This is a genomic window from Cystobacter fuscus (genome assembly GCF_044360685.1).
Lineage (GTDB): Bacteria > Myxococcota > Myxococcia > Myxococcales > Myxococcaceae > Cystobacter > Cystobacter fuscus_C.
In genome coordinates this window covers 8,444,124-8,499,547 of record NZ_CP043491.1, presented here as the reverse complement: position 1 = coordinate 8,499,547, position 55,424 = coordinate 8,444,124, and the positions used below count along the sequence as shown (strand labels likewise).

Below are 55,424 nucleotides of genomic sequence, written 5' to 3'. Positions count from 1 at the left end.
ACGGTGAGCCTGCCATCCGACCATTGCGCGGTGGTGGAGAGCATCTCGATCGGGTTGTGGTGCTGCGCCGGGCTCACGTAGGTGTCGGCGTGCGATGTCGGGGCGGTCTCCATGGCGAGCCGGGCGTTGCCGGCCTCCACACCCGCGAACGGCTCGTGCGCCGCGCCGGTGCTGTCGATCAGCGGGCTGAAGGTCTGGTCGGCATAGGTCGCGCGCACCGCCTCGGCGCCCTCGATCGCGGCCTCCAGCGTCTTGGCGACGACCAGCGCCACGGGCTGGCCACGATAGGCGATCTCGCGGATGAGGGTCGGCGGCAGGGGCAGCCCCCCGCCCCCCTGGGGCGGGGGTGGGAAGTCGTCGGCGGTCAGGATGCGCACCACGCCGGGTACGCGCTCCGCCGCCTCGAGCGACAGCGCGGTGAGCTGGCCCTTGGCGATCCGCGCTGGCACGGTCATCGCGTAGAGCAGGCCCGGCAGGGGCACATCGGCGGCATAGGTGGTACGGCCCATGACCTTTTCGCGCGCGTCGACGCGGGCGCGGTCAGGGAAGGGGACGGTGGTCATCAGGCATTCCTCCCAGCGGCGATCAGCAGCGCGTCGGCGACGGTGCGCGCGCCGAGTTCGATCTTGAAGCGGTTGTAGTGGCCCGGCGTCGCGCCGGAGAGCGCCACGCGGCCCGCGGCGAGCGCGGTCTCGGGGGTGAGTGGCTGGCCGACCAGCGACTGCTCGGCGGCGGTGGCGCGCCAGGGTCTGGTCGCCACCCCGCCCAGGGCGATCCGCGCGCGGCCCACCCGGTCGCCATCCATCTCGAGCGCGACCGCGGCGGAGGCGAGCGCGAAGGCGTAGCTCTCGCGGTCGCGGATCTTGTGATAGGTCGACGCGCGTCCAGCGCGGGTCTTGGGCACGACGATCGCGATGATCATCTCGCCCGGCTGGAGCGTGAACTCCAGATGCGGGGTCGTGCCGGGCAGGCGGTAGAGGTCGGCCACTGGCAGCGTGCGCGAGCCGGTCGGACCGAGCAGCTCGAGGGAGGCGTCCATCGCCACCAGCGCCACGGGCCAGTCGCCCGGGCTGACCGCGGTGCACGCGTCGCTGGTGCCGAGCACCGCCTGGCCGCGGTCGATCCCACCGATCGCCGCGCAGCCGGAGCCAGGCTCGCGCTTGTTGCAGGGGAAGGTGCCGACCGCGGACGGGTTGCCGGTGCCGTTGCGGAAATACAGGCAGCGCGTGCGTTGGAGGAGGTTGCCCCCCACCGTCGCCATGTTGCGCAACTGCTGCGAGGCGGCCTTCCACAGCGATTCGGCGAGCAGGGGATAGTCGCTCTGCAGCGTGGGATTGGCCGCCACCGCGCTCATCGGTGCCAGCGCCTCGAACCGAAGCTGGTCGCCGCTGGTGTCGATCCGGTCGAGCCCGCGGATCGAGGTCACATCGATCAGGTGGCGCGGCCGGTCGATGTCGAGCTTCATCATGTCGTACAGCGACGTGCCACCCGCGATGTAGCGCGCGTCCGCGCCAGCGCGGCTGTGCGCGGCCACCGCCTCGGCGGCCGACGTCGGCCGGGTATAGGTGAACGGTTGCATCAGCCCCTCCCCATCTTGGACGCGGCGTCCTCGATGGCCGCGACGATGCCGACGTAGGCGCCGCAGCGGCAGATGTTGCCGCTCATGGACTCGCGGATGCGCTCGCGCGACGTGGCGTTGCCCTCGCGCACGCAGGCGACCGCGGCCATGATCTGGCCCGGGGTGCAATAGCCGCACTGCAACGCGTCGTGGTCGATGAACGCCTGCTGCATCGGGTGCAACTGCTCGCCGTTGGCCAGCCCCTCGATCGTCGTCACCTCGCGACCCTCGACCTTGGCCGCGAGCGTCAGGCACGACGCGACGCGACGACCGTCGACGTGGACGGTGCAGGCGCCGCACTGGCCGTGGTCGCAGCCCTTCTTGGCGCCGGTCAGCCCCATCCGTTCGCGCACCAGGTCGAGCAGCGATGTGCGCGTGTCGATCGCGACCTCCACCGCATGGCCGTTCACCGTCGTTCGCAGGTCGAGCGGGTTGCCAACCTCCGGAGGCGGAGGCACGGGGGCCTGCGGCGACAGAGGTTGCTCGCAAGCCAGCGACAGCGTCAGCAGCGTCGCGCTGGCGCCCAGCGCGGTCCGACGCGTGACTGTCAGGGGAGCCGTCGTGTTCTCATCGTCAGCCATGGCTGCCTTCTCTCCATTTCGTGTCGAGCACGCATGCGTTTCCCGAAGGGGGTACTCGGTATGACGTCTCTCTTGTTGCTTCTCGCGGTCGAGCGTCTTTCCCTTCCGCGCGCATCTCCTGCATGTCGTTCATGATGGGGGCGCCGTTCAATGAAGCCCGCGCTCCCCATGAAATGTTTCATTTGGTTCCGTTTCGAGAAGGTAACGATTCACGCGGGTTCTTGTGAACCACGGGATTCCCGACACACTGTCTGGTAGATGGAGACAATGAGCCGTGACCTCGACGCCCTCAAGGTCTTCGCGGGAAGGAGTAGGGAGGGAAGCTCACCCAGAAGTCTCCCCGCCGCCACCGAGCCGCCGCCTCTCGGAACGCCGCGATGAAGGCTCGGTACTGCTCGCGCAACTCCTTCAAGGCCCGGTGCATGGAGGCATGCCCCAACGGCCAAGGACTGCGCTCGAGCTGCTCGGGCCGGTGATGCGGGTGCTGTGATCGCCTCGCTCAACGAGGAGGGCCGCCAGGGCTGTGCGCCGGGCCGCCGCGCTGGGTTTTTGAGAGCCACCTGCGCGCGGGAGTCGAGATGCGGCTCCCTCTTCGAGTATGCTCAGGGGACTACCCATTCCAAGGGGGGACTGACTTGTCTGGATTTCGCGGAAGCGCCGCACGCCGGAGCGTGGGGCTGTGCGTCATCATCGGGTTGCTGGGTGCCTGTGCCACGGGGAGGCAGGAGGTCCCGTCAGCCCGGGAAACTTCGAGTTTGTCGGTGGAGCGGCTCACGGAGGAGTGCACGGGTGGCAATGCGCGGACGTGCGAAGCCCTCGGCCTGCGCTACGTGAATGGCAGCGGAGTCGCCCAGGACGAGGGCCGCGCCGCCGCGCTGTTCGAGAAGTCTTGCGAGGGAGGGTGGGCCAGGGGCTGCTACGACCTCGGCGTGTCCTACCTACGAGGCAGCGGGGCCCCCCGGGACGCAGGCCGCGCCGCCGCGCTGTTCGAGCAGGCCTGCTCGAGCGGGGTGACCGATGGTTGCAACAACCTTGGCGCGCTTTACGGCGAGGGCACCGGAGTGCCCCAGGACGAGCGCCGCGCCGCCGCCCTGTATGAGAAGGCCTGCGAGGGCAACAATGCCCTGGGCTGCGTCAACCTTGGCCGATTCTACCTGGAGGGCAGCGGAGTCCCCCGGGACGAGCGCCGCGCCGCCGCCCTGTATGAGAAGGCCTGCGAGGGCAACAATGCCCTGGGCTGCTACAACCTCGGCGTGAGCTATGATCAGGGCAACGGAGTCCCCGAGGATGTGCACCGCGCCGCCGCGCTGTTCGAGAAATCCTGTGAGGGAGGGGTGGCCCAGGGTTGTTTCAACTTCGGCCTGCACTGCGACAAGGGCAACGGAGTTGCCCAGGACGAGGGCCGCGCCTTCGCGCTGTTCGAAAAGGCCTGCGAGGGCGGATGGGCCCAGGGCTGCACCAGCCTTGGCATGTTCTACGACGTGGGCCGCAGGGTCCCCCGGGACGAGCGGCGCGCCGCCGCGCTGTTCGAGCAGGCCTGCGCGGGAGGGGATGGCCATGGGTGCTTCAACCTCGCCACGAGCTATGTGAGGGGCCGCGGAGTCGCCCAGGACGGTGACCGCGCCCTCGCGTTGTTGGCGAAGGCCTGCGAGGCAGGGAGTGCGCAGGGTTGCAGTGTCCTCGGCGAGCTCTACGAGCGGGGTCTGGGAGTCCCCCAGGACTCGGGCCGGGCCGCCGCGCTGAAGAAGCGGGCCGCCGCGCTCGGATTGTGATGTCGCACGCCGCCGCGGACCTCCAAGCCGCGGATGAGGCCCTCGGCGTCGCTCGCGTGATCGTCGTACCGGTTGTCCGCGAGGGGCTGACGCGTCATGGGTGAGCGAACTCGCTGGGGGCTGCAATGGGAACGGTGGATCGCACCGGTCGCCACCTCGCCCAGGGCGCCCTTCGACGTTTCTGCCCTCTACACAGCTTGGATCCTGCGTCTTCCTCATGTCACAGAGCAACGCTGCCGAGATCTCTATGTGCCATGCGTGCGGCGTGGCACATGCCCCGAAGAGCTATTACCACTGTGGATCGGCGAGTGCGTCGGAGAAGCCGCAGAGGGCGCCAGCAAATTACGCGTCCATGGGTCCGAATCGCGTCGACCAGACACACGAGTACGGCAGCCGCTGGGTGAGCGCGGGCGAGCCTACTCAGTCGCCCTGCGCACGCGACGGCTGCGGCAACGTTGAAGGCAACGTCAAGATCTTCATGGACGAGTCTGCAGGATTGGACGGCGTCAACGAATGCAGCGAGATCAAGTGCGCCAAATGTGGATGGTTTACGCTGTACAGATGGAGGGATGAGTTCTAATACCTGGGACTTCCCACGCAGGCTCTGAAGCGGGCCCCGGCCCGGGGACCACCCCAGCAGGCGTGGTGCTGAACCTGGCGCAGCCGCTGTCAATACGCCCCTCCTCTCCTGCCCTCACCCTCAACATGGCTTCTATCTCGCCTATACGCAATAAGCAGGATTATGTACAAGGCCGTTTGAATCTGTTAGACCTCTTTCCTCTATCATATCCCCCTCGGGGAAACCCAGGCCCGTTTGTGTAACGATTTGAGGAGAGAGCTCATGAAGCAGTTTCTATCGGGATTGGTGCTTTCTGTTGCCGTTGCAACTCCGGCTCTGGCTCAGCAGCAGGACGGTCCGTTTTCCAGCACTGCCGAGCTGGCGAGCTACTGGGCGACGCAGAGCACCAGCGGCGCGCTGACCCAGATTTATGTCAATGGACACAAGATCTACCAGAGGTCCGGTTTCGGTCCGGCGTTCGTCAAGCAATACTTCAACTGTGCCGATGGCAGCGGCATCAATGCTACATGTAACTCCATCTTCGATGGTTATACGACGGTGAGCGGTGCTGTGGGCACGTTCAGCACCGGGTTCACCGTCTATCTCGACGGCGCGCCGTATCGCAATGCCAGCCCCTATTACTACGCGAATATCAAGACCTGCTACGGCGATGCGAGCTTTTACGGTGCCGTGAAGTATTACATCGTCGAGAGCATGTACGACGGCTTCAGCCCGCCCTACCCGGGCAATAGCTGTTTCTAGCAGGCTGAAAAATCCGGTCGAGCATGCCGTGGTCTGCTTCCACTGCGGCTGTCTCCAGGTGGGCGTCCTGGACGAGCTCGTCGCCCAGCACCACCACCGGAGCATAAGAAGGACAGGAGCCCTATTGGGGGTCGCGGGCGGGAGCAGAGGGGGGGAGGAGAGGGAGGCGGACGGGTAGCCCATGAGCCGCACGCCGGGCGGGCGCAGAAGCGATTGAGCTCTAGCAGACACACGCCAGCCCAGCCGCCGCCTTGCCGGGAGGGGCGCGGCAGGGGCCAGGCGCTCTTGGCACTCTCGCCTGGGTGCTCGCGCGGCAGCCGGCGTTGGTTCCCGTGGTGGGGGCGAAGACCCGCGCGTAGCTCGAGGACGTGCTCGGTGCCCTGGCGCGGCCGCTGTCGAAGGACGACCTCGCGGCGCTCGAGTCGATGGTGAAGATCTCCGGTGAACGTTACGACCCGGCCCAGATGAAGCACCTCGACAACGAGCGCCGGTAGTTGAAAGAGGCCCTAAGCCCCTGCCTCCAGTTGCTCGAAGAACTCATTCAGCCAGCTCGGAGGTGGGGTTTGAGCGAGAGACACGCCATCTCGTTCAAAAACGAAGTCACCCGATTGGAGATCGATGACCGCCATGTGGGTGGCTCCATCGTCCCATACGGTCAACTCCCCCAGGCGCTTTCCACGCTCTACTCTCAATCGGGCTGAGGCTCTGGGGCTCTCGTGAACATCGAGGTCAACGGTCGCGCCCGACCCCCTGAGCGCCTCGCTCTTCGTGCGCAGCCATCGAACAAAATCGGCGAACGACCAGGAGGCGTTGCTCATGGAACGACAACTTGGCGGTCTCCACGAACGAGAGCAAGCGAATCCCCTGCGAACCGCTTGACTTCTGAGGTAAGCTCTCCGACTCATCTCGAAAGGAGAGGAAGGCGTGAGCGACACTACCCCACGAGAAGGTAGCAGACTGGGACCGTACCTCCTCGGCAGGCGCCACCCGGACTCGGATCCGGCCCTGGGCGACATCTACGAGGCGCATCATCTCGAGACGGGTGCTCCCGCCCTCGTGCTGGTGCCCAACCCCGCCACGCCTTGGGCGCCCCGTGCTTCCTGGTCCGTACGCTCCCTGAGCGAGGTCTCCCCTCCGTTTCTCGCGGTGGAGGTGGAGCGCACGCCAGGAGCTACCACCCGAGCGCTTCACGAGTTGACGCTGCTGCACATGCGCCTGTCGGGTGCCATGGCCTGCGTCGAGGATCGCGAGGACACCGCCACCTTTCTCTCCCGTGCGCCTCACGTCGCATTTCGCCCGCAGCCGCGCCGTCGCGCGCTCTCCATGGGGTTCGCCGTCTTTGGAGGCATGGTGTTCGGCATGGGGCTGTTGCTGCTCTGGCTCCAGTCTCATTTGCCCACAGTCGCGGCGCTGGATTCAGTGACTGTACAGACCGAGTCTGGCGAGCCCGTGATTTGGATCGACGTGTCGGCGGTCACCTCTCCCGGTACTGGCTACCCCCTGCCGTCCACTCCCATCAAGGGACAGTAAAAGCCACCCTGCCTCGAGGGCACTTTGGTGGAGATCAACGGCGGTTGCTGGGTCACTCTCGAACAACGTGCTCCCTGTCCCCGGAGCTCCGCCGAGTACCAGGGCAAGTGCTACATGCCCGTGCGCAATCCTCCACCCGAGTCTCGTTCCCTCCAGCCCTAAGCTGACCAGAATGATCCTCCGCGACGTCACAGATGAGGACCTTCCCATCTTCTTCGAACACCAGCGCGACCCAGAAGCGCTGCGCATGGCCACATTTCCATCGCGGGAGCGCGAGGCGTTCATGACCCACTGGCGCACAAGGGTTCTCCGCCCTGAAAACGTCACCCGCACCGTCGTCATGGGCCGCGTGGTCGTTGGGTACATCGGCAGTTGGGAACAGGATGCCAGGCGCCTCGTCGGCTATTGGATGGGTCGCGAGCATTGGGGCAAAGGCATCGCCACGCGGGCCCTCTCTGAGTTTCTCGTGCTCGAGCCCACCCGGCCGCTTCATGCGTGGGTCGCTCTCCACAACCTCGCGTCGATCCGCGTCCTCGAGAAGTGTGGCTTCCACACCATGCTCAACGAGAACCCGCATCACCCGGATGGAGTGGCCGAAGTCCTCATGAGGCTTGGTTCGACGGAGTGAGTGGGGCTCGCGCACGCCCGTCAACGACCGATGGAGCATCCCTCATTCGCTCCATCGGCCGAACATCAAAGCTACCTGCCTCCTCTGGCTCCGGCTTCGCCCCTGCTTGGGGGACGCCTTCCGGGGAGCGTCAGTTGATTCGCATCACGAACTTGCCCAGGTGATGCTTGAGCACCTCCTGCTGCGCCTTCGCCGCCTCCTCCAGCGCGTAGACGCGGCCAATCTCCATATGGAAGGGGCCGGCTTCGATCAGCTCGTTGATGCGTTCGAGGGACTTGGGGTTGGGGATGCCGTCGTAGGCCTTCGTCTGAACCCCTTCGGGCCCTTTCGGCGCGGGCTCCACGCCGTTCGGGTACGCGATGCGCCCTCCCTTGCGGACGTGGCGGAGCAGGGGCTCGGCGGCGTCACCCCTCGCCAGCACCAGCGCGGCGTCGAAGCCTTCTGGCGCGAAGTCGCGGCAGGCCTTCTCCAGGTCTCCCTGTTTGCCGTCCACCACCGCGTCGGCGCCCAGCCTCCTGACCAACTCCACGCCGTCCTCGCCGGAGGCGACCGCCAGCACCTTCGCCCCCATCCTCCGGGCCAGTTGCAGCGCGAGGTGCCCCAGGCCTCCACTGGCTCCGAAGAGCAGCAGCTTCTGCCCGGACTTGAGCTGGAGATGGTCCTCCAGGCCCTGGATGGCCGTGACACCGTCCCCCCCGAGCGCGGCGGCCTCTTCCACCGTCAGCCCCTTGGGCACCTTCGCCGCATGCTCCGCCTTCACCGCGACGTACTCCGCGTAGAAGCCTCCCTTGGGACTCATGAACGCGGTGCCGTAGACGGTGTCGCCGACCTTGCGGTCCTTCACGTTCTTGCCCACGGCGATGACTTCCCCCGCTCCGTCGGTGCCGGGCACGTACGGGAAGCGGGGCCCGCCGGGGACCATGTCCTTCATTTCGCCTTCGCGCTCCAGGTGGTCCCAGACTCCGATCCCCGCCACCGCGACGCGGATGAGGATTTCGTCGTCGCCACAGGCAGGCACGGACAAGGACTTGATACCCAGCACCTCCGGGCCGCCGAAGGTGTCGAGCGCCGCGGCCTTCATCTTGTCGGGAATGGACGATGCCATTGCTGTCACTCCTTCTTCCTTCTTGGGTTGAGCGGTACGTCCCCGAAAGGATGCGCATGCCGCGTCCGACGGTTGACGGGTCCCTTGCTGGGCGGGCGGCGGAGGCTGCCTTGACGAGTCTGGAGGTGTTGCGGATTGCCTGCCACGTCGAGGTGATTCGCCGAGGTCGCCTCGGGCGGCGGTCGCGCTCGACACGGGGACGGAGGGGTCACCTGGTGCCTGGGTGGCGCTGCTTCGGGCACCCACGGCGGGGCTGGGGAAATTCGCTGCCGCCAAGCGGGCGAACTCACGGAGGAAAGGGGTGGGCCCTCCTGGATTCGAACCAGGGACCAATCGGTTATGAGCCGACAGCTCTAACCGCTGAGCTAAGGGCCCTCGAACCTCGCGACGTCAAACGCTACAATAGCGCGCCGCGCCGGGAAAGCTCCTCAGCGTTTCACTCGCCAGCGGGTGCCCTCTCCCTCCAGCCGCACCCCCTCGGCCTCGAGCCTCCGGGCCTGCTCCACCGCCACAGCGGGCGCGAGTGTCCCGTTCGAGCGCAGCACCCGCCACCAGGGCACGTTCTCGAGCGTCTTCAACTCCCGGCCCACGCCCCGCGCCGCCCCCGGCCGCCCCGCGTAGAGCGCCACCTGCGCGTACGAGCGCACCTCGCCCCGGGGAATGGCGCGCACCGCCCGGCGCACCGCCTCGGGGAAGGGAAGGGGAGGCGCGGACTCCTCGCGGCGCGGGCTCTTCTTCTTCACGGCCATGGCGGACTCTCCTCCCGAAAGAACAAAGCCCCCGCGTCCACGAGGGAGGCGGGGGCTTCGGTGACCACAGCTGGATTCGTCCTAGCTCTCCACGAAGGAGCGCAGGCGCTTGGAGCGGCTCGGGTGGCGCAGCTTGCGCAGCGCCTTGGCCTCGATTTGACGGATGCGCTCGCGCGTCACCTCGAAGTCCTGGCCCACCTCCTCGAGGGTGTGGTCGCTCTTCTCGCCGATGCCGAAGCGCATGCGCAGCACCTTCTCCTCGCGCGGCGTGAGCGTGGCGAGCACCTTGCGGGTCTGCTCGGCCAGGTTCATGTTGATGACCGCGTCGGAGGGCGACACGAGGCTCTTGTCCTCGATGAAGTCGCCCAGGTGGCTGTCCTCTTCCTCTCCGATGGGCGTCTCCAGGGAGATGGGCTCCTTGGCGATCTTGAGCACCTTGCGCACCTTGTCGAGCGGCAGCTCCATCTTCTCCGCGATCTCCTCGGGAGTGGGCTCGCGGCCGATCTCCTGCACGAGGTAGCGGCTGGTGCGGATGAGCTTGTTGATGGTCTCGATCATGTGCACCGGGATGCGGATGGTGCGGGCCTGGTCCGCGATGGCGCGGGTGATGGCCTGACGGATCCACCAGGTGGCGTAGGTCGAGAACTTGTAGCCGCGCTTGTACTCGAACTTGTCCACGGCCTTCATCAGGCCGATGTTGCCCTCCTGGATGAGGTCCAGGAACTGCAGGCCGCGGTTGGTGTACTTCTTGGCGATGGACACCACGAGGCGCAGGTTGGCCTCGACCAGCTCCGTCTTGGCGCGCTCGGCGCGGCGCTCACCGGAGCGGATGGCCTCGTAGTTGCGGCGCAGCTCGCCCACCTCGAGGTTGGCCTCCTCCTCCACGCGCTTGATGTTGCGCGTGGCGGTGCGCACGTCGCGGTCGAGCGCCTCGAGCTGCTCGGGCGTGACGTTGAGCTTGCGCAGCGCCTTCTTCATCGCCTCGGGGTCTTCCTTGGCCTCGCGCAAGAGCTCGCGCATGGGCTCGATGGACATGCCGTAGCGGCGCTCGTGCTCGCGCAGCTCGCCCTCGGCCTTCTCCACGCGCTCGATGAGGGCCTTGAGGTTGCCGACGATGCGGTCGACCTGCTTCTTGTTCAGCCGCATCTCCTCCAGCACTTCCATCATCTTGGTGCGCAGGTCCTTCACTTCCTGCTTGAGCTCCTTGCGCTTGACGTCGGTGTGCTTCTTCTTGCTGGAGAGCTCGGCGTCGAGCACCTCGCAGTCCTTGGCGAACTTGCGGATGCGCTCGATCTGCTTGTTGATCTGCTCGATCTTGTTCAGCTCGCTCTGGGCGAGCTGCTGCGGCTGGGCCTCGCCCTCGGGGGTCTCCTCGGCGGCCTCGGCCTCCTCGGCCTCGCCCTGGGTCTCCTCGGGCGCGTCCTTGATGACGTCGCGCACGCGCAGCTTGCCCGTCTTGAGCTTGTTGCCGATGTCGAGGATCTCCACCATGGCGACGCTGCAGGCGAGCAGCGCGCGCAGCACTTCCTTCTCGCCGTCCTCAATGCGCTTGGCGATTTCGACTTCGCCCTCGCGGGTGAGCAGGCTCACGCTGCCCATCTTGCGCAGGTACAGGCGCACGGGATCGTTGGACTTGCCACCCGGCTCGTCGTCCTCGTCCTTCTCGTCCTCGTCGGCCTCGGCGCGCTCTTCCTCCACGGCGACGGTGGGCTTGATCTCCGTGTTCTGGGCGGCCTTCTGCGCGTCGACGATCTCGATGTCGTTGTCGCCGAACATGCTCATCACGTCGTCGATCTGATCCGACGACACGATGTCCGCGGGCAGGGCGTCATTGACCTCGTCGTAGGTGAGGAAGCCCTTCTCGCGGCCGGCGGCGAGCAGGTCCTTGACCTCCTTGCGGTCGGCGATGGGCTCCTCGTCCACCTCGTCCTCGACGGCGTCGGGGTCCACCTCGACGGCGGCGGCGGCCTCCTCGGCGGCCTCCTCGGGGTCGACGTCACCGTCGTCCACCTGGGTGACGGCCTTGCGCTTCTTGAGCGTCTCGGTGGCCTTCTCGGCGGCGGCGGCCTTCTCGGTCTTGTCGCTCTTGTCGGCCTTCTTCGCCTGGACCGCGGGCGTGGCGCTGGCGTCCGCCTCCTGAGCCGAGGCCTCCTCGGGAGACTTCTTCTTCTTACGGATCTCCGGGGCCACCTTCTTCTTGGGCTTGACGGCCACCTTCGAGGAGGGTTTCTGCGTCGGCATTCGGGTACTTCTCCTTAGAAAAACAGGGCCTTGGCCTGGAGCGAACCGGGCGATCTATCGCAAAGTGAAGGATTCTTACAAACGCGAAGTCAAACCGGTTGCATTGGGGACTTTGTTCCCGCAGGAAGGTGGGTTTCCTCCTCCACCCGTTTCTTGAGCGCCAGCAGCTCCATTCGCTGGGCGAAGAGCTGTTTGGCCTCCTCCGACAGGTCCATGGCGCCGGCGGTCTGGGCCGTCACGCGGCCGATGTAGTCCAGTTGGAGCTTGATCCGGCGCAGCATGATGGAGCGGCACACCTGGAGGAAGTAGTGCTCTAGGGCGGACCCCTGCAGGGAGGCGAGCTGGCGCATGGCGGCTTCCACGGCCCGTTTCACGAGATCGGGGGCCTCGAACAGGGCGTCCTCGGCCCCATGGCCAGAGGTAGCGTGGGCGAGGACCAGCCGCAACCCGGAGTGGGACAGCTCGTCATGGACGCGGAAGGTGTCGCGGGCGATGAGCCGGGGCTCGCGCAGGATGGTGGCGACGTAGAGCGCCTCCAGGGAGTCCGGGGGTTTGACGGGAGGGGGGCGCTGGGCGGGGGCGCCCGGAGGGGGAGCCCGGCCCGGGGGTGGGGCCCGGCCGGGAGCGGGGCCCGGGCGGCCGGAGGGGCCCGGGCGGGGCGCCGGGGTGGGGGGAGGGGGAGGCGCCTTGGAGCGCAGCGCGGACTCCAGCTCGGCGGCGGGCAGGCCGCACCAGGCGCTCAGCGCGGCGAAGAAGGCCGAGCGCACCAGCCCCACCGGGAGCTGCGCCGACACGGGCTTGAGCCGCTCGAGCGCGGCCATCTTCTCCTCGAAGCTGGCCTCCTTGCCCTGGGGCAGCACGGTGGAGAAGACGTGGGCGGTGAGGGGCCGGGCCTCGTTGAGCAGCCGCTCCAGGCCGGCGGTGCCCTCGCGGCGGATGAAGGTGTCGGGGTCATCCCCCGTGGGCAGCAGGGCCACCTTGGCGGCGGCACCCGCGGCGAGCAGGGGGCCGGCCAGGCGCTCCACCGCCGCCAGGCCCGCCTGATCGCCGTCGAGCAGGAGGAAGAGCTCCCGGGCCTCGGCGCGGCCGAGCGCCTTGAGGTGCCCCGGGGTGAGGGCGGTGGAGCAGAGCGCCACCGTGTGCTTCACCCCTTCCTGGTGCAGGGCGATGCAGTCGAAGTAGCCCTCCACGAGCACGGCGGCCTTGCGGCGGCGGATCTCATCGCGCGCCTGATCCATGCCGAAGAGCGTCTCGCTCTTGTTGTAGAGCCGGGACTCGCGGGAGTTGAGGTACTTGGGGCCCTCGTCCGAGCCCACCAGCCGGGCGCCGAAGGCGATGGGGCGGCCCTCGGGGGCGCGGATGGGGATGATGAGGCGGCCGCGGAAGAAGTCGTAGTAGCCCTCGCCCTTCTGGCGCCGGTTGACGAGCCCCGCGTTCAGGCCCCATTCCACCATGCCCGCCTGGGTGAGCTTGTCCACGAGCGACGACCACGCGTCCGGCGCCCAGCCGAGGCCGAACGCCCGGGCCGTCTCCTCGGAGATGCCGCGGCTGGCGAGGTAGTCGCGCGCGAGGCGTCCTTCTTCCTCCCACAGCAGGGAGCGGAAGTGCTCGGCGGCCAGGTCCGTGGCCTCCTTGAGCTGCTGCCGTTCCCGGGCGGCGGGGTCCTGCGCGGCCTCCAGGTCCACGCCCACCTCGCGCGCCAGGTCGCGGATGGCGTCGATGAACGTCTTGCCCAGGTAGCGCTGGACGAAGGCCACGGCGTCGCCGCTCGCCCGGCACCCGTGGCAGAAGTAGAAGCGCTTCTCGGGGATGACGTAGAAGGAGGGGGTCTTCTCCTGGTGGAAGGGGCAGCGGCCCTTGTACTCGCGTCCGGCCTTCTTCAGTTCCACGTAGCGCGAGACGAGGCTCACCAGATCCACCCGCTCGAGGACTTCCTGAATCTTGTGCTCGGGGATCACGAGATCCACCCCTTGCGGCCGGGATGCGCGGGCCGCCATGGTCCGCGCACCGACGCCCGCGGACGAGTATGGGAAGCCCCCCTGACACACGAGCAGCCCGCCACCGGAGGGCCACCGGCGCGCGTCCGGCCGGAATGCGAGATGAGGACGAGGAGGGGCATGTCGGCGCGTCACGTGCCGCCCCCCGGGGGAGGCGGATCGCAAACGGGGACTACCCTTAACGGCCGATCAGGGGCCGGGCAAAAAATCGCCCGGCGCCAAGCTCGAGGCCTGGGGCTCAGGACAACTTGGACAGCTGGCTCTTCACTTCCTCGGAGATGGCGCGGCCCTCGGCGCGGCCCTGGAGCTTGGGGGTGAGCAGCTTCATCACCGCGCCCATGTCCTTGGCGCTCTTGGCACCGGCCTCGGAGATGGCGGCCTGGACCGCGGCGCGCAGCTCGTCCGGGGTGAGTTGCTGGGGCAGGTACTTCTGGAGGATGGCGATCTCCTGCTCCTCCTTCTCGGCCAGGTCGGCGCGGCCACCGGCCTTGAACTGCTCGATGGAGTCGCGGCGCTGCTTGATGAGCGTGCCGATCACCTGGAGGATGCCCGCCTCGTCGAGCGGACTGGTGGCTCCGGGCTCCACTTCCTTGTACTTGACGGCGCTCTTGATCATCCGAATGACGCTGGTCGCGGACTCATTCTTCGACCGCATCGCGTCCTTGAGGTCGGCGTCGAGGCGCTCTCTGACGGTGGCCATACAGGTCTCCAGGCGTGTGGGGGAGGGTGCTGAAAAGACGGAAGCCAGGGCGCGTACCTGACGCAGGCCCTGGCTCCCGGTGGGGCGGCTAGTACGTCTTGCGCGCCTTCTTCACCGCGCGCTTCTTGGCCGCGAGAGCCTTCTTCTTCCGCTTCACGGAAGGCTTCTCGTAGTGCTCGCGCTTGCGGATCTCGGAGAGAATTCCAGCCTTCTCGGTGGCCTTCTTGAAGCGCTTGAGAGCGCTCTCGATGGACTCGCCGTCCTTGACTCGAATGCCGGGCATATCGTCACCTCCTTCCGGATGCGTTGAGGGTTGGGGGGCGCCGATATGACGCAGCGGCGGTGAAAACGCAAGGACGCCCTCGGAAAAGGATGGGGCGGCTGCGCTAGAGTGCACCCCCCGTGACTGCCTCCCTCCTGCTGCTGCTCCTCCTGTCGGCCGGTCAGCCTGGTTCCCAGGGGGCGACGGGGTGCTGGACGGCCTGCCAGCGCCACGTGCAGGACCCCGCCCTGCGCGCCCGCGTCTGCCGCACCTGCCTCACCTCGGGCCGCGCCGAGGGCTGGCTCCTGGAACTGACCGGGAGCCCCGAGCCCGCCGCCCAGGCCGCGCTGCGCTCGGCGCTGGGGGACCCGAACTGGCGGGTGCGCTGGGGGGCGGTGCGGGCCCGGGCGAAGCTCCAGGGCGTGCTCGACCGGCGGATGCTCGCCGACTGGGTGAGCGACATCCCCGCCCGGGACGAAGTGGTCGCGTGTGTCACGGCCGCCCGGGCCGCCGCCGCGGCGGGCGCTTCCACGGCGTCCTTCTTGAAGGACGCGGGCGGGCGGGGACCCGCGGCCGCCGCCCGTATCTGGGAGAAGCGTGACGCGGTGCGTCGGGTCCTGGAGATGGAGGTGTACGCCGAGGACGCGGCGCTCCGGGGCGAGGCGCTGCTGCACCTGGCCACCTTCCTTGGCCGGACACCCGCCCGGGTGGTGCTGGAGGCCATGGCCCAGCGTCCCGAGTTCGCCGATGCCGCCCCCGCCTCCGCGCTGCTCTGGGTGGCGGACAAGCAGAACACCTCCGTGGGCCGCCTGCTCCTGCTGGAGGCCCGGCAGTCCTCGGATCAGCCCCTCATCAACCGCCTCTTCGCCGTGTACTCCCAGGAGCTGGAGGCGCTGCAGAAGGGCCTGTCCACGCCGGATGTCGCCTCGCGGCGCGCCAGCGTGCAGTCCCTGCGGCTCTACGGCCCCCTGGCGCGGCGCGAGCTGGAGCGGGCCCTGGGGGACGAGGACTCCGGCATCCGTCAGATCGCGGCGCGGGCCTTCGCCCAGGCCGAGGGCCTGTCTCTCACGGAGGCGGCGGGCCAGTGGCTGCGGAGGGCTGACGCCGAGCCCGCCACCCGGCGTGCCTGGTGGGAGGTGGCCGCGGCGGACAAGAAGTGTGACGCCTTCCTCCTGGAGCTGGCGCGGGACACCCGGCTTTCCCCCGTCACGCGCGGTGAGGCGGTGGCGAAGCTGTCCGAGTGCGAGAAGCTCGCCAGGCGCCACTTCGATGAGGTGTCCACCTTCCTCACGGACGCGCAACCCCAGGTGCGCGCGGGCGCGGTGCGGGCGCTCGCCCAGCCGCGCTCGGCGCTGGGGGATGGCGCCGTCGCCGCCGCGCTCGAGGATGCCGCGCCGGAGGTGGTGGTCGCGGCCCTCTTCGTGGTGGGCCAGCACCGCCAGAAGGAGCGCGCCGAGGACGTGGTGGCCCTGCTGGACGCGGCGTCCCCGGAGGTGCGGCAAGCCGCCATCGAGGCCCTGGAGCGCCTGGGCCGCGCGCAGGATGTGAAGCCCCTGGCGCGGGTGCTGAGCGAGGACCGCGTGGCCGCGGTGCGCGTGGCCGCGGCGCACGCCCTGGGTGTTCTGGGAGGGCCGTTCGCCGCCTCCGCCCTCAGTCAGGCCGTGTCCAAGGATTCCGACTCCCATGTCCAGCACGTGGCGCGGCGAGGCCTGGTGCGGCTCGGCTTCAACCCTCCCTAGCTTCTCCTTGCCGCCATCGAGGGCCTGTCTGTAGGGTGTGATGTCTGGAGAGGTGAGCATGAAGGTGACACGAGCCATCGTCGTCGAGCCGCGAACCGCTGGGCGCCGCAAGCTGACGGAGGGCCTGGAGAAGGCGGGCCTCGAGGTCTTCGCGGCGGCGGAGTGGGGCGAGGAGTCGAGCCGGGCCCAGGTGGTGGTGCTGGGGCCCTCGGTGGAGGAGCCCGCGAAGGTGGCGCGCAAGGTGCGCGCGCGGCTGCCGGGGGCGCTCGTGTTGCTCGCGCGGGAGGAGCCGGGCAAGGCGCCGGGCTTCGCCGATGGCGTGCTGCCCCTGCCGGTGTCCGCGAAGGATCTCCAGGTGCGGCTGCCGGAGCTGGTGAAGCTGCGGACGCTCTCGCGCGGCGCGCCCGCTCGCAAGGGCCGGTCCGCTGGGGTGGCCGAGGCGGTGCGGCTGCCGTCCGAGGGGCTGTTGGATCCCCTCACCCAGTTCTACGCCTTCCCGCACTTCAAGGACCTCGTCTTCGTGGAGGTGAAGCGCTCGCGGCGCTACGGCCTGCCGCTGGCGCTGGCGCTGGTGGCCTTCGATTCGCTGCCGGTGCAGGTGGACCGTGGCTTGCGCGAGCAGCTCCATGGAGGACTGGCGCTCGCCATCCGGCGCTCGCTGCGCGACACGGACTTCCCGGTGCAGTACTCGCCGGACCGCGTGCTGTTGCTCCTGCCGCACACGGACCTGGCCGGCGCCCAGACGGTGGCGCGCCGCGTGTGCGAGCGCGTGGCCCGCTCCAGCCTCGCCTTCGATGATCAGGTGCTGCGGCCCACCGTGTCCGTGGGGCTGTCCGCGCTCGCGCCGGGACGGGACGAGTCCTTCTCGGACATGGTGCGCCAGGCGCAGCGCTCGCTGGACGCGGCCCGGGCGGCGGGGGGCAACCGGGTGGAGATGCTCGCGGAGACGGCCGGACTCGAGGCCGGGTCCTGACGCGGCGCCGGAGGGCTCAGGAGCCGCTGACGGCCTTGCCGTCCACGCGGTTGCGGCCGCCGCGCTTGGCCCGGTAGAGGTACTTGTCCGCCGCGGCGATGATGTCCTCGGCCTGGGCGTAGTCCGAGTCGTGCAGCGTGGCCACTCCCAGGCTGATGGTCACCTTGATGGGGGTGCCGCTGAAGATGAAGTCCGTGCGGTCCACCGCCGCGCGGCAGCGCTCGGCGCACGACATGGCCTGCTCCTCGGCGGACTCGCGCAGCATGAGGGCGAACTCCTCGCCGCCGTAGCGCGCGAACAGATCCTCGGTGCGCACCGTGTCGCTCACCCGCTGCGCGATGCGCGTGAGCACGTAGTCGCCTGCCGGGTGTCCGTACACGTCGTTGATCTTCTTGAAGTGGTCCACGTCGAACATCACCAGCGACAGGGCCACCCGGTGACGCAGGCAGTAGGCGAACTCCTTGCGCAGCGTCTCCATGAAGTACTTCTTGTTGTACAGGCGCGTGAGCCCATCTCGCGTGGCCGACTCGTAGATGCTGCGCTGGTAGGCCTCCTCCAGCTGATCCTGGATGGAGAACTTGAGCACCGTGTTGGAGCCGATCTGGATCTTGTCGCCATCGTAGAGCGGCGCGGCGCTCACCTTCAGGCCGTTGAGGAACGTGCCGTTGGTGCTGCCCAGGTCCACGAGCTGGAAGCGGCCATCCCCGAGCGACACCACCTTGGCGTGCTTGCGCGAGATGCCATCGTCCTCGACCTGGAACTGCGCCTCCACGCTGCGGCCGAGCACCGTCTCGGAGCGATCCAGCTTGAACATCCGCCCGATGCCGGAGGCCGACTTCGCGCTGATCACGATGAGATACGCGCTCTGCTGTGGCGCGGCGGCTCCCAGCAGGTCCGAGATGGAATGGACGGCGGTCTTCTCGTCGGACATCGTGCCCCCCATCTTATGGGTCGAGGATTGGTAGCAGCAAGCAGACCTCGGGCCACCCGCCCCGCCATGATCCCTCTTAACGGGCGCGTCTCGACTTTTTGGCCGGAGTCCCGTGAACATTCGTGGGGCGATCGGTCATCTCGCCGACAATCGGCGTCTGGATGAACCGTGCCCGCGCCTCCTTGTCCTGGTGGTAGGCGAGCCCCTGCATGAGCTTCACGAGTGCGGCCGAGGGCGTCATGTCTCCCCCGCTCAACGCCCCCTCGGCGAGCGCCGCCGCGCCGGATTCATAGAGGGAGAGGTCCACGCCGTTGCGGTGGGCCTGGCTCACCACCACCACCGGCACGTCCCGCGCGCGCGCCTCGCGGAACAGCGGCAGCAGGGAATGGCCGAGCGTGGGATCCAGGGGGTAGTTGCCCGCGCCATAGGCTTCCAGCACCAGGCCGCGCACCTGGGGCAGGAGCGCCAGGGGCAGCGCGGGATCCAACCCCGGGAACACCTTGAGGAGGAAGACGCGCGACTCGAGCCGCTCGCGCAGGCGCCGGGGGCCCTTCTGCCTGAGACCTGGAGCGAAGAGGGCCTCCACTCCAAGCGTGCCGAGCAGGGGGCAGTTGGGGCTGTCGAAGGCGTCGTACTCGGCCACCTTCACCTTGCGGGCGCGGTTGCCGCGGTAGAGATGGGAGTCGAAGCAGATGCTCACCTCGGGCGGGCCCTGTAGGGCGGAGAGCACCGCGTCGATGAGGTTGAGCCGCGCGTCCGAGCGCACCTCACCCAGGGGGCGCTGCGAGCCCGTCATCACCACGGGCTTGTCCAGGCCGGGCAGCATGAAGGAGAGGGCGCTCGCGGTGTAGGCGAGCGTGTCCGTGCCATGGGTCACCACGGCGCCATCGAAGTCGGGCAGCCGGCGGTGCAGGTGCGCGGCGAGCCGGCTCCACAGCTCGGGCTGCATCTCCGAGCTGTCCAGGTTGCAGAAGAGCTCCAGCTCGATGTCGGCGAGCTGGAAGAGTTCAGGACAGCGGGACTTGAGCGTCTTGAAGAAGGCGGCGGGGCGCAGCGCGGACGGCCGGCCTCCGGCCATCCCCAATGTGCCGCCCGTATGCAGCAGGAGGAGTCTGGGCATGGGACAGGGCCCTTCCCTGGCAGAGCCAGGGTTGCTTTACAAGCCTCGCGCGCATGGCTAAACCGGCGATGTGCTCCCCGCTCGCCGCAACCGCGTCCTCCTGGCTCTCACCCTGGCGCTGACGGCTCTCGCCGGCGCCCCCTCCTCCGAGGCGGCTCCGCCGACGCCCCCGGCCCCGTCCAAGCCCGCCGCTCCCACGCCGCCCGGCGCCTCCGGGACCTCGGCCCTCCAGGGCATTCCCGGCATGGACTTCTCCGCGCTGTCGCCCGCGGCCCAGCAGCAGCTGGCCACGGTCCTCTCGGATGAATTCTGCTACTGCGGCTGCCCCCACACGCTCGGCCAGTGCCTCAAGGGGCATACGAGCTGCCAGCATGCCAAACGCATGACGCGGCTCGCCGCCCGGCAGGCCGCCGCGGGCGTGCCGGCCACCGACATCATCGTCGCGCTGTCCGAGTACTACGCCTCCTTCCGCGCGCCCCGGCAGAAGTTCGAGGTGGACCCGCGCATGTGCACGGGGGACGCCAAGGCCCCGGTGACGCTGGTGGAGTTCTCCGACTTCGAGTGCCCCTACTGCGGCAAGGCCCGGCCGGTGCTCGAGGCCTTCGCGAAGAAGAACGCCACCAAGGTGCGCTTCTGCAACGTGCCCTATCCGCTGCCCATGCACCCCAACGCGGTGCCCGCCGGCCAGGCGGCGCTCTGGGCGCGCGACCAGGGCAAGTACTGGGAGATGCACGACGCGCTCTTCGAGAACGCCCACCGCCTGTCCACCGCCACCATCGTGGAGCTGGCCAACAAGCTCGGCCTCAAGGGCGCCGAGTTGCAGAAGGCGCTCCAGGCGGGCACCTACGCCCAGGAGCTGGAGAAGTACAAGTCCATGGGCACGCGCGCCAACATCCGCGGCACGCCCAGCCTCTTCTTCAACGGCCGCTTCAACGATCTGCAGCTGGGCCTCACCGAGGAGATGCTCTCGCACGCCCTCGAGGACGAGACGACGTGGCGCGCCAACAACAACGCGTGGGCCGCGGACTGACGGGCTCATGAGCGCGCGCTTCCGCATCGAGGGCTCCCAGCTCGTCCCCGACGAGCGGCCCGGAGTGTCTCCGCAGTCGCCGTCCGGACTGGCGGGCCGCGCGGGGTCCTACATCCTGCAACCCACCTCGCCGGATCTGCTCGTCTTCTCGCGCTCGCCCGCGGAAGGGGGCTCGCTGCCCACGCCCCGCGTGGTGCTCTCCGGGGACGCGGCCGGCTTTCCGCTGTCCGATCTCATCGCCTTCCTCAGCCAGTCGCGCTGGAGCGGCATCGTGCGGGTGCAGGCCCCCAGTGGCGAGCGCTCGGTGGTGATGCGCGAGGGCGAGGTGCGCGGGGCCACCTCGGACGTGGCGGCGGACCGGCTCGGCGAGGTGCTCGTGCGCCTGGGCTACGTGGACCGCTCCCAGCTCGAGGCCGTGCTGCGCGAGCAGCCTCCCTCCAAGATTGGCCGCACCCTGGTGGAGCGGGGCCTGTTGCAGGCGCATGATCTCTTCCGGTGCGTCACGCACCAGGTGAGCGAGATCTTCCACTCCATCGTCCTGTGCCGCGAGGGCAGCTTCTTCCTCGTGGACCAGCCGGTGGAGGACAAGCTCGGCCACAACATCCAGCTGTCCACGCAGAGCCTGCTCATGGACAGCATCCGGAAGATCGACGAGCTGGCGCACTTCCGCAAACGCATCCCCCACAGCCGCCTGTACGTGCTGCGCAAGGGGCCGACGTTCGCCAAGCTGGATCCGGACGAGGATCGCGTGCTCGGGCTGGTGGACGGGCGCCGCACGCTGCTGGAGCTCGGGCAGGCCAGCCGCTTGTCCGAGTTCGATGTCACCAAGGTCGTCTACGGCCTGTTGGAGGGCGGCTTCGTGAGCCTGTCCGACAAGGCCCTGGGCAGCCCGGTGCCGTCGATGTCCGGGCTGCCGGCGGTGCGCCCGCGCAGCATCATGGGCATCCCCGTGGTGCGCCCCTCCTCCACGGGCATTCCGGCGGTGCGCATGAGCCAGTCCGGCATCCGCGCCATCACCGCGCACCAGGAGCCGCCCCCGGTGGTGGCCGTGAGCGAGGTGGTGAGCGTCTTCAACCGCATCTTCCGGGAGATCTCCACCGAGGTGGCCAAGCAGGGGCTGGCGCGCGAGTTCATCGCCTCGGCCAACGCCGCGCTGTCCGGTCAGGCGCTGTCGTCCTCGCCGGTGCTGGCGGGGCTCGCCTTCGCCGCGGATGGCAGCCTGTCGGAGACGAAGCTGCGCGAGGCGTACGAGCAGCACCGCGGCTCGATGGGCTCGGAGCCGGTGGCCGCCTTCCGCCAGGCGCTCAGCGACGTGATGTTCTTCCTCCTCTTCCAGGCCGGAGAGCTGCTCGAGTCGCGCGCCGACGAGGATCTCGCCCGGCGCGTGAAGGACATGCTCTCCACGCTGGGAGGCGGGTGACATGGCGGCCGCCGAGCGGCCCCGGTTGACCCAGGACGTTCCCGGGTGTGGCGGTGCCTTCAAGCTCGTCCCCGAGGACTTCGAGGTGGAGGAGCTCCCCGCCTACCTGCCCTCGGGGGAGGGGGAGCACCTCTACCTGTGGCTGGAGAAGCGGGGCCGCGACACCCGGGAAGTGGTCAAGGCCCTGGCGGCCGCCCTCGCGGTGGACGAGGGCGAGGTGGGCGTGGCGGGAATGAAGGATCGCCAGGCCATCACCCGGCAACTGCTCTCCGTGCCCGCGAGGGCCGAGCCGCGCCTGTCCGGCTTCGCGCTGGAGGGCGTGAGCGTGCTGTGGAGCAAGCGCCACGGCAACAAGCTGCGTACCGGGCACCTGCGGGGCAACCGCTTCCGGTTGCGCCTGCGTGACGTGCGGGACGTGGGCGCGGCGCGCGAGACGCTCGCCCGGCTCGAGGCGCGCGGCCTGCCCAACTACTTCGGGGATCAGCGCTTCGGCCGCGAGGGCGACAACGCGGATTTCGGCCGCCTGTTGGTGCTCGGCCAGCGGCTGCCGCGCCGCCCCGACAAGTTCCAGCGCAAGCTCTACCTGTCCGCCTTCCAGTCCCGCCTGTTCAACCGGGCCCTGGTGGAGCGGCTGCGCGCGGGCACCTTCGACACGGCGCTCGCGGGCGACGTGCTGCGCCGCGAGGACTCGGGGGGCCTCTTCGTGTGCGAGGCCCCCGAGGTGGACGCTCCCCGCGTGGCCGCCTTCGAGGTGAGCCCCGCCGGCCCGCTCTTCGGGCCGAAGATGACCGCGGCGGCCCAGGCGGTGGCCGAGGCCGAGGCGAGGCTGCTCGCGGACGAGGGCGTGACGCTGGAGGACTTCCGGCGCGGCGGTGACGAGACCCAGGGCGGGCGCAGGCCCTACCGGGTGCGGCTCGGCGGCGTGTCGCTGGAGGTGGAGGGCGCGGACCTGCGGCTCGCGTTCGAGCTGCCCAAGGGCTCCTACGCCACCGAGGTCCTCCACGAGCTGCTCAAGGACGGCTGAGCGCCTCGCCGGGCGTCCGTTCCAGACATCACCCCCCTGAAATGGAAGGAGGGTGCTCGCGGCCTGGTGGCGCGCGGCACCCTCCCGGGGTTCCCCTCCCGAGTGGGAGGAGGGGCGCTACTGCTCGACGATGTTGAACTCGGTGCGGCGGTTCTCCGCGCGGCCCTTGGCCGTGAGGTTGGAGGCGATGGGCTTCTCCATCCCGTAGCCCACGGCCTGCATGCGGCCCGGATCGATGCCGCGCTTGAGCAGCTGCGCCATCACCGAGTCCGCGCGGGACTGCGACAGCTTCATGTTGTTGACGGCCTTGCCCACCGAGTCCGTGTGTCCCTCGATGCGGATCTTCTTGATGGTGGGCATGTCGCGCAGCGCCTGCGCCACGTCATCGAGGATGGTGAAGCTCTCCTTGCCGATGATCTTCGCCGAGCCGGAGGCGAACTTGATCTGCTTCTTGATCTCGATCTTGTCCTTCTTGACGACCACCATCTTGTACTTCTTGGGGCAGCCGCGCTCGTCCTTCACGCCGGGCTCGTCCGCGCACACGTCGATGCGGTCGGGGATGCCGTCCTGGTCGCGGTCCGGATCCGGGCAGCCGCGCAGCTCCTGGGTGCCGGCCTGATCCGGGCACACGTCCTGGCGATCCATGATGCCGTCGCCGTCCTTGTCCGTGTCGGCGCAGCCGCCGTTCTCCAGGGGGCCGGCCGCGAGCGGGCAGCGATCGATGGCATCCGGGATGCTGTCGTTGTCGTTGTCGAGGTCCGGGCAGCCATCCTCGTCCTGGAAGCCGTCCTTGTCCTCGGACTCGTCCGGGCACTTGTCCTGTGCGTCCTCGATGCCGTCGCCGTCCTTGTCGGTGCGGGGGCAGCCCAGGCTCTGGATGGGCCCGGAGGCGTCGGGGCACTTGTCCGCGCTGTCGAGCAGCCCGTCGCCGTCGTTGTCGAGATCCGGGCAGCCATCGGAGTCCTCGTGGCCGTCCTTGTCCTCGGGCTGCTGCGGGCACTTGTCCACGTCGTCGGGGATGCCGTCGCCGTCACTGTCCGAGGGCGCATCCTGCGGGCAGCCCTGGTTGGACAGGGGGCCGGGCGTCAGCGGGCACTTGTCGTTGCCGTCCAGCACGCCGTCGCCGTCGTTGTCCGGCTCGGGGCAGCCGTCCGAGTCCTCGAAGCCGTCGAAGTCCTCGGCGCGGTCGGCGCAGGGGTCGTCCTTGTCGGGCACGCCGTCGCCGTCGGTGTCCTTCTCCTCGATCTGCACCACCACCTGCTGCTGGGGCCGGGGGGTGGTGTCCGCGGGCGTCTGCTCCTGGGCCTCCGGCTGCTGCTCCTTGCCGTAGACGACCCGCGGGGGCGCGCAGTCCTTGGAGAGATCGAGCGCGCGCTTGATGGCGGCCTCGGCGGTGCGGATGTGCTCGGAGGCGCGGTAGCTGGCGCCCTGGCCGAGCTCGCCCCGGGCGAAGTCGAGGTTGGCCTCGGCGACGGCCAGCTCCACGGGGGCACAGCGCATGGCGCCGCTGCGGCGGGCGCGCTCGACGCTGGCCTGGATGACTTCGGAATCCGCGCGGACCTTGTTCCCGCTCACACAGGAGGAGCCGAGCAGCAACAGCAGCGCGGTGGCGAAGAGACGTCGCATCGGTAGGGGGCTCCCTGCGTCAGGGGTTGGGGCGGGGGGAGGCAGCGCCGTCGGTGTTGTCATTGGCCACGGCCAGGGCCTTTTCACGCGCCTCGGCGGCATAGCGCGCGGCCTTCTCGGCGAAGTCCACGCCGGACTGGTAGTCCGAGTAGCTCACCTCTTCGCGCGCCTTGTGGATGTAGAGGTTGGCGGCCGTCCACTCGTAGGGCGCGAGCGTCTCGGCCCCGGCGGTGCGGGCCGCCTGGATCTGCACCTCGGCGTCCAGCAGGTGGGAAGTGGACTTGATGGGGCCGCAGCCGCTCAGGGCTCCCGCCACCGCCACCAATACGAGGAGTCGCTTCATCGGAGAGGCCTCGGCTTCAGGGCTGGAAGACACTGGGAGGGGTCGTATCAATCGCCCCGGGGAGGGTCAAGAATCGGGGCGAAGGACGTCCCGGAGGGAGGAAGCAGGCCCGGGCCGGGTTTTTGACAGGCCCGCGCGGGGCTTGCCATCCTGCGCCCCCCGTGGGAACCCCGCTCGTCCGCCTGCTGCTCCTGTTGCCCCTCGTGTCCTCCCTCGCCGTCGCCGCGCCCCCCTCCGTGCAGAAGCGCATGGGGCGCCGCGCCGAGACCCAGGCGCTCGTCGAGCAGGTCATCGACGGAGCCCTCCCGGTGCCCACCGCCATCTCCCGCCTGCGCATCCTGCGCGAGGAGCCCTACGCCGCGCAGCAGCTCTCCCGGGGCATCTCCCAGGCGGTGGAGCCGCGGCGGCTGCGCGACCTGGTGGCGGTGCTGGCCGGCCTGGAGACGCGCGCGGCCGAGCCGCTGCTGTCCCAGCTCGCCGGACACGAGGACAGCGCGGTGCGCATGTACGCGGCGCAGGGCCTGGGGCGGCTGGGCAGCAAGCGCGTCGACGTGTTGTTGCCGCTCTTGCAGGACAAGTCGTACGGGGTGCGCCGCGAGGTGGCGCGCGCGCTGGGGGCCAGCCGCGATCCCCGGGTGGGCAAGACACTCGTCACCCAGGCGCGCACCGAGGAGGATCCCCAGACGCGCGTGTTGCTGCTGGAGGCGGTGGGCGCCGCGGGGGACAAGAAGCAGGCCAAGGCGCTCGAGGCCTTCCTGGATGACAGCTCGGAGAGCACGCGCTTCGCCGCGGCCCGGGGGCTGTGTCTGCTGGGCGCGCCCGAGGGCTTCACCTTCGCGAAAAAGCTGCTCGCCTCCGAGGACCGGTTCGTGCGCCGCCAGGGGCTCGGGCTCTACGAGGGGCTGCCGGTGAAGCAGACCGGGCCGACGCTGCGTCCACTGCTCGAGGACAAGGACCGGAGCCTCGCGGCGGGCGCGGCCCGCATCCTCGCCCAGGGCGGCGACAAGACGATGGTGTCCTGGCTGGTGCTCGCCTCGTGGAACGCCAACGGCGAGGAGAAGCTCACCTACGAGAAGGAGCTGGAGACGCTCCAGCTCGCGGATGACGAGCGCAAGGCCATTCTCCGCGCGGCGGGGGTGGCGAAATGATGGCCGCGGCCCTGGTGGCGGCCGTGCTCGCCCAGGTGGTTGCTCCGGCGCCGCCGCCCCGGATGGCGAAGGCGGGGGGCGCACTGCCTTCCGGTGCCCCCGTGGTGTGGGCCTCGCTCGGCGAGCGGGAGCGGGCCGACCTCATCTCCGGGGACGCGCTGCTGCCCCTGGGCGAGCGGCTGCTGCGCGTGAGCGAGCGCTTCCTGGGCACGCCCTACGTGCACTCGCCCCTGGGGGAGGGCAGCGGGGTGGATCCGGATCCCACCTTCCGGCTGGACGCGGTGGACTGCCTCACCTTCGTGGAACAGTCCGTGGCCCTGAGCCTGGCGCGCTCGGCGGCGGAGGTGCCGGGACTGCTCGAGCGTCTGCGCTACGCCAACACCCCCTCCTATGAGGACCGCAACCACCTCATGGAGGCCCAGTGGCTGCCTAACAACCAGCGCAAGGGCTTCCTCGTGGACGTGACGCGGCGGCTGGGGGGCGCGGACACGGTGCGGGTGAGCAAGACGCTCAACGCGCTCACCTGGCGCTCGCGCTCCTCGCTCGCCCTGGGCCTGTCCCCGGCGCACCAGCCGCGGGGCACCTACGCGCTCGACATGATTCCCCTGGAGCGGGTGCTGGCGCATGCGCGGCAGGTGCCCTCGGGCAGCATCCTCGTCGTGCTGCGCGAGGACCTGCCGCTCAAGGCCACCCGGGTGACTCACCTGGGCTTCGTGGTGCAGAAGGGCCGCCGTACCTGGCTGCGGCACGCGCGGCGGGGCGTGGATGGCAACGGCCGCGTGGTGGACGAGGACCTGGAGAGCTTCCTCGCGCGCAACGCCAGGTACGACAAGTGGAAGGTCACCGGCGTGAGCCTCTTCGAGGTACGCGCGCCCTCGGAGACCGGTGCTTCGGCCGCCTCCACGCCGTAGCGGCTCCGAGGGGACGGGCCGGGTTCACGCCGGGTTCACAACGTGCCGGGCGGCAGCGAGCCTTCCGTCTCCCGCTCCTCTTCCTCGGCGGCGAGGGCGGCCTCGGACGCGGTCTCCTCCAACTGCCGCTTCTCCTGGGCGATGAGCTGCACGGCGCGCTCGAGGAACTCCTCGCCCACCATGATCTCCCACCAGGGCTCCAGCGCCCCCGTGGTGAGCACGTCCACGGAGCCCGAGCGGCGCGGCCGGATGAACACTGGGATGCGTTGGATTTCCAGCAGCCGCACGTAGTCCTCGGCGGTGAAGGGATCCTCCGCCGTGGCCGCCCGGACGAACTTCCGGGTTTCTCCCTCACCGGGCAGCGGGATGTGGCGCTGGCGCATGGCCTCCGCGTCCACCAGGGCACTTCCGGGACAGTCCGCACACTCCGTCACGCCCTCCTGGTACTCGGAACCGCACTGCATGCAGTATTTCATCGTGCCTCCCTTCGCAGGACCTACACCCTGGCAACCAAGCACGATTTTAGCACGCCCCGCCTCAGTGCCTGGCTGCTTCCCCCAGGCTTCCGACGACGGCTGACAAACGCTCGACATCAATCGGTTTGCGCAGCACCACGTCGCAGTAGCCAGAGTCCACGTTCGAATATCCGGACACGAGCACCACTCCCGCCTTGGGCTGCCGGCTCTTGACCTCCTGGGCGAGCGCCGTTCCACACATGCCCGGCAACGACTCGTCCGTGACCACCACGTCTGGATGGTCGTCCACGAACGCTCGCAGCCCCGCCACCCCATCCGCGGCGGTGATGACGTCGAAGTCCAGCTCGAGCAGCTCCGCGAGGAGCTCGCGGCTGTCGCCGTCGTCCTCGACCAGCAGGACCTTGATCCGCTCTCCGATTCGCTCACCCATTCGAACGCTCAACCTAATGACGACACGAAAACATCCCCATGGAGCCTTGCTCCTACCCTTGGAGAGCGGCCGGGCGGGCACGTTCGTGTGTCCCCCCCGCTCACCGAATGCGCCGGGACTGCCCACTCTGGGGAGACCAAGGGGAGGTGACACCATGAAGGTGTTGATGCGAGGAGTCCATCTGCAGCTCACGGACTCGCTTCGGGACTATGCGACGCGGCATCTGGTGGACCCCATCGCGAAGTTCATCGACGATGAGGCGAGCGAAGTGGATATTTCCCTCGTGGACATCAATGGCACCAAGGGGGGCGTGGACCAGGAGTGCCGGGTGACCGTGCGTATGGCGGGCTTCTCCAGCATCCACGTGACCGAGACGGCCGAGACCATGTTCCAGGCCATCGACTCGGTGCGCGACAGGCTGGAGAACACCATCAAGCGCACCGTGGAGAAGCGCCGGGACGTCAGCAACGACGGCCTGCCCCAGGACGTGCGCTTCTAGCAGCCCGCTGGAGCCCGGACTCCTCGTCTGGTGTCCGGGCTCCCAAGCGTTGGGGAGCGAACCTTGCTGGTCCCGAGGGGGGGGCGGTATAACCCGGCCTCCACCCCGAGGGCGTAAAGGTCGGTGATGGTTCGCTTCAAGTTCTTCGTTTTCGCGCTCCTGGTCCTCGGACTGGGAGTGGCGCATCTGCCCCTGGTCTCGAGCCCGCTCAGCGCCGAGGCCGTGAAGGGGGCCGCGTCACCGGCCACCGCCGCCATTTCGGAACTGGCCCGCGCCCTGGAGGCGCGCCGTTCCTCCGTGCAGGCCCTGGCCCTCTCGCTGGCTGGCAATCCCGAGGTCGTCGCCGCCGTGCAGCCCCAGGTGGAGGCGCTGCCCCGGGGCAAGGGCATCCGCATCGTGGAGCCGCCCGTGGGCGAGCGCTTCAACGCGCTGCGCGCCGCCGTGGGCGAGCGCGTGCCCAAGCCGCTCGAGGACTCGCTCGTGCTCGGCCTCGTCACCGCCGAGGGCGCGCTGTACGCGCATGGCACGGGAGAGGCGAGCGCGGATGAGCAGTTCGATCCGCGCTCCCAGCAGAAGGTGGGCAGCGAGGGCGCGGTGGCGGACGCGTTCGGCGCGCCCCACGTCTTCTTCTCCGTGCCCGTGCTGTGGAGCCCCGACGGCGGCCACGCCCAGGTGGCGGCGACCCTGGTGCTGGGCGCCCCGGTGCTGCACAGGGCCTTCCTTGAGTCCGCGGCCGTGAACTCCGGCGTCGCCGCGCTCGCGCTGGTCCAGGGCAACCAGGTGCTGGAGAGCGCGGGCGCCGAGAAGGAGCTCGTGACGAAGGCGCTCGAGAACGTGGGCGCGGGCAAGTCCGGCCAGGTGGTCGAGCGCGGCAGTGTGCGCAACCTGCTGGCCCAGGTGCCGCGCGTGCGCCTGCCCCTGCTCACCCATCCCTCGGACACCCTGGGCGGCGATGCTCCGCTCGCCGTGGGCTCGCGCCAGTCGCTCGGTGGGGACCTGGAAGCCGTGGCCGTCACCAGCGTGCGGCCCTTCATGACCGCGCTCGCCAACTACCAGCACGACGCCCTCTTCGCGCTCCTGGGCCTGCTGGGCTTCTCGCTCGTGTGGACGCTGTTGATGGGCGCGGACCGTCCGTCGGCCGCGACCGCCGCGCCGAAGAAGCAGAAGAAGGGCGGCAAGCAGCAGGAGGAGCCGGCCAGTGCTCCGGCGGCGGGTCCCGCGCTGGCCTCTTCGCCCCTCGCCGGTCCGGTGTTCCTGACGCCCGCTCCCGAGCCACCCACGGCGGGACCGGAGGACTTCCCGTTCTCCGACTCGCCCGCTCCCGCGCGTCCCGCCGCCGCGACCTCCGCGCCGGAGACCCCCTTCGACGCCCCCTCGGACACCAATCCCTTCGCGGCGCCGCCCGAGCCCGCCGTCACCCGGGCTCCCGCTCCCGCCGGGGATCTCTACCCCTTCGCCACCCCGGAGGTGCCGCGAGGCGGAGATCCGTTCGGCACGCCCACGGTGCCCGGCAAGGATCCGTTCGGCACGCCCACGGTGCCCGGCAAGGATCCGTTCGCCTCCCAGGGTGGGGCGTCGCTGCCCTTCTCTTCCACGGATTCCGCGGCGAGCGTGCCCGCGGCTGCTCCCCGGCGGGGCGCCGCCTTCGCCTTCGAGGATCACCCGACGGCGGCCTACTCGCTGCAACAGGCGGCGGACCCCTTCGCCGCGGCCACCGCGCAGGCGCGCCAGAATGGCGGCTTCGATGAAGAGGGCGGCTCGCCCGAGCCGACGCGCGTGGCGGCCATCCCGCGCGAGCTCCTCGCGCGCTCGGCCCGGCCGATGACGGGCGAGGTCAATGTGCCTCCCTCGGCGCTGGGCCTCCACCCCGGCGTGGCCTCGCCGATGAACGCGCCCCAGCAGCAGGCCGGTGTCACCACGTCGCCATTCGGTACGGGCGCGGGCGCGGCGACGAGCGCGAGCACGGGGGCCGGTGCGGTGGCCTTGTCCGAGGAGCAGCACTTCCAGGAGGTCTTCCGCGAGTTCGTGCAGACGCGCGATCAGTGCGGCGAGCCCCAGGACGGCCTGACGTACGACAAGTTCGTCGCCAAGCTGCGCAAGAACCGCGAGCAGCTCGTGCAGAAGTACGCGTGCAAGACGGTGCGCTTCCAGGTGTACGTCAAGGAGGGCAAGGCCGCCCTCAAGGCCACGCCCGTCAAGGACTGACGCCGGCCACGCGGCGCGACTCGGCGCCGCGCGGGGCCGGACTCGCCCGTGCACACACGAGGCCGCCACCCCGCCGGAGCGTGCGGACCCTTCGATTGAAATTCATTGCAACGAGAGCAGTGCATTCCCTGGCATTGCTTTCGAATGAAATGGCGCCCGGCTCCGCCTCGAAGTCCAACTCCAGACCGTGACTTCGTCCGGCGTACGTCCTCGATATCCTCGAACCAGGTGATGGAGGGCTGCTCTCCGGGGAGGAGCTCGCTCACCTTCTCGGGCTCAACCGCCGCCGCGCGGAGTCGTGAGACGAGATTGGAATTTTCGAGCAAGGCTTGACGGTACTGGCTCACCTCACGGTGCAGTTGCGGCACCTTCCCCCATTATCGAGGTTCCATGGTTTCATCATCCATCACGCGTCGTTGGGTAATCGCCGGCACGGTGTCCCTGCTGGCTGGTTGTGGTCCCGAGTCTGTCGATCAGCTTCGTGCGCAGGAGACGGTGCTTGCCTCCGAGCAGGAGATCGTCGGCGGCACCAACACGACGATCGCCGCCAATCCCTGGCAGGTGTCCCTGCAGGACAGCTCGGGCGAGCACTTCTGCGGCGGCTCGGTCCTCAACGAGAACTGGATCCTGACCGCGCAGCACTGCGTGAACCAGGGTGGCACCATCAGCATGCCTGCACAGGTGGCGGCGGGCAGCACCATTCTCGAGGGGATAAACTCCTCCAGACAGATTCGCCCGGTCGCCGAGATCATCATCTACCCGGGCTACGTGGATGTGAACCAAGGCAAGGACGTGGCGCTGCTTCGCCTGTCCGCGCCGCTGGACCTGAGTGGGGCGAACGTGAAGGCCATCCCCCTCGCCACGGCGGCCGACGAGGCCGCGGGCATCACCGCCGAGGGCGTGGTGGCGCGCGCCACTGGCTGGGGCGCGCTCAGCGGCGATGGCTCCGCGTTTCCCGACAGGCTGCAGGCGGTGGACGTGAGCTTCCTGAGCAACAGCGCGGCCCAATCCTCCTACGCGGGGGAGACCATCGGCACGGACCAGCTCGCCGCGGCCTCGCCCGGCAAGGACTCGTGCCAGGGTGACAGCGGCGGTCCGCTCACGGTGCTCAAGAACGGCACGCGCGTGCTGGTGGGCGTCGTGAGCTGGGGCGAGGGTTGCGCCGACTCGCGCTACCCGGGCATGTACGCCCGCGTGGGGTCGTTCGAGAGCTGGATCGCCTCGAAGATCAGCGGCGGTGACTCGACGACGGCGCCGCTGTCCGAGACGGGCCTCTAGGGAGGGAGCCGCAGCTCGCCCACCCGACCGTTCACGGCGAGGTGTGGACGGTGACCTCGGCGGAGAGGCCGGCGCGCAGCTCCAGCTCCCGCGGGGGATTCACCCAGGCGATGCGCACCGGGACGCGCTGCACCACCTTCACGAAGTTGCCCGAGGCGTTGTCCGGCGGCAGCAGCGAGAAGCGCGCGCCCGTCCCACTCGACAGGCTCTCCACGCGGGCCTCGATGCTTTCGCCCTCGAAGGCATCCACCTTCACCGTCACGCGCTGGCCCGGGTGCATGTGCCCCACCTGCGTCTCCTTGAAGTTGGCCACCACGTACGTCGCCGGCGGGACGAACTCCCCCAGCGTCTGGCCGGCCGACAGCAACTGCCCCTCGTGCACGGACAGCTTGGACACCTGGCCATCCGCGGGCGCGGTGATGTGCGTGTACTCCAACTGCAGCCGGGCCTGCTCCAACTGGGCCTCGGCCGCCTTCACCCGGGCATGGGCGAGCTGCGCGTTGGCGCGGGCCGCGGCGATCTTCGCGTCGATGGGCGCGCTCTGATCCAACTGCCCCCGGGCCTCGGCCACCCGGCTCTGGGCGACGTGCCGGCCTTCCTCGGCCGCGGCGAGCTGCGCCTTGGCTCCCTGCAGCGCGGCCTGCGCGGCCTCGTGGGTCGCCACCGCGTCATCGTAGGTCTTCTGGGAGACAGCCTTGGCCTCCATCAGCTGCTTCGTGCGCTCCAGGTCCAGCGTGGCGCGGTGCGCATCCGCCTCGGCGCGCGCGAGCGCAGCGCGGGCCACGGACACCTGGGCCTCGGCGCTGCTCACCCCGGCGCTGGAGGTGGATACGAGGGCACGCGCGCTGGAGAAGCCACCCTTGGCGCCCGCCTCGGCGACGGTGGCCTGGGCGTCGGCGGCCTGCGCCTGCGCCCGCGCCGATTCCAGCTCCGCCTCGGCCTGCTTCACCCGGGCGGTGTAGTCCCGCGGATCGATCTCCACCAGGACGTCGCCCTTGTGCACGGGGGCGTTGTCGGCCACGAGCACGCGCAGCACCGGGCCGCCCACGCGCGTGGCCAGCGGCACCACGTCCGCCTCCACCTGCGCCGCGTCCGTCGTCTCCTGCCCGCGCGTGGCGACCAGATAGCCGCCGATGCCGAGCAGGAGCACGGCCACGAGGAGGCCGAACACGAGGAAGCCACGGCGGCCCTTCCTGCGTGACTGCGCGAGGACTTCGGCCGGTACTTCGGGTTGAACGAGGGGGGTCGCTGTCGAGGCCATGTTTCAGATCTCCACGTCGATATGAACGGGTTCGTTGGGCCCGGAACTGGCGGGCTTGGACTTGAGGAAGAGCACGAGCGGCATCACCACCAGGAAGAGCAGGGCCGCGAGCAGGAAGAGCTTGTCGAAGGCGAGCACCATGCCCTGGCGCGCGGTGAGGCCCGAGAGCATGCGCAGCGCCGCCTCCTGGGCACTGGCGAAGTCCATGCCGCGCGCGAGCATGCCGGCGCGCAGCTGGGCCACGCGCTCCATCACCTCGGGGCGCGTGGGCGACAGGTGCACCGAGAGCGCCGCCGTGGCCTGGGTGCCGTAGCGCGACAGGAGGCTGGCGAACACCGCCAGGCCGATGGAGCCGCCAATCTGGCGCAAGAGCGAGCTGAGGCCCGTGGCGTCCGGCATCCGGTGGCGCGGCACGCCCGAGAGCGCCACGGTGGACAAGGGCACCAGCATCATCGAGAAGCCCAGCCCCTGCAGCAGGATGGCCCCGATGATGTCGTGCGTGCCGGTGTCCAGGTTGAAGTGGCTCATCTGGTAGACGCCCAGCCCGGTGATGGCCAGCCCCGCCGCGATGAACACCTGCGGCGGGAAGCGCGTATAGACGCGCCCGATGATGGGCATGATCGCCAGCATCAACAGCGTGCGCGGCATCAGCGCGAGCCCCGACTGGGTGGCGGTGAAGCCGAGCAGCTCCTGCATGAACATGGGCAGGAGGAACATGCTCGCCATGAGGATGGAGAACATCAGCGCGCTGAGCAGGGTGCCCGAGGTGAAGATGGGATCCTTGAAGAGGCGCAGGTTGACCACCGGCGCCACGGCGGTGAGCTCGCGGATGACGAAGGCCACCAGGCAGATACCCGCCAGGAGCGCGCAGACGACGATCTCCGTGGACTCGAACCAGTCGTGGCTCTGCCCCTCCTCGAGGAAGTACTGCAGCGCCGCGAGCCCCACGCACAGCAAGAGGATGCCCTGCCAGTCCAGGTTCTTGCGCTGCTTCTCGCCCTCGAGGCGGTTGGCGATGAGCAGATCCTCCGGCTCGCGCACGAAGCGCATGACCATGAAGAAGCCGAGCACGCCCACCGGGACGTTGATGAAGAAGATCCACGACCAGTGGAAGTTGTCGACGATGTAGCCGCCGAGCGTGGGGCCGATGGCGGGCCCCACCATCACCGCCATGGAGAAGAGCGCCATGGCCATGCCCTGCTCCTTGGGAGGGAACGTCTGGCGGAGGATGGCCTGCTCGGTGGGCTGGAGCGCTCCGGCGCCAAAGCCCTGGAGGGCCCGGAAGAGCACGAGCGAGGGCAGATCCCACGCGAGCCCACACAGGAACGAGCCCACCACGAAGAGCGCGAGGCAGGAGAGGTACACGCGCTTCTGCCCGAAGAGCCGCCCGAGGAAGGCCGTCAGCGGCATCACCATCACCGTGGCGAGCGCGAAGCCCGTGGTGGTCCAGGTGATCTCCTGCACCGTGGCGCCCACGGCACTGCGCAGCTGGGGCATGGCCACGTTGACGATGGAGGAGTCGATGGCGCCCATGAGGGTGCCGAACGTCACCGACAGCGTGACGAGCCACTTGTTGGGCGGCGCCTGGACGGCGAGGGCTCCGCTCGGAGCGGGCAGCGCGGCGGAAGACATGGGGGCTACACCTCGATTCCCTTCAAGAAGACCTGGAGCAGCACGTCCGCTCCCCGCTGGAGCTCGTCGCTCCGCTTCGCCTCGGCGGCCCGCAGGAGCAGCGCGCGCACCATTCCCACCAGCAGCGAGGCGTGGAACTCCGAGCCCTCGCGCCGCACCTCGCCCGCCTCCACCCCGCGCCGCACGAGCAGCTCCACCCGCTTCGTCAGCTCCACGATCGTGCCGCCCTGGGCGGGAACGATCGGGCCGCGCAGGGCCTCGGACTGCATCGCCAGGGCGAAGAAGCGCGAGTGCTCGCGGAAGTGGCTGAACACCACGGCGAGCAGTGCCTGGAGCTGCTCGCGGAAGGGCCGCCCCTCCACCTCGGCGACCACCGCGTCCAGCTTCTCCACCAGCGCCTCGCGCCGCGTGCGCAACAGCTCGCGCAGGAGCGCCGTGCGATCCTCGAAGTGGTTGTAGAGGGTGCCCACCGACACGCCCGCCCGCTCGGCGATGTCCTCCATGCGCGCGCCGAAGCCCTGCTCGCCCAGCACCTCCTCCGCTGCCGCGCGGATGGCCTCCGTCGTCGCTTCCTTCAGCCTCGTCCGCAGCCGGGGCACGGGGGCTTTCTTCGCTGAATCCCGATTCATTTTCTGAGTTCTGATTAACTCCGCGCCTGCCTGCCGTCAATGGAGGGGGGTGGTTGGTGCCAGGCGTCCATGCGGACGAGGACTCGGAGTCCTGGCTGGGACGCCTGGAGAGGGTGGGGGGGACGAAAGGCCCGGTGGTCCTACCTCGGGGGGCGTGATACCCCGGCCGGGTGACCGACACCTTCGCCCAGCTTGGACTGTCCCCCGAGTCGCTCGACGCCGTGCGTCGTGCCCGGTTCTCACGGCCCACCCCCATCCAGGCGAAAGCCATTCCTCCGGCGCTCGAGGGGCGGGACGTCATCGGGTGCGCGGCCACGGGGACGGGGAAGACGGCCGCGTACGTGCTGCCCCTGGTGGAGCGCCTGGCGGGTCAGGAGGGGACGCTGGGGCTGGTGCTGGCGCCCACGCGCGAGCTGGTGCAGCAGATCTCCGAGACGGTGCGCTTCTTCGGCGAGTCGCGCGGGGTGTCCCACGCGGTGGTCATCGGCGGCGAGGACATGGGGGCACAGGCGGGGGCGCTCGAGCGGCGGCCCACGCTGGTGCTGGCCACGCCGGGGCGGCTGGTGGACCTGTTGAAGTCGGGCCTGGTGGACTTCACGCGGCTGCGGACGCTGGTGCTCGACGAGGCGGACCGGATGCTGGACATGGGCTTCCAGGAGCAGCTCGAACGGATTCTGGCGGCGCTGCCCCGCCGGAGGCAGACGCTGTTGTTCTCCGCGACGCTGAGCCCGGACGTGAGCGCCTTCGCGGCGGCGGAGCTGCACCGGCCCGTGCGGGTGGAGGTGACGCGCAGTGGCACGCCCGCCGAGCGCGCCGATCAGCGGCTGTACGTGGTGAAGCCCGAGGAGAAGACGGCGCTGCTGCTCGCGCTGCTGGCGAGGGACGAGGCGACGGCGCTGGTGTTCGCGGGGACGAAGGAGCGGGCGGACAAGGTGCACAAGGCGCTGCAGCGGGCGGGGTACCGGTGTGGGGTGCTGCACGCGGACCGGACGCAGAACCAGCGCAACCAGGCGATGAAGGCGTTCCGGGAGGGGACTTACCGGTGCCTGGTGGCCACGGACATCGCGGCGCGGGGGCTGGACGTGGAGGACGTGGGGCACGTCATCAACTACGACCTGCCGCACGCGCCGGAGGACTACGTGCACCGGATTGGACGCACGGCACGGGCCTCGGCGAGCGGGGTGGCCTCGACGTTCGTCACGGCGAAGGACCGGCAGATGACGGAGAAGATCGAGCGGGTGATGCGCGCGAACATTCCCCGGCAGGAGGTGCCGCGCGAGGATCCGGTCTTCCAGGCGGAGATGGCGCGGCGGGAGGCCGCCCAGCGCGACCCCGGGCCGCCCCAGAAGGACCACGGCGTGAAGAAGCCCGAGGGACAGGCACCCGGGCGGCACGCGCGGACGCACGGACGCACGCCCCGGAAGTAGACGTTCTCCCAGATGCGTCTCGAACGTGGACGAGCGGGCGTGTCGCGCCTCGTGTGCTCAAGTTCCACTCGATGGGGTTCGCCCGCCTGGGTACACTACTTCGGAGATGACCTCCGAGGGATGACCCCTTGGGTTCGCTGGCTCTGAGCACGAGGGAGGGTTTCCGCATGGACACGATGACCCCCGCGGAACGAAGTGAGCGCATGGCGCGGGTCCGCAACAAGGACACCAAGCCCGAGTTCCGCGTCCGGCGTCTCGTCACCGCGATGGGGTACCGCTACCGCCTGCACTACAAGAAAGTCCCGGGTCATCCGGATCTCGCCTTTCCGGGCCGCAGGAAGGCCATCTTCGTCCATGGCTGTTTCTGGCACCGGCATCCTGATGCGGCTTGCCCGCTCGCCCGCCTGCCCAAGTCGAGGCTGGAGTTCTGGCTGCCGAAGCTCGAGGGCAACCGGGCCAGGGACTTGCGCAAGGAGGCGGAGCTGAGGGAGCGGGGATGGGCGGTCTTCGTCGTCTGGGAGTGCCAACTACGAGACGAGGCGTCCCTGGGTCAGATGCTCCGCCTCTTCCTGGAGCCGGGTGGGGAGACCACTTAACTCCCTGGATTCCCAGCGCCGTGACCGACGGTGTCGACTCGATGAGGATTGAAGCTTGCTCTGGCCCGAGAGCTGCTGCATGGATCGGTCACCATGGAATCCATCGAGCTCTTCACCGGTGCGGGTGGGCTAGCGCTCGGCACTCACGTCGCGGGTTTCCACCATCGCGGCTTGTACGAGTGGGACGCGGATGCGTGCGAGACGCTCCGCCGGAACGCCAGCATTGAGGCCCTGCCGGGCATTCGTGCGTGGCGTGTCCATCAGGCCGACGTACGGCTCAACTCCTACGCGATCTTCGGCCAGGGGCAGTTGGATCTGGTGGCGGGTGGGGCTCCGTGCCAACCGTTCAGCTTGGGTGGCAAGCATCAGGCCCAGGACGACTCCCGCAACATGATTCCGGAGTTCGTGCGGGCGGTGCGTGAGCTGCGGCCCCGCGCCTTCATCATGGAGAACGTGAAGGGTCTGACCCGTCAGAGCTTCCGCAATTACTTCGAGTACATCCGTCTTCAACTGACCTATCCCACCATCAAGAAGAAGCGCGATGAGGACTGGCTCTCGCACCTTCATCGGTTGGAAGCGGTGAAGACTCGGGGGCGGAGGACGGAACTTGAGTACAACGTCGTATCGGAGTTGTTGAACGCCGCCGACTATGGAGTACCGCAGGTGCGGCAGCGCGTCTTCATCGTGGGTTTTCGCGCGGATACCGAGTTGGAGTGGCACTTTCCCGAGCCCACGCACAGCTTGGATGCGCTCGTCTGGGAACAGCACATCACGGGCGAGTACTGGAAGCGCCATGGAGTTCGCCCCCCGCCTGACTCACCGGCGCGCTTAGGGGTAAAATTGAGTGACTTGGAAAATCGCGACGAGCCCTTTCCGACGAAGCCGTGGCGGACGGTTCGCGACGCCATCCTAGGGTTGCCCGAGCCGCGTACTGACCGTGAGTCCAGCGATTTCTCAAACCATAGGCTCAACCTGGGCGCACGCGCCTATCCAGGTCATACCGGGAGCCCATTGGACCTGCCCGCCAAGACATTGAAGGCTGGCGTCCACGGTGTTCCAGGCGGAGAGAACATGATGGTTCTCCCTGACGGCAAGGTTCGCTACTTCACCGTGCGAGAGGCCGCTAGGCTCCAGACCTTCCCCGACTCCTGGCGTTTCGAGGGCGCATGGTCCGAGGCAATGCGCCAGCTTGGCAATGCGGTGCCCGTGGAACTCGCGGCTGTAGTCGCGCGTAGTGTGGCCGCGAAGCTGAGGGCCCGTAATGGCCACTGAGGAATACAATCCACTCGACTACGCGAATCTCACTAGGAACTGCGTGCAGGAGTTGATGAGCCGAGGGCCGTACACACTTGAACTTCCTGAGGTTTTTAGTGGCTCAGGCGTGTATGCGCTCTTCTATACGGGAAGCCTTGCTGTTTATCGCCCTATTCGTTCCGTGGATGCAAAATGGCCGCTCTACGTCGGAAAGGCCGTGCCTCCCGGAGCGAGAAAGGGGGCGAAGTCGACCACCGCTTCTCGTTCTCTGTTTCAACGTCTGCGTGAGCACCGCGAGTCGATCGATGCGGCCGTGAACTTGTCCTCGCGCGATTTCGTCTGTCGTTACTTGGTGGTTACTCCACTTTGGATCACGATGGCTGAGAGGTTCTTGATCGAGAACTTCCAACCAGTATGGAACGTCTGCCTTGAAGGATTTGGTCTTCACGACCCGGGAAGTGGTCGCTACCAAGGCCAGCGTAGTTGGTGGGATGTCCTCCATCCTGGGCGTTCTTGGGCAACTCGACTCAAGGAAACTCGAAGCAAGGCGGATGCGGAGCACAAGGTGAAGGTGTTTCTTAAAGATCGCAAACCCGGGGCTCTTATGCCCGCGCTGGATGCCGATCCGTCGTCTTTCATGGAGGATGACGATGATTGATGCTTATTTCCCAGGTGTCTGGGTCGTGTCTGGGCTGAGCTGGATGGTTTTTGACTCGAATTCCGTGGGAATCCTTGCCTATGGCCAATAAACCACGACCTCCGATTCTTGGAGCGAATGAGGGTGATGAAGGCGATGAGGATGGCGAGCCGGTATACCGAACGATCACGCCGATCAGGGATGTGCCGGATGAGCAAGTTTTTCGCTTTGAAATTGGTCCCGCAATCCTTAGACAGCTTCTTGAAAAGCTAGATAAAATACCGAGGAGTCCCATACAAGAGGCGTTGGGCGCTAAATACCCAGGGTTTTATCAATTATTCTTGAATGGCGAGGCCAAATATATTGGTAAAACCTCACGGCCTGTGGGGGCCCGGCTTCGGGAACATGTAAGGAAACTTCGTGGCCGAGTCGGTATTTCCCTTGAGAACGTGCAATGCCGCTATGCTTTCGTGGAAGATCCATCTTTGGTTGATGTGGCGGAAGGCGCGTTGATTGATTTCTTTTATTTGAGAGGCCTTGCTGAATGGAATCTTAGTGGTTTTGGTTCAAAGGTTACAGGCTATGGTCGAGGTCGTACTGCTGCCTCTGAGTGGAGCCTTCAGTTTCCGCCAGATCCAGCCCTTTTGCTTGAGGCAGGTGCTGACGAGAAATTAACGCTGATTGGACTTATAGCAACAATTGGATCAGGTTCCTCGATTACATTTTCAGTGCCCAGGGAGTATAAGGTGGATTTCAAGGCGGCCCACCCTGAGTTGTTGGATGTGCCCCGAGCGACTCGCTCATTGGGTGAGTGGGCTTCGATTGTGGAGGGATTTCTTAAGCCTGGATGGCGTATAGATAGGCAGTCTATGAGTTGGTATGTGGTCGCTGTATGAGTTGCGCGGTTGTTTTGTTGTCTATGGGGCGCGGTGGCCTATCTCGATCGAGCCAATCCAGCCAACTGATTGAATGGCTTTGTTGATAGTCGAGATTGCATCGGCTCGTCGTGGAACTCAAACGGAGTGGGCGGGGATGGCGTGAAGAACGCCCCCTGGCCCAGCTCGCCGCCTATGTCCGGCTTGCCGCCGTGCTCCTGGAGGATGCGCGCGGCGATGGCCAGTCTCAACCCCGTGCCGCCCTCCTTCATCGTGAAGTAGGGCTCGAAGATGCAGGCGTGATGCTCGGGTGGGAATCCCAGGTCCGCTGCTGCTCCGCCATCAATGTCTCCTGCTCCGTTCCTTTCTTCCGCACGAGCAGATCGCCTCCCCCTCGCGCCAGCGCTTGACTTCAGGCAAGGGCGGTAGCCGCTCGCCCAGCCGCCTGTTTCAATGAGGCGAGTCCAGCGATCTGCGCATCCTTGTAACCTGATGCTTCAATGCAGGAGACGATCATCCGCAGAATTTCCTGCCACCCGGCAACAAAGGTGCTCTTGGTGGTTTGAACCGACTCGCGCCCGGTCAAGTCCTCTGCTCCATGTTCAGGACGAGCAACTGCGTGGATCTCCACGACGGACGGATCCCATTTGAGCGCCCAATGATAGGGGAGTCCGGTGGATGGCCAGTCCACCTGAAACGTTCCCGATGGAGAGTTCTGTATTGCAAGAAGCATCTGGACAATGTCGTCAGCCATCAAGCTCAAGTCGTATTTATAGCTGAGGGACATCTCTATTCCGTCCCAGTCCAACGTCGAGCATGCCCCCAGTGGAAATACTGTCTGCATGGCGTCGCTGATGGTCGAATCGCCAGCATCGTGCACTGCCAAGCAAGTTGGTGCTCCTGCTCTTAACGAAAACATCCTGATCCCGCCTACTTCATCGGTTCGATGTGGAACTCAAACGGAGCGGGGGAGGGACAGGGTGAAACACGCCCCCTGGCCCGGCTCGCCGCCCACGTCCAGCTTGCCCCCGTGCTCCTGGAGGATGCGCGCGGCGATGGCCAGCCCCAGCCCCGTGCCGCCCTCCTTCGTCGTGAAGTAGGGCTCGAAGATACGGGCGCGATGCTCGGGAGGAATCCCCGGCCCGCTGTCCTGCACCTCCACCAGCGCCTCCCGCTCCGTCCCCTTCACCCGCACGTGCAGGTCTCCTCCCCCTCGCGCCATCGCCTCCTCGGCGTTCTTCACCAGGTTGACCAGCACCTGCGTCAGTTGATCCCGGTCCGCCCGCGCCACCACCCCCGGCTGCACCTCCGAGTGTAGGTGAATCCCCTCGGGCGGCGTCGCGTAGAGCGACAGCACGTTCTTCGCCAGCTCCCCCAGGTCCACCGGCTCCAACTGCGGCTTGGGCATGCGCGCGAACTGGCTGAACTCGTCCACGATGCGCCGCAGCCGATCCACCTCCTCCAGGATGACCCCCGCGCTCTGCCGGAAGATCGCCGGGAAGCGCGCGTCCTTCGCGTCCTGCACCGCCAGCAACGTCTCGATCGACATGCGGATGGGCGTCAGTGGGTTCTTGATCTCATGCGCCAGCCTCCTCGCCACCTCCTGCCACGCCGCCACGCGCTCGCTCGCCACCAACCGCTCCGTCGTCGAGCGCAGCTCCGTCGTCATGTGGTTGAACGTCTTCACCAGCTCGCCCACCTCGCCCGTCGTCTCCACCTGCACCCGCTCGTCCAACGCCCCCTGGCCCACCCGCCGCGCGCCCTCCGTCAGCGCCTCCACCGGCTGGGTGATTCGCCGGGCCACCAGCAGCCCCAGCAGCACCGCGAACGCCAGCCCCAACCCCGCCAGCAGCAGGAAGGCGCGCAACACCCCCAACGTCGCCTCGCGCTCCGCCGCCCGGCTGAACACGAGCCGCACCGAGATGCTCTCGCTCAGCGGCAACACCCGCGCCACCGTGGGCGGCGTCACCTTGCCCGCCCGCGCCACCACCGCCCCTCCCGACAGCAGCGTCACCTCCGCCTGCGTCAGCCGTGACAGGTGCGCCGCCAGCCCCTCGTCCAGCAACACGCCCCCCACCACCCACAGCCGCGCGTCCCCGTAGTCCACCGGCCTCGCCGTGACGAGCGCGGGCACCTCGCGCAGCCCTTCGTTCCCTCGCACCGACACCGTCACCGGTACCGGCTGGGGCGACTTCTCCCGCGTCACCGCGAAGAGCACCGGATCCGGATCCCCCCGGCGCGCCGGCAGATGCCCCGAGGACAGCGTCGTTCCCTGCCGATCGAAGAGCGACAACACCGTGAGGCCCCGGCTCTTCATCAACGGCCGCGCCGTGTCCGCCCGGATCGCCCGCGCGGGCGCATCCCGGGACTCGCGCGCCAGGTCCTCCAGGGCGGGGCTCTCCACCAGCTCCTCCACCGCCCGGCGCACCGTGGCCGCGGTCCGATCAATCGCCTCCTTCCCCGACGTGGTGGCCCCCTCCATCCGCGCGTCCAGGCTCCTCGAGAGCGTGGCGCGCAGCCGCGTCAGCGTGAAGGGCACCATCACCGCCAGCGGCACCAGGGCCAGCAGCGCGAAGGCCAGTGCCAGCCGCGTCCTCAGCCTCATCTCCTCCCTCCCGAGCCCCCCGCCGCCGGGGCCGGGGCGAGCCAGGCGCCCTCCAGCACGGGCAGTCCCTGGGCATCGAAGACGAGTCCACCCACCTCCGGCTCCGCGCGCAGCGCCAGTCCCTGCGCATAGAGCGGCAGCATCGGCAGGGACGGGGCGATCGCGAGGGCCCGCTCGCGCACCCGGGCATCCCGCGCCGCCGCGTCCGGCAACGCGCCGATGCGAGGCAGCTCCACGCCCAGCAAGTCCTTGCGGCCCGCCGCGTCCATCACCACCGCCAGCGCGGGACCCGGCACCGGGGGCAAGAGCAGCGAGTGGAGCATCAGCTCGTAGTCCCCCTTCGCCCAGCGCGCCCGGAGCTCGGCACGAGGCAGCGCCGTCAGGGCCACCGTGTAGCCCTGGTCGTGCAGCTTCACCTGGAGCCGCTCGGCCACCGCGCGTTGATCCTCGTTGTCCGCGTCGTGCAGCAGCGTCACCTGTCGCGCCCACGAAGGCGCGGGAGGGCGGGGAGGACGAGGCCCCGCGGCCTTTGGCATCAGCGCCGCGGGCAGCAGGTGCGGCATGGGCTCGGCGGGCCCGCGCACGAAGAGGCGCGTGAGATCCTCTCGGTCCAGGGCGTTCTCCACCGCCTGCCGGAAGTCCACCGGCACCCGCCGGGGTGACCAGGCCAGATAGGTGGCGTACAGCGCCGCGCCGGTGCTGCTGCCCGGATCCGGGGGCACGCCGAGCGCCACCTGGGTGCCGTGCGTCGACAGCAGGCGCGTGAGTCCCCGCTCATCGGTGGCGCGCGCGCGCAGCGTGTCCAGGTACGGCCGCCCGGGAGGCCAGGAGAGCCGCGCGTCCAGGGTCTGGGCGGTGGCGGTGGAGTAGGAGAACGGGCCGAGCGCGGCGGCGGACGAGCGCGGCGGCGCGAGGGTGGGGTGGCACAGGGCCCGTTCCTGATCGGGCCAGGGGAAGGCGAGCGTCAGCTCCAGGGTGTCGCCCGTGGCGGAGAGCCGCCGGCCCTCGTCGCGCAGGGGGAAGAGGAGCGCGCGGTAGGGCGAGGTCTCCTCGGGACTGGAGAGCCGGGCCCAGGCCTGGGCGAGCGCCTGCGCCTGGGCGGGCGAGGGCAGCACCAGCCGCACCACCTGGGGAAAGGGGCGGGACATCGACAGGGCGAGCGCGGGCGCCACGTGTCCCTCGGGGGAGAGCTGGCAGACGGAGCGGGAGACGAGCCCGAGCAGGGTGGCCTCCAGCGGCGTGTCGGCGAGGGCGGGCACCGCGGGCGTGGCGGGTCCCGTGTGGGCGAGGCGCAGCTCTCCGCCATAGGGCGTCCGTCCCGCCGCCCAGGCCGGGGTGGCACCGAGGAGCAGGAGGCTGGCGAGGAGGGCGGAGCGGAGCGTCATGGCGCACCCTGGCGCAGGAGGAAGAGTTCGCCCGAGCCATCGGGCCGGGTGAGCCCCACGAGCACCTCGCGCAGTGCGTCTCCGTCCAGGTTGGCCGTCACTCCCAGCAGCGCGCGGCCCGCGGGCAGGGGCCCCTGCCAGAGCGGCTCGCGAGACAAGGAGATGCCTCCCTTCGTCGGGAAGACGCGCAGGACGTCGGGCGTGGGTTGGAGCTCGGGCGAGGTGGTGAACAGCTCTGGTGTCCCGTCACCCTCCACGTCTCCGAGCAGGCTGCCCGCGCCGAGTCCCGAGAGCGGCACCGGGGCCGCCGAGGGCTGGGCGTAGAAGGAGCCCGAGCCGTCCGGATGAACGAGGAGGACCTGGGCGCCGGCGGTGCTGAAGGAGGTGAAGCGGGCCGGGACGTGCTCGAGCCGCTGGTCTCCGGGGCCGAGCCGCACCTCGGGGGCGAACGCGGTCTGTCCCGGCACGAAGGCGCCCCGGGCCTCCGGTCCCAGGGGCACGGTCTCGAGCCGGGACACGAAGCGCAAGGAGCCCTGTTCCAGCGCCAGCACCGTGCCGTGGGCATAGCGGGTGGAGAACGCGGCGATGCGCGGAGGCCCGGAGAGGACGGCCACCGCGCCGAAGGGCTCGCGGGTGGCGGCGGTGGAGGGGGGCAGCACCTCCAGGGAGCGCTCGGCGATGAGGCGCCCATCCGCGGCGAACACCTGCACGGCGCGCTCGGTGAGCACCACCACCTCGTCCCGTCCGTCCCCATCGAGATCCCCTGCCGCGAGCGCCGCGAGCGGCGTGGGCAGGTGCGCGAAGGAGGCCCCCACGAAGCGCAGCGGACGCGGCGTTCCGGTGGTGGTGGGAGGCGGTGGGCGAGGGGGCTCCACGGCGGCGAGCGCGAGGACCGCCGCATCCGCCTCCACGGCTTGGACGAGGGCGGCGGCGGGAGCGGGCGGACGCGAGGGCGTGCGGCCGGACCAGAAGTTCACCCAGGTGCCCACCACGTCGCCGCGCGCGTGGAGCTTCCCGGCCTCCAGGGCCAGGGAGAGCCGCACCAGGGCACGGGCTCCCCGCTCCCGGGCGAGCGGCTCCGCGGCCTCGGCCGAGGGCGCGTCCAGGACGAAGGGCGCGAGTCCCCGCTCGGCCAGGCGCGCGGTGAGCAGCGTGCCCCAGGCGCGCCGCAGCTCGGGGGACGCGCCCGAGAGGAACAGTGCCACGGGGGCCTCGGGCCGGGCCTCGCCCACGTCCTTCGCCACCGTCTGGGCGAGCCGTTCGAGCGCGGCGCGCGCGGGGGCCGGTTCGGCGGCGGCGGCGAGGGCGGCGGCGAGCAGCAGCGTGGCGGCGAGGGCGCGGCTCACAGCCCCCGGCTGCCTTCCTGGAGGAAGAAGTCGGTCTCGGAGGCGTGGCCGGGCGGAGGCGCCTCGGCGGTGGGCTGGGTGCCCTCGAGGAAGGACTCGAGCCGGCCGGGCACGGAGTTGCCCGCGAGCAGTCCCGTGGCGGGATCGATGCGCACCTGCACCACGCCCGGGGGCACGTCGAACTCGCGCGAGGGCAGCCCCTCGTGCGCGGCGCGCATGAACTCCAGCCAGATGGGCAGGGGGGCGCGGCCGCCCGTCTCCGTGCTGCCCAGGGGCGAGTGGTCATCGAAGCCCACCCAGGCGCTGGCCACCCAGTCGGCGGTGTAGCCGGAGAACCACGTGTCGCGGCTCTCGTTGGCGGTGCCCGTCTTGCCCGCGGCGGGGCGGTTGAGCTCCGTCACCGCGCGCGCCGTGCCCTCCTCCACCACGCTGCGCATGAGCGACGTGGTGAGGAAGGCGACCGCCGGGGGCAGCTTCTCCTCGAAGGCCGGCTGGTGCTCCTCGAGCACCTTGCCCTGGGCATTCGTCACCTTGAGCAGCAGGAGGGGCTCGGCGTAGCGGCCGTTGGCCTGGAGCGTGGCGTAGGCGTTGGCGGCCTCCAGCATGCTCACCTCGCCGGTGCCCAGCGCCAGGGTGAGGTTTTCCGGCAGGGGCGAGCGGATGCCCGCGCGGTTGGCGAAGTCGATGGCGGCCGCGGGGGTGATGGCCTCGATGATGCGCACGGACACGGTGTTCTTGGACTTGGTGAGCGCGGTGCGCAGCGTCATGGGGCCCTCGAAGGTCCGGTCGTAGTTCTGCGGCTTCCACGTCTTGCCGGTGTAGGGGTCGCGGATGGCCTCGGGGGCGTCGTTCACCGTGGTGATGGGGGTGAAGCGCCCGCTGCCGAGCGCGGCCCCGTAGATGAAGGGCTTGAAGGACGAGCCGGGCTGGCGCCGGGCCTGGGTGGCGCGGTTGTAGGGCGAGCGCGTGAAGTCATAGCCACCCACGAGCGCCACCACGTGCCGGTCCGTGGGGCGGATGACGACGAGGCCGCCCTGCACGAGCGGCACCTGATCCAACGTGGCGTCGAGCAGCGCGGGTGCCGGGGTGACGCGCAGCACGCGCACGTGCACGATGTCCCCGGGCTTCATCACCTGCGACATCTTCGTGGGCGCGCTCTTGCCCTTGAGGCGGGCCCAGGTGACGGAGGCGAAGGGGATCTCCGCCATGCGCCCCACCAGGTCCACGCGGGCCTTCTTCGCCGTGTCATCCACCTGGGTGACGACGCCCGCCACGCGCAGGCCCTCGACGAGCGGCGCGAGCACCACGCCCTGCGCGAGCTTCTCGTCGGGCGACAGCGTGGCGTCCTCTTCCTCCTCCGTGGGCGTGGGCGCCACCGGGGCTCCGGCCACCGGGGGCGGCGGCTCCTCGGTCTGCGCGAGCGAGGTGAGATCCGCGACGGAGGCGCCTTCCTTCTGCCGGCGGCCCGCCTCCTCCACCTGTTTGGCCAGCAGGGGCTTGAGCCGCTCGAAGCGCGCGAGATCGATGGTGCCCACCGGGCCGCGGTAGCCCTGGCGCCGATCCACCGCCTCCAGGCCCTTGCGCACCGAATCATCGGCCACGGCCTGGAGCTTGGGATCCATGGCGATGTCCACGCGCAATCCGCCGCTGAGCACGGCCTCCTCGCCGTAGCGAGCCACGAGCGTGCGGCGGATCTCCTCGGCGTAGTACAGGCCCTGCTCCGCGGGCGGCCGGGGCGCGAGCACGATGGGCTTCTCCAGCGCCTTGTCCACCTCCGCCTGGGGGGCGAAGCCGTGGAGGGCCATCTGCTTGAGCACGTACGTCTGGCGCTGCTTGGCCTTGACGATGTTGCGCTCGGGGTTGATTCGGTTGGGCGACTGCACCGTGCCCGCCAGCACCGCCGCCTCGCCCAGGCTCAGCTTCTCCGCGTGCTTGCCGAAGTAGTAGAGCGCCGCCTCCTCGATGCCGCTGCGGCCCTGCCCGTAATACACCTGGTTGATGTAGAGGCTGAGGATCTGATCCTTGGTGAGCGCCTGCTCCACGCGCGGGGTGAGGATCCACTCGCGAATCTTGCGCGACAGGCTGCGCTCGGGCGTGAGCAGCATGTTCTTCACCACCTGCTGCGTGAGCGTGGAGGCGCCCGACTTGCGGCTGCCGGGGATGAGGTTCTTCACCGCCGCGCGCGTCATGCCGAAGAAGTCCAGGCCCGCGTGGTTGTAGAAGTCCGCGTCCTCGGCGGCGAGGAAGGCGTTGCGCACGTGGGGCGGGAGATCCTCGATGTTCACCACGGTGCGCCGGCCCTGGGGCAGGAAGTACTCGGCGCACACCGAGCCGTCCGCGCACCGCACCTTCGTCACCTGGGGCAGGGCATAGGTGCGCAGCGCCTCGGCCGAGGGCAGCCCCTGGTTGAACCAGGCGTAGACGCCTGCGCAGGCGAGCACGAGCAGCACTCCCGCCACGGCCGCGAGCACCAGCAGCCGCTTCGTCCAACGCCACAGCCGGCCTCCCGGACCGGAACGGGGCGCGGGCGCCGGGGGAGTCGAGGAGGAAGGAGAGGGAGTCATGGGGTACGGGGACGGCGAGGGGGGACGACGTTAAACCGCCGGGCGGGGAACCGGAATGCCCTTCCCGGAGGGTCAGCCCGGATCGACTTCCCGCGCCCGCTCGCGCGAGACGGCCTGGACCTGGGCGGACGCGTGGGTCTGGCGCTCGAGCCGCGCGTGGTTGAGGCGGGCCTTGCGGTTCTTCGGAGACAGGCGCAGCGCGGTGTCGAAGGCCATGGCGGCCTCCTCGTAGCGCCCCAGCCGCTCATAGGCGAGCCCCAGGTTGTTGTGGACGAAGCCCTCGTAGGGCAGCAGGTAGGCGGCCTGGGCGAGCGCCTCCACGGCCGCCTCGTCCTGGCCGGCGAGCAGCCGGGCGAAGCCGAGGTTGTTGAGGGCGTACCCATGGTACGGGTCGAGGTGCACCGCCTGCTGGAAGCGGACGATGGCGAGCTTGAGCTGCCGGGCGGCCAGGTGGGCCCGGCCGAGCACCTGGTACACCTCGGGGTACTCGGGATCGAGCAGGAGCGCGGCCTCGGCGGCGTGCAGGGCGCTCTCGGTCTGCCCCAGCTCCAGGAGGATGCGGGCCTTCTGCACCAGGGGCTCGGGGCCGTCCGGGAAGAGGTGGGCGAGCTCCTCGTAGGCATCGGCCGCGAGCTGCTTCTGGCCGGTGAGGCGGGCCAGAGGGATGAGGTGATCGAGCGCCGTCTCGCGCGCGTCCAGGTCCTCCCCCGCGTCGTGCACGGCGCGGCGCGCCTCGGTGAGGGCACCCGCGAGGTCTCCCTCCTGGCGCAGCACGCGCGCCCGGCCGAGGTGATCCACCGGGGCGAGGTGCTCCTCGTGGGGCAGCGAGAGCGCGTCCGCGGGCTCGGCGGGAGCCACGTCCTCGGCCGTCACGGCGCTCGCCTGGAGGGACGCGTCCCCGGGTTGGGCCTTGAAGGAGGGGCACGGCGCGGCCTCGGCGGACGCGGCCCGGGGGGCGGCGCGGGTGACGGGAGACAACCCCTGGGGGCCTCGCAGCGAGCGGGCCTCACAGCCGGCGAGACAGAGGGTGACGAGGCAGGCGAACAGGGTGGTGGAGCGCATGTGAAGGGGTAGTGCGACGCCCATGCCAAGGCGGTCTCCCCTCTATGGGACGGCGCGTCATGCGGGAGGGCGAGGACGCTCGCCCGCTGGGGAAGGCGCCGCCGTGTGGTCCGCGGGCCACACCGTGGAACATACTTGGACCTACAGGGGAAAAAGGGTGGCGAGGTAGGAGATCACATGCGACCTTGGCTGGGATGAAGATCGCTGCCTGGAACGTGAACTCGGTCCGCGCCCGGCTGGACCGGCTGGTGGAGTGGTTGAAGAACACTCAGCCCGACGTGGTGTGCCTTCAGGAGTTGAAGTGCACCGACGCCGAGTTTCCGCGGGAGGCCGTGCTGGCTGCGGGCTACCACGCGGCGGTGCACGGGCAGAAGACGTACAACGGGGTGGCCATCCTGGCGCGCACGCCTCCTCAGGACGTGGTGAGTGGCCTGTCCGACGGGGTGGAGGACTCGCACGCGCGGGTGATCGCCGCCACGGTGGACGGGGTGCGGGTGGTGAGCGTGTACGCGCCCAACGGGCAGCAGGTGGACTCGCCCGCGTATGTCTACAAGCTGGAGTTCTACGCGCGGCTGCGGCGCTACCTGGACACGCGGCACAAGCCGGGCGAGCCGCTCGCGCTCTGCGGGGACTGGAACGTGGCGCCCGAGGACCTCGACGTGTGGGATCCGGTGGCGTGGCAGGGGCAGACGCTCTTCACCGAGAAGGAGAAGGCGGCGTGGCGGGAGCTGTGCGCCTTCGGCCTGACGGACACGTTCCGCTCGCTGTACCCGGCCGAGAAGAAGTTCAGCTGGTGGGACTACCGGATGCTCGCCTTCCAGAAGAACCAGGGCGTGCGCATCGACCACGTGCTCGCGACCCAGCCGCTGGTGAAGCGGCTGACGGAGGCGGGGGTGGATCGCGAGGCGCGCAAGGGCAAGCAGCCCTCGGATCACGCGCCGGTGTGGGCCGAGTTCAAGGCCGGCTGAGTGTTCAGGGCGCCACGCCTTCGTGCGCCCACGGGGTTGCCATCGAGCGGGAGGGGGCCCACCTGAGGGTCTGCCTCCCAAGAGGGAAAGGAACCCCATGGCCGCCAGGAAGAGTGCCCGCAGCAGCACCCGCTCGTCTTCGGGCAAGTACACGCGCCCCGCGCTGCGCGAGCGGCTCAAGAAGAAGATCCAGGCCGGTGACAAGGGCGGCCGGCCCGGTCAGTGGAGCGCCCGCAAGTCCCAGCTCCTCGCCCAGGAGTACAAGAAGGCTGGTGGCGGCTACACGGGCGGCAAGGGCGAGGCGCAGAAGTCCCTCGACTCCTGGACGAAGGAGGACTGGCGGACACGCGAGGGCAGCACCCGGGCGCGTCGTGGCCGCACCACCTCGCGCTACCTGCCGAAGAAGGCCTGGGACTCGCTGAGCGAGAGCGAGAAGCGCGCCACGGAGAAGAAGAAGCGCTCGGCATCGCGCCGGGGCAAGCAGTTCGTGGCCAACACCCCGGCGGCCAAGGTGGCCCGGAAGAAGGCCGCGTCCAAGCGCTCCGGGAGTCGGCGGACCTCCTCGAAGACCTCGGCCAGCCGCTCCCGGGGCAAGTCCCGATAGCGCTCCAGTGGAGTCTGTCTAGAGTAGCGCCGCCATGGACACGCTCCCGCGGTTCCTCCTCTCCGAATCTCCCCACCCGGCCCCGCTCGGCTCCGTCGAGGACTGGTGGACGCAGCACCTGCGGCTGGCCCTGCGCTTCTCCCTCCCGGTGGACGTGGCGCTGGCCGCGGGGTTCTGTGCCGACCGGCTGGGGTATGCGTTCGCCTCGGGTTACCACTCGGCCATCCGTTCCCTGCTTCCGGGTCTGCCGCGTGAACACCGCTACGCGTTGTGCGCCACCGAGTCCGGAGGCGGTCATCCCGCCGCCATGCAGACGCGCCTCTCGGGCCCGGAGTCGGGACCCTGGCGCCTGGACGGCACCAAGACCTTCGTCACCCTGGGCCACGCGGCGGACGAACTGCTGGTGGTGGCCAGCGAGGGCCAGGACGAGGGGGGACGCAACCGGCTGCGCTTGGTGCGCCTGGACGCGCGCCGCGCGGGAGTGACGCTCTCGGAACTGCCGCCCCCGCCCTTCGTCCCGGAGGTGCCCCACGCGGAGCTGCGCCTGGAGGGTGTGGCGGTGGAGCTCGGCGAGGTCCTTCCCGGGGATGGCTACGTGCGCTTTCTCAAGCCCTTCCGGACGGTGGAGGACTGCCATGTGTTCGCGGCGGTGCTCGGCTGGCTCCTCCAGGTGGCGCGGCGCTCGGGCTGGCCGGACGAGGTGCGCGAGGGACTGCTCGCCCTGGCGGTGATGATGCGGGGGCTCGCCCAGATGGAGCCGGAATCCCCCGAGGTCCACCTGGCGCTCGGGGGGGCGATTGGCCTGTTCCGCGAGCGCGTGGCGTCGTTGGAGCCGCTCTGGGCCCAGGTGGATGCGCCGACGCGCGAGCGCTGGGAGCGGGACCGTCCGCTGCTCCAGATCGCCGGGAAGGTGCGCGCCCTGCGCCTCGAGTCCGCCCGGCGGAGCCTCTCCGGACGCGGGTGACACGCCGCGCCCAGGGCCGCATGGAGGCCCACCAGGCGGGCAGTGGAGCGCGTTCGCTGGAGGCCCGATAGGCTGTAAGTCATCCCGGTATGGGGAGGATCTGATGGAGTTCGACTGCGACTGGCTCATCATCGGCTCGGGCTTTGGCGGGAGCGTGAGCGCCCTGCGCCTGACGGAGAAGGGCTACCGGGTGGTGATGCTGGAGAAGGGCCGCCGCCTGGAGGGCAAGGACTTCCCCGAGACGAACTGGAACCTGAAGAAGTGGCTGTGGATGCCGGCGCTCGGCTGGCGCGGCCTCTTCAAGATGACCTTCTTCCGCCACGTCACGGTGCTCTCTGGCGTGGGCGTGGGGGGCGGCTCGCTGGTGTACGCCAACACGCTGCCCGTGCCGAAGGACGACTTCTTCCAGTCGCGCTCCTGGGGAGGCCTCGCGGACTGGAAGACGGAGCTGGCGCCGCACTACGACACCGCGCGCCGGATGCTCGGGGCCACGGTGAATCCGCTGCGCACCCTGCCGGATCAGATCGTCCAGCAGGTGGGCAAGGAGATGGGCCGCGAGGACTTCCAGCCCGCCACGGTCGCCATCTACTTCGGACAGCCCGGGGTGACGGTGCCGGATCCCTACCATGGGGGCGAGGGCCCCAGCCGCACCGGCTGCAACTCCTGTGGCGGGTGCATGACGGGCTGCCGCTTCAATGCGAAGAACTCGCTCGACAAGAACTACCTCTACCTCGCGGAGAAGCGCGGCCTCACGATCCACGCGGACACGGAGGCCACCTGGGTGCGCCCCCTGCCCGGCGGCGGGTACGAGGTGAAGGCCGTCGAGGGCACCTCGCGCGCGTCCCGCCGCGAGCGGCGCTTCACCGCGCGCCAGGTCATCTTCTCGGGCGGCGTGCTCGGCACGGTGGATTTGCTGCTCAAGCTCAAGGCGCATCCGGACGGCCTGCCCCGGCTCTCGGAGCGCGTGGGCGACTGCGTGCGCACCAACTCCGAGTCGCTCATTGGCGTGGTGGCCGGCAAGCGCTTCCAGGGCGGGGACCTGTCCCGGGGCATCGCCATCGGCTCCATCCTCCACACCGACGAGCACTCGCACCTGGAGCCGGTGCGCTACGCGGCGGGCTCGGACTTCTTCCGTACCCTCATGGCGCCTCACGTGGGGGGCACCACCGCGCTTTCGCGGCTGGCGGGCCTGCTGGGCCTCGCCGTGCGCCACCCGATCAAGCTGGTGCGTGCCTGGTTCACCCGCGACTTCGCCCGGCGCACGATGATCCTCCTCTATATGCGCACGCTGGATGGGCACCTGCGCATGCGCCGGGGCCGGGGGCTGTTCACCGGAGGGAGGAAGGGCGTGCTCACCAGCCTCGCGGCGGGACCGGCCCCCTCCGCCTACATCCCCGAGGCCACGGAGCTCGCCCACCGGGTGGCGGAGAAGCTGGACGGGCTGCCCATGAACATGGCTTCCGAGACGCTGATGGGCATCCCCACCACCGCGCACATCCTCGGCGGCTGCTGCATGGGCAGCTCCCCCGAGACGGGGGCCATCGACTCCCAGCATCGCCTCTTCGGCTACGACGGGCTCTACGTCATCGACGGCGCGGCCATCTCCGCCAATCCGGGCGTCAATCCCTCGCTCACCATCACCGCGCTCGCCGAGCGCGCCATGACCTTCATTCCCGCCCGCCAGCGGGTGGAGTCCGGTGAGGAGATGACGCGGCCCGCCACGCACCTCGCGGCCGTGGGGGCCTGATCGCCCCGCGTGCTACGAAGCGGGGCCGCATGATCTTCCTTCCGTCGAAACGAAGAGCGGGCGTGCTCGCCTGCGTGCTGCTGCTGGCCGCGGGCTGCGGCCTCGGCGATGCCCCCGGAACTCCGCGCCTCGTGGCGCACCGCTCCGGCTCGGGCAACTTCCCGGAGAACTCCCGCTCGGCCATCACCGCCGCCCTGCGCGAGGGCTACCCCTCCATCGAGGTGGATCTGGTCCTCACGCGCGATCGCATCCCCATCCTCTCGCATGACGCGTGGATCGATCCGGTGCTGTGCACCTACGCGCAAGGTCCGGACGAGGCCGAGCCGCGCCGGCTGCCCGAGGACTCGCGCTGGCCCATCCAGGACTTCACGCTCGAGGAGCTGCAGCGGGACTTCCGTTGTGGAGGGCTGGGCGATCCCACCAAGCCCGAGGCGCAGCGGGTGGCGGACACGTACGTCACCTTCGACGAGCTGCTCTCGCTGGTGAAGGGCCACCCGGACACGGTGCTCCAGTTCGACATCAAGGGGGACCCCGCGTACACGCAGTCCCCCGAGGTCTTCGCCGAGGAGATCCTCGAGCGGTGGAACGCGGCGGCGCTGCCCAACCGCTTCTTCATCACCTCCACCCGGGGCGCGCTGCTCAAGGCCTTCCAGGCGCGCCAGGACATGGAGGCGCTGCTCATCTGGCCGGAGCTGCGCAAGGACTCGAATGCCACCGTGGCGGCCATCCTCAACGAGTTGCAGCGCCAGGTGGGCGTGAAGGAGCTCATCCAGCTCACGCGTGACGCGGGAGCGGATGGCATCGCCGTGGCCTACCAGGTGGCGGATCGCGCCGCGCTGGAGTCCGTACGGAGCGCCGGGCTCAAGACGGCCGTGTGGACGGCCAACACCGAGGCCCAGCTCTCCCTGTTCTGCCGCTGGCCCCTGGACTACCTCATCACCGATTACGTGGAGCGTGCACCGTGCCGTTGACCCTCTCCCTGGTGGCCGCGGGCCTGACCCTGGCCGCCGCGCCCGTGCGACTGGATCGCGTGGACCTGCTCAGCGAGGACGAGGGCACCTTCCTCAACTACGACATGCCCCTGTTCTCGGCCTATGCGCCCATCACGGGTGGGCGCTTCCTCGAGCAGGTGAAGGTGGTGCTCGCCCTGCCGGTGCGCGGCCTGTACGCGGGGGCGTCCATCGCCTCGCAGTCCATCTCCTACGAGGGGCCCCTGTTGCGCTCTCAGGATGGGCGGGGCCTGTTCTGGGTGGGCAGTGTGCACACGCGGCTGCTCATGCCCTACGGGGCGCACGCGGGCGTGGCGTGGCGCTTCGGCCTCGTTCGCCTGGGCGTGGGCGCGAGCCTGTCCACCGAGGCAACCTGGGTGCGGCCGGAGTGGAACCAGTGGCGGGTGCTGCCCGTGCTGGCGGTGGGCATCGGTCCCAACGTGGCCCCGGGGATGTAGCGGTCCGCTCCGGGGAAGGGCTCACTCCACCCGGACGCTCGTCCAGGGCTCGTAGAGCACCAGGCCCTTCGGCCCACGCAGTCCCATCTGGTACCAGAGCACGTCCCGAGACAGCCTCGCGCGGTCGCGCCGGAGCGACTCGCCGCAGTCGAAGGGTCCATCGAACGTCTGGACCCGGGAGGTCTCCCTCGCCCGGAAGCGGCAGACCACCCGCCATCCCTCGGGCGGCGGCGTGTCCAACACGGGCCGCAGGAGCACCTCGTGCTCGGAGGGCTCCACGGCCGCGCGGGGACGGGGGAGTGACGCGATGAGCTGCTGATGGCGAGCCACCTGCTCGTCCAGCCCGGCGAAGAAGTCATCGAACACCTGGGACAGATCGATGCCCGCCGTCTGGAACGCGTCCTGCCAGAGCAAGGCGTCCTGGAGTCCCTCGGGGGCCTCCTTCCTCCCGAGCGCCGCGAGCACACGAGCCGGAGCTCCCTCTCCGTGCCGCCGCACCAGCGCCTCCACGAAGGCGCGGCCGAGCGGATACACCCAGTTCGCGTCCCGCTCGGCGGCGAGCTTGTCGGGCGCGAGCAGTTCCTCGGTCTTCACCTCGCGCCGGGCGCGGGCGGCGGCGGCGATCCAGTGATACTCCTCCAGCGCGTCGGGCGGGTGGAAGAAGCGGTACTCCACATAGGTGGCCAGTCCCTCGGCGAACAGGTGCATGTCCGCCAGACGGGGAGCGCTCTGCGGTCCCACGATGCGCTGGGAGAGCACGTGCG

Annotated in this window: 53 protein-coding genes and 1 tRNA gene (2 of these 54 cut by a window edge); 26 read left to right on the top strand and 28 right to left on the bottom strand. The window is 69.3% G+C overall.

Going from position 1 to position 55,424, the window contains the following annotated elements; translation table 11 throughout:
- The 3 genes in view from F0U63_RS34795 to F0U63_RS34785 are tightly spaced (each overlapping or abutting the next) and all read right to left on the bottom strand, a layout consistent with a single transcriptional unit that may run on beyond the window.
- Positions 1-563: the beginning of a xanthine dehydrogenase family protein molybdopterin-binding subunit gene (locus F0U63_RS34795; protein WP_395836766.1), read on the bottom strand. 1,585 nt of this gene lie to the left of the window's left edge; 563 of the gene's 2,148 nt are visible here — the first part of the coding sequence; it begins with the start codon at positions 561-563; its stop codon lies off the left edge, out of view.
- Positions 563-1,579 (bottom strand): FAD binding domain-containing protein, encoded by a 1,017-nt coding sequence (locus F0U63_RS34790; protein ID WP_395836764.1) that lies wholly within the window; start codon positions 1,577-1,579, stop codon positions 563-565. The genes F0U63_RS34795 and F0U63_RS34790 overlap by 1 nt, the downstream gene beginning before the upstream one ends.
- Positions 1,579-2,199 carry a (2Fe-2S)-binding protein gene (locus F0U63_RS34785; protein WP_395836762.1) on the bottom strand — a complete coding sequence of 207 codons (621 nt, stop codon included), beginning with the start codon at positions 2,197-2,199 and terminating at the stop codon, positions 1,579-1,581. The genes F0U63_RS34790 and F0U63_RS34785 overlap by 1 nt, the downstream gene beginning before the upstream one ends.
- A gap of 761 nt (positions 2,200-2,960) precedes the next feature.
- Between F0U63_RS34785 and F0U63_RS34780 the strand changes: the two genes are divergently transcribed.
- The 3 genes from F0U63_RS34780 to F0U63_RS34770 all read left to right on the top strand — a co-directional run bounded on the left by F0U63_RS34780 (position 2,961) and on the right by F0U63_RS34770 (position 5,786).
- Positions 2,961-3,971, top strand: a complete 1,011-nt coding sequence (locus tag F0U63_RS34780; RefSeq protein ID WP_395836760.1) for a tetratricopeptide repeat protein — start codon at positions 2,961-2,963, stop codon at positions 3,969-3,971.
- A gap of 841 nt (positions 3,972-4,812) precedes the next feature.
- Complete coding sequence (locus F0U63_RS34775) at positions 4,813-5,292, top strand: hypothetical protein (protein ID WP_395836758.1); 480 nt, start codon at positions 4,813-4,815, stop codon at positions 5,290-5,292.
- Between the two features lie 368 nt (positions 5,293-5,660).
- Positions 5,661-5,786 carry a hypothetical protein gene (locus F0U63_RS34770; RefSeq protein WP_395836756.1) on the top strand — a complete coding sequence of 42 codons (126 nt, stop codon included), beginning with the start codon at positions 5,661-5,663 and terminating at the stop codon, positions 5,784-5,786.
- Between the two features lie 12 nt (positions 5,787-5,798).
- On the opposite strand, the gene F0U63_RS34765 is transcribed toward F0U63_RS34770, so the two are convergent.
- Positions 5,799-6,110, bottom strand: a complete 312-nt coding sequence (locus tag F0U63_RS34765) for a hypothetical protein (RefSeq protein ID WP_395836754.1) — start codon at positions 6,108-6,110, stop codon at positions 5,799-5,801.
- 106 nt (positions 6,111-6,216) lie between these two features.
- Between F0U63_RS34765 and F0U63_RS34760 the strand changes: the two genes are divergently transcribed.
- Together F0U63_RS34760 and F0U63_RS34755 are read left to right on the top strand one after the other, a co-directional pair.
- Positions 6,217-6,822 carry a protein kinase gene (locus F0U63_RS34760; RefSeq protein ID WP_395836752.1) on the top strand — a complete coding sequence of 202 codons (606 nt, stop codon included), beginning with the start codon at positions 6,217-6,219 and terminating at the stop codon, positions 6,820-6,822.
- Positions 6,823-6,994: 172 nt separating this feature from the next.
- Complete coding sequence (locus tag F0U63_RS34755) at positions 6,995-7,450, top strand: GNAT family N-acetyltransferase (RefSeq protein ID WP_395836750.1); 456 nt, start codon at positions 6,995-6,997, stop codon at positions 7,448-7,450.
- Between the two features lie 130 nt (positions 7,451-7,580).
- Here F0U63_RS34755 and F0U63_RS34750 read toward each other — a convergent pair whose 3' ends face one another.
- The 7 genes from F0U63_RS34750 to rpsU form a co-directional block, all read right to left on the bottom strand.
- Complete coding sequence (locus F0U63_RS34750; RefSeq protein ID WP_395836748.1) at positions 7,581-8,555, bottom strand: NADP-dependent oxidoreductase; 975 nt, start codon at positions 8,553-8,555, stop codon at positions 7,581-7,583.
- Between the two features lie 302 nt (positions 8,556-8,857).
- Positions 8,858-8,930, bottom strand: a tRNA-Ile gene (locus tag F0U63_RS34745).
- Between the two features lie 53 nt (positions 8,931-8,983).
- Positions 8,984-9,304 (bottom strand): MGMT family protein, encoded by a 321-nt coding sequence (locus F0U63_RS34740; protein WP_395836746.1) that lies wholly within the window; start codon positions 9,302-9,304, stop codon positions 8,984-8,986.
- A gap of 81 nt (positions 9,305-9,385) precedes the next feature.
- Positions 9,386-11,545 carry an RNA polymerase sigma factor RpoD gene (gene rpoD, locus F0U63_RS34735; RefSeq protein WP_395836744.1) on the bottom strand — a complete coding sequence of 720 codons (2,160 nt, stop codon included), beginning with the start codon at positions 11,543-11,545 and terminating at the stop codon, positions 9,386-9,388.
- Between the two features lie 89 nt (positions 11,546-11,634).
- Complete coding sequence (dnaG, locus tag F0U63_RS34730) at positions 11,635-13,542, bottom strand: DNA primase (protein WP_395836742.1); 1,908 nt, start codon at positions 13,540-13,542, stop codon at positions 11,635-11,637.
- Between the two features lie 238 nt (positions 13,543-13,780).
- Positions 13,781-14,242 (bottom strand): GatB/YqeY domain-containing protein, encoded by a 462-nt coding sequence (locus tag F0U63_RS34725; protein ID WP_395836740.1) that lies wholly within the window; start codon positions 14,240-14,242, stop codon positions 13,781-13,783.
- A gap of 88 nt (positions 14,243-14,330) precedes the next feature.
- Entirely contained in the window at positions 14,331-14,525 is a 195-nt protein-coding gene (rpsU, locus tag F0U63_RS34720; protein WP_002621505.1) for a 30S ribosomal protein S21, read from the bottom strand.
- Between the two features lie 119 nt (positions 14,526-14,644).
- Here rpsU and F0U63_RS34715 point away from each other — a divergent pair, with 119 nt between their 5' ends.
- Positions 14,645-16,243, top strand: a complete 1,599-nt coding sequence (locus F0U63_RS34715) for a HEAT repeat domain-containing protein (RefSeq protein ID WP_395836738.1) — start codon at positions 14,645-14,647, stop codon at positions 16,241-16,243.
- Between the two features lie 58 nt (positions 16,244-16,301).
- Complete coding sequence (locus F0U63_RS34710; protein ID WP_395836736.1) at positions 16,302-17,216, top strand: GGDEF domain-containing protein; 915 nt, start codon at positions 16,302-16,304, stop codon at positions 17,214-17,216.
- Positions 17,217-17,232: 16 nt separating this feature from the next.
- Here F0U63_RS34710 and F0U63_RS34705 read toward each other — a convergent pair whose 3' ends face one another.
- Both F0U63_RS34705 and F0U63_RS34700 read right to left on the bottom strand, forming a co-directional pair.
- Positions 17,233-18,147, bottom strand: a complete 915-nt coding sequence (locus F0U63_RS34705) for a diguanylate cyclase (protein WP_395836734.1) — start codon at positions 18,145-18,147, stop codon at positions 17,233-17,235.
- Between the two features lie 76 nt (positions 18,148-18,223).
- Complete coding sequence (locus tag F0U63_RS34700; protein ID WP_395836732.1) at positions 18,224-19,267, bottom strand: asparaginase; 1,044 nt, start codon at positions 19,265-19,267, stop codon at positions 18,224-18,226.
- Between the two features lie 70 nt (positions 19,268-19,337).
- Here F0U63_RS34700 and F0U63_RS34695 point away from each other — a divergent pair, with 70 nt between their 5' ends.
- The 3 genes from F0U63_RS34695 to truD are packed head-to-tail and all read left to right on the top strand — an operon-like array spanning position 19,338 to position 22,741.
- Positions 19,338-20,297, top strand: a complete 960-nt coding sequence (locus tag F0U63_RS34695) for a DsbA family protein (protein WP_395836730.1) — start codon at positions 19,338-19,340, stop codon at positions 20,295-20,297.
- A gap of 7 nt (positions 20,298-20,304) precedes the next feature.
- The gene (locus F0U63_RS34690) at positions 20,305-21,717 is read left to right on the top strand and encodes a DUF4388 domain-containing protein (RefSeq protein WP_395836728.1); all 1,413 of its coding nucleotides are present in this window, start codon (positions 20,305-20,307) and stop codon (positions 21,715-21,717) included.
- Position 21,718: 1 nt separating this feature from the next.
- Positions 21,719-22,741 (top strand): tRNA pseudouridine(13) synthase TruD, encoded by a 1,023-nt coding sequence (truD, locus tag F0U63_RS34685; protein WP_395836726.1) that lies wholly within the window; start codon positions 21,719-21,721, stop codon positions 22,739-22,741.
- A gap of 117 nt (positions 22,742-22,858) precedes the next feature.
- Here truD and F0U63_RS34680 read toward each other — a convergent pair whose 3' ends face one another.
- Together F0U63_RS34680 and F0U63_RS34675 are read right to left on the bottom strand one after the other, a co-directional pair.
- Complete coding sequence (locus F0U63_RS34680) at positions 22,859-24,367, bottom strand: thrombospondin type 3 repeat-containing protein (protein ID WP_395836724.1); 1,509 nt, start codon at positions 24,365-24,367, stop codon at positions 22,859-22,861.
- A 19-nt stretch (positions 24,368-24,386) separates the two neighbouring features.
- Positions 24,387-24,710, bottom strand: coding sequence for a DUF4398 domain-containing protein (locus F0U63_RS34675; RefSeq protein ID WP_002621496.1), 324 nt, complete (start codon positions 24,708-24,710; stop codon positions 24,387-24,389).
- A 161-nt stretch (positions 24,711-24,871) separates the two neighbouring features.
- Here F0U63_RS34675 and F0U63_RS34670 point away from each other — a divergent pair, with 161 nt between their 5' ends.
- Together F0U63_RS34670 and F0U63_RS34665 are read left to right on the top strand one after the other, a co-directional pair.
- Positions 24,872-25,858 (top strand): HEAT repeat domain-containing protein, encoded by a 987-nt coding sequence (locus F0U63_RS34670; protein WP_395836722.1) that lies wholly within the window; start codon positions 24,872-24,874, stop codon positions 25,856-25,858.
- Positions 25,855-26,769, top strand: a complete 915-nt coding sequence (locus F0U63_RS34665) for an N-acetylmuramoyl-L-alanine amidase-like domain-containing protein (protein WP_395836720.1) — start codon at positions 25,855-25,857, stop codon at positions 26,767-26,769. Before F0U63_RS34670 ends, F0U63_RS34665 begins: the two co-directional genes overlap by 4 nt.
- A gap of 35 nt (positions 26,770-26,804) precedes the next feature.
- Here the strand turns inward: F0U63_RS34665 and F0U63_RS34660 are convergent, their stop codons facing one another.
- The gene (locus tag F0U63_RS34660; RefSeq protein ID WP_395836718.1) at positions 26,805-27,245 is read right to left on the bottom strand and encodes a hypothetical protein; all 441 of its coding nucleotides are present in this window, start codon (positions 27,243-27,245) and stop codon (positions 26,805-26,807) included.
- A gap of 61 nt (positions 27,246-27,306) precedes the next feature.
- Positions 27,307-27,675: a response regulator gene (locus F0U63_RS34655; protein ID WP_002621492.1), complete on the bottom strand. Its 369-nt coding sequence runs from the start codon at positions 27,673-27,675 to the stop codon at positions 27,307-27,309.
- A gap of 154 nt (positions 27,676-27,829) precedes the next feature.
- Here F0U63_RS34655 and hpf point away from each other — a divergent pair, with 154 nt between their 5' ends.
- From hpf to F0U63_RS34640, 3 genes are all read left to right on the top strand, one after another.
- Positions 27,830-28,174, top strand: coding sequence for a ribosome hibernation-promoting factor, HPF/YfiA family (gene hpf / locus F0U63_RS34650; RefSeq protein ID WP_395836715.1), 345 nt, complete (start codon positions 27,830-27,832; stop codon positions 28,172-28,174).
- Between the two features lie 126 nt (positions 28,175-28,300).
- Positions 28,301-30,379, top strand: a complete 2,079-nt coding sequence (locus F0U63_RS34645; RefSeq protein WP_395836713.1) for an MXAN_5187 family protein — start codon at positions 28,301-28,303, stop codon at positions 30,377-30,379.
- 390 nt (positions 30,380-30,769) lie between these two features.
- Positions 30,770-31,657, top strand: coding sequence for a serine protease (locus tag F0U63_RS34640; protein ID WP_395836711.1), 888 nt, complete (start codon positions 30,770-30,772; stop codon positions 31,655-31,657).
- Positions 31,658-31,688: 31 nt separating this feature from the next.
- Here the strand turns inward: F0U63_RS34640 and F0U63_RS34635 are convergent, their stop codons facing one another.
- From F0U63_RS34635 to F0U63_RS34625, 3 genes are read right to left on the bottom strand one after another with little or no spacing between them, the layout of a single operon-like run.
- On the bottom strand, positions 31,689-32,918 hold the full coding sequence (locus F0U63_RS34635) for an HlyD family secretion protein (protein ID WP_395836709.1): 1,230 nt from the start codon (positions 32,916-32,918) through the stop codon (positions 31,689-31,691).
- A 3-nt stretch (positions 32,919-32,921) separates the two neighbouring features.
- Positions 32,922-34,550 (bottom strand): DHA2 family efflux MFS transporter permease subunit, encoded by a 1,629-nt coding sequence (locus F0U63_RS34630; RefSeq protein ID WP_395836707.1) that lies wholly within the window; start codon positions 34,548-34,550, stop codon positions 32,922-32,924.
- Between the two features lie 5 nt (positions 34,551-34,555).
- A complete protein-coding gene (locus F0U63_RS34625; RefSeq protein WP_395836705.1) occupies positions 34,556-35,179 on the bottom strand; it encodes a TetR/AcrR family transcriptional regulator in 624 nt (207 codons plus the stop codon).
- 170 nt (positions 35,180-35,349) lie between these two features.
- Here F0U63_RS34625 and F0U63_RS34620 point away from each other — a divergent pair, with 170 nt between their 5' ends.
- The 5 genes from F0U63_RS34620 to F0U63_RS34600 all read left to right on the top strand — a co-directional run bounded on the left by F0U63_RS34620 (position 35,350) and on the right by F0U63_RS34600 (position 39,989).
- Complete coding sequence (locus F0U63_RS34620) at positions 35,350-36,606, top strand: DEAD/DEAH box helicase (RefSeq protein ID WP_395836703.1); 1,257 nt, start codon at positions 35,350-35,352, stop codon at positions 36,604-36,606.
- Between the two features lie 167 nt (positions 36,607-36,773).
- Positions 36,774-37,202 carry a very short patch repair endonuclease gene (locus F0U63_RS34615; RefSeq protein WP_395836701.1) on the top strand — a complete coding sequence of 143 codons (429 nt, stop codon included), beginning with the start codon at positions 36,774-36,776 and terminating at the stop codon, positions 37,200-37,202.
- Between the two features lie 93 nt (positions 37,203-37,295).
- Positions 37,296-38,474: a DNA cytosine methyltransferase gene (locus F0U63_RS34610; RefSeq protein ID WP_395836699.1), complete on the top strand. Its 1,179-nt coding sequence runs from the start codon at positions 37,296-37,298 to the stop codon at positions 38,472-38,474.
- Entirely contained in the window at positions 38,464-39,114 is a 651-nt protein-coding gene (locus F0U63_RS34605; RefSeq protein WP_395836697.1) for an Eco29kI family restriction endonuclease, read from the top strand. The genes F0U63_RS34610 and F0U63_RS34605 overlap by 11 nt, the downstream gene beginning before the upstream one ends.
- 80 nt (positions 39,115-39,194) lie before the next feature.
- On the top strand, positions 39,195-39,989 hold the full coding sequence (locus F0U63_RS34600; protein WP_395836695.1) for a hypothetical protein: 795 nt from the start codon (positions 39,195-39,197) through the stop codon (positions 39,987-39,989).
- A gap of 38 nt (positions 39,990-40,027) precedes the next feature.
- On the opposite strand, the gene F0U63_RS34595 is transcribed toward F0U63_RS34600, so the two are convergent.
- From F0U63_RS34595 to F0U63_RS34565, 7 genes are all read right to left on the bottom strand, one after another.
- Positions 40,028-40,240 carry a hypothetical protein gene (locus F0U63_RS34595; RefSeq protein WP_395836693.1) on the bottom strand — a complete coding sequence of 71 codons (213 nt, stop codon included), beginning with the start codon at positions 40,238-40,240 and terminating at the stop codon, positions 40,028-40,030.
- A 140-nt stretch (positions 40,241-40,380) separates the two neighbouring features.
- The gene (locus F0U63_RS34590) at positions 40,381-40,854 is read right to left on the bottom strand and encodes a hypothetical protein (protein ID WP_395836691.1); all 474 of its coding nucleotides are present in this window, start codon (positions 40,852-40,854) and stop codon (positions 40,381-40,383) included.
- 69 nt (positions 40,855-40,923) lie between these two features.
- Positions 40,924-42,573 carry an ATP-binding protein gene (locus tag F0U63_RS34585; protein ID WP_395836689.1) on the bottom strand — a complete coding sequence of 550 codons (1,650 nt, stop codon included), beginning with the start codon at positions 42,571-42,573 and terminating at the stop codon, positions 40,924-40,926.
- Positions 42,570-43,958, bottom strand: coding sequence for a peptide ABC transporter substrate-binding protein (locus tag F0U63_RS34580; RefSeq protein ID WP_395836687.1), 1,389 nt, complete (start codon positions 43,956-43,958; stop codon positions 42,570-42,572). Before F0U63_RS34580 ends, F0U63_RS34585 begins: the two co-directional genes overlap by 4 nt.
- Complete coding sequence (locus F0U63_RS34575) at positions 43,955-45,304, bottom strand: VCBS repeat-containing protein (protein WP_395836685.1); 1,350 nt, start codon at positions 45,302-45,304, stop codon at positions 43,955-43,957. The genes F0U63_RS34580 and F0U63_RS34575 overlap by 4 nt, the downstream gene beginning before the upstream one ends.
- Positions 45,301-47,868 carry a penicillin-binding protein 1A gene (locus tag F0U63_RS34570; protein ID WP_395836683.1) on the bottom strand — a complete coding sequence of 856 codons (2,568 nt, stop codon included), beginning with the start codon at positions 47,866-47,868 and terminating at the stop codon, positions 45,301-45,303. Before F0U63_RS34570 ends, F0U63_RS34575 begins: the two co-directional genes overlap by 4 nt.
- A 72-nt stretch (positions 47,869-47,940) precedes the next feature.
- On the bottom strand, positions 47,941-48,954 hold the full coding sequence (locus F0U63_RS34565) for a tetratricopeptide repeat protein (protein WP_395836681.1): 1,014 nt from the start codon (positions 48,952-48,954) through the stop codon (positions 47,941-47,943).
- Positions 48,955-49,124: 170 nt separating this feature from the next.
- Between F0U63_RS34565 and xth the strand changes: the two genes are divergently transcribed.
- The 6 genes from xth (at position 49,125) to F0U63_RS34535 (ending at position 54,660) form a co-directional block, all read left to right on the top strand.
- Positions 49,125-49,898, top strand: a complete 774-nt coding sequence (gene xth, locus F0U63_RS34560; RefSeq protein ID WP_395836679.1) for an exodeoxyribonuclease III — start codon at positions 49,125-49,127, stop codon at positions 49,896-49,898.
- A gap of 97 nt (positions 49,899-49,995) precedes the next feature.
- Positions 49,996-50,502, top strand: coding sequence for a hypothetical protein (locus F0U63_RS34555; protein WP_395836677.1), 507 nt, complete (start codon positions 49,996-49,998; stop codon positions 50,500-50,502).
- Between the two features lie 34 nt (positions 50,503-50,536).
- Complete coding sequence (locus tag F0U63_RS34550; protein ID WP_395836675.1) at positions 50,537-51,466, top strand: acyl-CoA dehydrogenase family protein; 930 nt, start codon at positions 50,537-50,539, stop codon at positions 51,464-51,466.
- A gap of 103 nt (positions 51,467-51,569) precedes the next feature.
- Positions 51,570-53,213, top strand: coding sequence for a GMC oxidoreductase (locus tag F0U63_RS34545; protein WP_395836673.1), 1,644 nt, complete (start codon positions 51,570-51,572; stop codon positions 53,211-53,213).
- Positions 53,214-53,242: 29 nt separating this feature from the next.
- Positions 53,243-54,184, top strand: a complete 942-nt coding sequence (locus tag F0U63_RS34540; RefSeq protein ID WP_395836671.1) for a glycerophosphodiester phosphodiesterase — start codon at positions 53,243-53,245, stop codon at positions 54,182-54,184.
- A complete protein-coding gene (locus F0U63_RS34535; protein WP_395836669.1) occupies positions 54,175-54,660 on the top strand; it encodes a hypothetical protein in 486 nt (161 codons plus the stop codon). Before F0U63_RS34540 ends, F0U63_RS34535 begins: the two co-directional genes overlap by 10 nt.
- Before the next feature lie 21 nt (positions 54,661-54,681).
- Here the strand turns inward: F0U63_RS34535 and F0U63_RS34530 are convergent, their stop codons facing one another.
- A protein-coding gene (locus F0U63_RS34530; protein ID WP_395836667.1) for an ABC transporter permease crosses the window boundary here: on the bottom strand, positions 54,682-55,424 show its 3' end. It continues 1,132 nt past the right edge of the window; 743 of the gene's 1,875 nt are visible here — the last part of the coding sequence; its start codon lies off the right edge, out of view; its stop codon occupies positions 54,682-54,684.

Bases quoted from the DNA above. Each gene is read 5' to 3' on its own strand.
- F0U63_RS34790 (WP_395836764.1), bottom strand. From the start codon at position 1,579: ATGCAACCGTTCACCTATACCCGGCCGACGTCGGCCGCCGAGGCGGTG.
- F0U63_RS34785 (WP_395836762.1), bottom strand. From the start codon at position 2,199: ATGGCTGACGATGAGAACACGACGGCTCCCCTGACAGTCACGCGTCGG.
- F0U63_RS34775 (WP_395836758.1), top strand. From the start codon at position 4,813: ATGAAGCAGTTTCTATCGGGATTGGTGCTTTCTGTTGCCGTTGCAACT.
- F0U63_RS34765 (WP_395836754.1), bottom strand. From the start codon at position 6,110: ATGAGCAACGCCTCCTGGTCGTTCGCCGATTTTGTTCGATGGCTGCGC.
- F0U63_RS34755 (WP_395836750.1), top strand. From the start codon at position 6,995: ATGATCCTCCGCGACGTCACAGATGAGGACCTTCCCATCTTCTTCGAA.
- F0U63_RS34750 (WP_395836748.1), bottom strand. From the start codon at position 8,555: ATGGCATCGTCCATTCCCGACAAGATGAAGGCCGCGGCGCTCGACACC.
- F0U63_RS34740 (WP_395836746.1), bottom strand. From the start codon at position 9,304: ATGGCCGTGAAGAAGAAGAGCCCGCGCCGCGAGGAGTCCGCGCCTCCC.
- rpoD (WP_395836744.1), bottom strand. From the start codon at position 11,545: ATGCCGACGCAGAAACCCTCCTCGAAGGTGGCCGTCAAGCCCAAGAAG.
- dnaG (WP_395836742.1), bottom strand. From the start codon at position 13,542: ATGGCGGCCCGCGCATCCCGGCCGCAAGGGGTGGATCTCGTGATCCCC.
- F0U63_RS34725 (WP_395836740.1), bottom strand. From the start codon at position 14,242: ATGGCCACCGTCAGAGAGCGCCTCGACGCCGACCTCAAGGACGCGATG.
- rpsU (WP_002621505.1), bottom strand. From the start codon at position 14,525: ATGCCCGGCATTCGAGTCAAGGACGGCGAGTCCATCGAGAGCGCTCTC.
- F0U63_RS34710 (WP_395836736.1), top strand. From the start codon at position 16,302: ATGAAGGTGACACGAGCCATCGTCGTCGAGCCGCGAACCGCTGGGCGC.
- F0U63_RS34705 (WP_395836734.1), bottom strand. From the start codon at position 18,147: ATGTCCGACGAGAAGACCGCCGTCCATTCCATCTCGGACCTGCTGGGA.
- F0U63_RS34700 (WP_395836732.1), bottom strand. From the start codon at position 19,267: ATGCCCAGACTCCTCCTGCTGCATACGGGCGGCACATTGGGGATGGCC.
- F0U63_RS34690 (WP_395836728.1), top strand. From the start codon at position 20,305: ATGAGCGCGCGCTTCCGCATCGAGGGCTCCCAGCTCGTCCCCGACGAG.
- truD (WP_395836726.1), top strand. From the start codon at position 21,719: ATGGCGGCCGCCGAGCGGCCCCGGTTGACCCAGGACGTTCCCGGGTGT.
- F0U63_RS34680 (WP_395836724.1), bottom strand. From the start codon at position 24,367: ATGCGACGTCTCTTCGCCACCGCGCTGCTGTTGCTGCTCGGCTCCTCC.
- F0U63_RS34675 (WP_002621496.1), bottom strand. From the start codon at position 24,710: ATGAAGCGACTCCTCGTATTGGTGGCGGTGGCGGGAGCCCTGAGCGGC.
- F0U63_RS34665 (WP_395836720.1), top strand. From the start codon at position 25,855: ATGATGGCCGCGGCCCTGGTGGCGGCCGTGCTCGCCCAGGTGGTTGCT.
- F0U63_RS34660 (WP_395836718.1), bottom strand. From the start codon at position 27,245: ATGAAATACTGCATGCAGTGCGGTTCCGAGTACCAGGAGGGCGTGACG.
- F0U63_RS34655 (WP_002621492.1), bottom strand. From the start codon at position 27,675: ATGGGTGAGCGAATCGGAGAGCGGATCAAGGTCCTGCTGGTCGAGGAC.
- hpf (WP_395836715.1), top strand. From the start codon at position 27,830: ATGAAGGTGTTGATGCGAGGAGTCCATCTGCAGCTCACGGACTCGCTT.
- F0U63_RS34645 (WP_395836713.1), top strand. From the start codon at position 28,301: ATGGTTCGCTTCAAGTTCTTCGTTTTCGCGCTCCTGGTCCTCGGACTG.
- F0U63_RS34640 (WP_395836711.1), top strand. From the start codon at position 30,770: ATGGTTTCATCATCCATCACGCGTCGTTGGGTAATCGCCGGCACGGTG.
- F0U63_RS34635 (WP_395836709.1), bottom strand. From the start codon at position 32,918: ATGGCCTCGACAGCGACCCCCCTCGTTCAACCCGAAGTACCGGCCGAA.
- F0U63_RS34630 (WP_395836707.1), bottom strand. From the start codon at position 34,550: ATGTCTTCCGCCGCGCTGCCCGCTCCGAGCGGAGCCCTCGCCGTCCAG.
- F0U63_RS34625 (WP_395836705.1), bottom strand. From the start codon at position 35,179: ATGAATCGGGATTCAGCGAAGAAAGCCCCCGTGCCCCGGCTGCGGACG.
- F0U63_RS34615 (WP_395836701.1), top strand. From the start codon at position 36,774: ATGGACACGATGACCCCCGCGGAACGAAGTGAGCGCATGGCGCGGGTC.
- F0U63_RS34610 (WP_395836699.1), top strand. From the start codon at position 37,296: ATGGAATCCATCGAGCTCTTCACCGGTGCGGGTGGGCTAGCGCTCGGC.
- F0U63_RS34605 (WP_395836697.1), top strand. From the start codon at position 38,464: ATGGCCACTGAGGAATACAATCCACTCGACTACGCGAATCTCACTAGG.
- F0U63_RS34600 (WP_395836695.1), top strand. From the start codon at position 39,195: ATGGCCAATAAACCACGACCTCCGATTCTTGGAGCGAATGAGGGTGAT.
- F0U63_RS34595 (WP_395836693.1), bottom strand. From the start codon at position 40,240: ATGAAGGAGGGCGGCACGGGGTTGAGACTGGCCATCGCCGCGCGCATC.
- F0U63_RS34585 (WP_395836689.1), bottom strand. From the start codon at position 42,573: ATGAGGCTGAGGACGCGGCTGGCACTGGCCTTCGCGCTGCTGGCCCTG.
- F0U63_RS34580 (WP_395836687.1), bottom strand. From the start codon at position 43,958: ATGACGCTCCGCTCCGCCCTCCTCGCCAGCCTCCTGCTCCTCGGTGCC.
- F0U63_RS34570 (WP_395836683.1), bottom strand. From the start codon at position 47,868: ATGACTCCCTCTCCTTCCTCCTCGACTCCCCCGGCGCCCGCGCCCCGT.
- F0U63_RS34565 (WP_395836681.1), bottom strand. From the start codon at position 48,954: ATGGGCGTCGCACTACCCCTTCACATGCGCTCCACCACCCTGTTCGCC.
- xth (WP_395836679.1), top strand. From the start codon at position 49,125: ATGAAGATCGCTGCCTGGAACGTGAACTCGGTCCGCGCCCGGCTGGAC.
- F0U63_RS34555 (WP_395836677.1), top strand. From the start codon at position 49,996: ATGGCCGCCAGGAAGAGTGCCCGCAGCAGCACCCGCTCGTCTTCGGGC.
- F0U63_RS34550 (WP_395836675.1), top strand. From the start codon at position 50,537: ATGGACACGCTCCCGCGGTTCCTCCTCTCCGAATCTCCCCACCCGGCC.
- F0U63_RS34545 (WP_395836673.1), top strand. From the start codon at position 51,570: ATGGAGTTCGACTGCGACTGGCTCATCATCGGCTCGGGCTTTGGCGGG.
- F0U63_RS34540 (WP_395836671.1), top strand. From the start codon at position 53,243: ATGATCTTCCTTCCGTCGAAACGAAGAGCGGGCGTGCTCGCCTGCGTG.